This window comes from Paenibacillus sp. IHB B 3415 (assembly GCF_000802655.2).
In the GTDB taxonomy this organism is placed as follows: Bacteria; Bacillota; Bacilli; order Paenibacillales; family Paenibacillaceae; genus Paenibacillus_AQ; species Paenibacillus_AQ phytohabitans.
On record NZ_JUEI01000019.1, the window covers coordinates 57,672 to 114,241 of the forward strand.

The window sequence follows — 56,570 nt, forward strand, 5'->3', positions numbered from 1 at the left end:
GGCGAAGCGGTTCTCCACCGGATACAGCACATTCATGGCCGAGGTCTGGCCCAGCGTATACAGCTTGTGGCTCAGCTCCCCGACGAGGAAGCGCAGCAGCGCCGTATTGTCTTCGAACTCTTTTAGCAGCAGCTTTCTTCCGGCCACCAGCAGCAGGCTGTCCCCCACCGATACCACCTCATTCTTGACCGGATACTGGCGCAGCAGCTCAACATCCCCGATCACCGACATCGGTCTTGCGAACCGGACAAGCATCGACTTGCCGTTAGGCAGCAGGGTATGAATCTTCAGCTTGCCCTGCACCAGAATGAACATGCTCTCCAGCCGGTCGCCCACCGAACACACTGCGTCCCCGTCGCTGTAGCGCCGAAGCTCCATCTGGGCAATTGCGCCGCTGCTGAACATTGCCGTAAGATTATTCTGCTCCGCAAGACTGCGTACCGCCTCCGGATTCACTATCGAATACATGAAGTTTTTCCACTCCCGCCGTGTAAAGTCTATCTTATGTTCAAACTGTACCACAGCTCCAGGGCAAAGGGCTAACCGGCCTTACTTCATATCAGCGTCGTCCAGGCGGATTTCAGCTACAGTTGCATCCGGAGAACACCAGAATTCCAAAGTTACTCCTTGTTTGTGATCAATGTATCCGATAATATCTGCGGTCTGCTCATTGCTTTTGTAATATTTGCTTCCATACAGATCAAGCACACTTTGTTTGGTGTCTCCCAGTCCGATGCCTAAGGCTGTATGGAGCGGATCATCCGAACGGTTATTATCCGTGGCGGTGATCATGATCCGCTTAATCAGACCGCCGTCAGGGCCGGAATGGACAGAGGCAGTCACAAGACCGTCCTCCCAATGATAGTAATCATACAGCTCATTATCCTCTTTACTTAACGGGCTGCCTAACTGCTTAAGCAGGTGACTGTCATTAATATTGTCATGCAGGTTCACACCGCCGATCGCTTCGCGGGCAAGGTCTGTGGAAGGCGTCAGCTTTTCGGAATATGCCGAGAATTGATAGACACCGAAACCCGCAATGATCACCGTAATCAGAATAAATACTATCCGTTTTATCCCCATATTAGTGTGCAACGCCCTTCTCAAAATATTGTTCCAGTTCCCTACGCTCCTGGAATTTGGCTAGATTGAAGGATGGCCAGCTCTTCAGCGGCTCTGTCCGATCAGACAAACGGCTGTGCAGCGCTTCGTCAAGAATGCCTTTCTCCTGCCTGCTGAACTCAATCAGCTCCGGAACCACATCCGCGGACAGTCCGGCCAGATAATTGGCATCCAGGGTGCCGCTTGCGGTGTACCGCTGAATATTTTGCCTGGCGATAATATGATCCATCCCGATATAGTTCATCAGCACATAAGACAGCAAACCAAGCACGATGTAACACTTAAGCAACGGGAATTCTGCCCGGCTGATCCGCACCGCAGCCAGAACAAGCAGCAGTCCGAGGAAGATCATGAAAGCATGCACCAGGAAGCGGATATAGGTATAGCCATATGCTTCTTCATACAAGGTTAGCCGTGAGTATGCAGAGTAGAGCATGACCATGGAGCACAGAACCAGAATATAGAGCAGAATCTGAATTACCCGCTTCAGCCCGCCGCCTGCTTTGCGCACCGCCAGCAAGGAGAGCAGCAAAATAGCGAAATTGATCGCTGTCACCAGAATCAGCTCAAAGAATCCGCTCCGCGCATAATCCGCATACGTCTTGCCATCCGGCAGAATGCCTTCCCAGGCTCCGAACAAATATGAGAATTGCACGCTCACAAACAGCATGTATACGGCATTGATCACCGCCAGAACCGTAGTAATGATGATCGGATCATCAACGCCGATGCTTTCCTCCTCCGGTTCGGTCACATCCTGCTCTGTCAGAGCATCCAGCCCGCCAGGCGGATAGGTCCGGATATAGGACTTACTGTCAATGAATCCCCACACAAAGCCGAACATCCCGAGGCCAAGCAGAATAATCCACAACGCCCTGCTGATCCATTCGCCAAAGGAGATATTGTCAAAGTAACCCGGGAGCTCTGACAGCAGCCGGTTGAATACCCCATCCGCCGTGGAGAGAAGCGAGGTGACGATCAGCAGCAGCGGAACGGAAATCAGCAGCCCGATCACTATACGGATCAGAACCTGCTTGCGTGCATTAGACACCCCGCCCTGGCTACGGCGTAACAGCTTCACCGCTGTGTTCCAGTGGCGCAGGCTCTGGGGGAAGAAATGCTCCAAAGCCGCTCCGATCAGCCCGAAGCCGCTCCAGGACGGCAGGCGGTAACTGAGCATATAAGTCATATGTAATAAAATCAGCGCAGGAATGACAAGAAAATTAAGTCCGAAGAAAAACCAGTTGCCAAACAGTGCGTACGTCAGCGACAAGAGGAAGACTGAACCCATCCACATATAGCTGAACCAGTTCTGCTTACGCAGCTTCTCCTTGCCGAAATAGAACATAAACGCGTAGAACAGCACTACAAAAATAGGGTAAGAGATTCCGGGCATCTTGCCGTAGAACAGGTACTGATGCACAAGCGCAAGCAGAAACGCGGCCAACAAAACAACGCGCGCAAACCCCGATTTGGATACGGTTTGATTGTCCATGGTAAATTCCTCCATCTTTTTACTTTCCTACCCTGATTCTAGCTGATAAAATAAGAAGAAAAAGAGAAATATATTATTATTAATTTCCTATTTTGTGAAAGGAGAGCTTATAGATGAAGCTGCACAGCCAATTTCTGAAGCTGCATTCGCATCATGGAGGCCCGGCAGAGGTCCTTGTTACCCTGGATGAGCTGGCCTTGACCCTCGGCTGTACCCACCGCAACGCGCTGCATGTGATCCGCAAAATGGTAGAAATGAACTGGATCACCTGGACGCCCAGCCGGGGACGGGGGCGGCGCTCCAAGCTGGTGTTCCTCGCAGCCTCCGAGGATATTGCCCTGGAATCCATGATGCAGGCCATCAGCAGCAAGGATATCAGCAGCGCTCTGGAGGGAATTCGCGGACATACCCGCACCTCCGCCCTGCAGGATACGCTCCAGGGCTGGCTGCTGGCTTACTTCGGGCATCATGCCGAGATGCAGAGTGACAAGCGGATTGATACGCTGCGGCTGCCGGTCACGCAGCAGCTGCATACCTTCGATCCGCTGTATATGAATCTGCTGGCAGAGTCTTTTGTTTCCAGCCATGTCTTCGACGGTCTGGTCGGCCGCAGCGGCGAACGCGGCAAAGTGATCCCCGGTCTGGCCCATGCCTGGGAGACCGACGAAGCCCGTACCGCGTGGACCTTCCATCTGCGCAAAGAAGTCCTGTTCCATCACGGCAAGGTACTGGCTGCCGAGGATGTGGTCTACTCGTTTGAACGGATGATGTCTACCTCACAGCGGACGCTGTACAGCTATATTTTCAAGGAAATTCAGGAAGTTAGAGCACTGAATGCCTCCACCGTCCGCATTCTGCTGAAGAAGCCGAACGAGCTCTTCCTCCCGTTCCTCTGCACCAGCCGGGCGGCGATCGTCCCCCGTGACCTGCAGTCAATGGGTGAGAATGTATTTGGACGAAGACCTGCGGGAACGGGACCTTTCAAGGTAGTGGAGATGAGCGAGGATACTTGCGTACTGGAGGTATTTCCTTATTATTTTCAGGGGCGGGCCCATCTGGACCGTGTGGAAATTATCTATGTACCCTGGGGGCTTGCTCCGGGACCCTCCGAGACAGGCTCAGGCTTCCATGTCATTCCGAATCCGCAGGCAGCAGGTACCGGCTCCCTGAGCAAGATTCATTCCGAGTCCTCGGTACGCAAATTCGTCACCTGCAACACCAAAAAAAAGGGACCGCTAAGCGATCCCCTTCTCCGTGCCGATATTCTGTCCTGTCTGCATGAAGCTCCCCGTGAACCTTTCAGGCATTCAGCCGGTCTTCCGGCGGCAGCACTTCAGATTGCTACCATTCCGCAGTATGCCGGGGACGCTGAATACATTGCCTCAAGGCTGAAGCAGCACGGATATGCCTGTAACGTAGTCTCCGTATCCCCGGAGGAATTCAAAGGACCGATCCGCCTGCAATCGGATCTGATTGTCTTCTCTCTGCTCCGTGATCAGGATGAACAGCTGCGGCTGTACGATCTGTATCTGACACTCTCGCAGCATATTGAGCCGCGCACCCGCGCCGACATTGAAGGCAGACTGCATATGATCTCCCGGGAGCCTGACGCCGCTGCCCGGACAGAAGGCTTCAGGATTATCGAGGATAGCCTGACCCGGGATCATCAGCTGCACATCCTGTACGAGAAGCCTGCCGAGACGGCTTATCTGCCCTCTGTCAGAGGTGTTACCTTCAACAGCCAGGGCTGGGTGGATCTGCGTCACCTTTGGTTTCCGCCGGAGCTGTAAAGCTAATCTAAGCTTCGCCCGCCTTGGATGCGGCCTTTTCAACACTCAGATTTGTATCTTGCTCATGCCTGCTGGCAGTGTAAAATCAAGTCTGAAGGAGGACTAAACGCACCCTTTATTCTCTGCCGGGCAAACTGCCCGCAAGCCCTCTGCCCACCAGATTGGCGGATACCGGCTTCCTGCCCAGCTCCCTGGACCATATAGAGAGCTGGCCGGAATGATGAATCTCATGAGCGATAATATGGCGCATAATCTCACCCCAGGCATCCTCAATTACCCGTCCATCCGCCCGCTCATCCTTCAGTATGTTCTGCTCCAGCCCCTCATGCCACGCCAGCACGAACTGCTCTACCTCCGGCCGGAACCTTGCATCCAGCTCCCTGATCTTCTGCAGAGTGTTATATTCCAGGAAATCTGCCCGAAAATCAGGTTTACCCTCCATATCCCGGATCCAGCTCAATTCCACATCGATAATATGAACCAGCGTCTTCAGGATTCCGCCCATTCCGCCAGTCCGTTCCTTCAGCAGTTCTTCCTCCGGCAGCTCCTCACACCATTTGTACCATTCCTCGCGGACCATCCAGTTATAACGGAATAATGTTTGCATAGGCTGCCTCCTGAATTGTAATGTAATTTTGAATTTCCGGCATTCAACGTTCTGTTTCCCTGCTCAGTTTGCTTTCCGTCTGACACTGTAGAATCTAAGCGCTGTCGGAACGCCCTTAATCTCCAGGATACCGCTATAGATCAGTTCTCTCACCCTATATTCGAAAAAAGCGTCCCCGATATATTGGTCGCAATATCCCAGCGCCTCTCCGACTAACCGGGCTGATTTCAGGAATCCGTCATCTCCGGAAGGCGGCTTCAGGTAGTCCAGCTTCTCCAGCAGGTAGCTATCATAATAATCAGCCGGCACCTCAAGCACAGCCTCCTCTTGCCATATCCGCAATACCTGGGACTGTTCTGAGATGTTCTGCCACTCCAGGTCCAGCCGCGTGATATCCGCAGCAGTAAGCTTGTTGCCGTCCTGAATGCGCAGCAGCGCCTCCCGAAGCTTATCGGCCGGAATCTCACCGGAACTACGGTATTTGATGGAGGCATCCGGAGTGTTGTACAGCTCTTCACAGATTGCACAGGCATCACATACCACAATCCCGCTCGGTCTGCTCCCCAGCAGATGAACAGCAAGACGCAGCCCGGTCTGCTCATTAGCATTGCCGCTGGTCCAGATCACGACCTCGGCCTGTCCGGGAATCTGCTCCAGCTTATCCATTAGCTCCGTATACATTTCTTCGCACTCATCAGTGGCGGTAGAGTATCCTAGGATATTCTGGAAGAACCACTCACTCCGGGCCTTCCTTCCCTCCGGCGAATCCAGCTGGCCTAGCGGACCTATCGCATAATTTCCCTTTAAAATGATCAGCTTGTGTGTGTCTGCCCAACCGAGTCCTCTCAGCGCTTGCTTCATACTGCCCGCGTAAGAATCACCGCACACGATATGCACATGCGTACAATCCGGTGAGGGGTCCCAGAATGCCCGCTTTTGGGGAGAATCCATCAGACTGGTGTAGTATCCCAGCAGGCTGGCAACCGGTCCCGCGATATGTTCATCAAGCGGTGCTTCAAGCCGCTCACTCTGTTCCTTTAACCGCTTGATCTGCGCCAGAATCCGCATGAAATACAAGTGTACTTCATCTTCCTTCAAGCCGCTAACAGCGTTTACGATTTCCTGCATATCTTTCATCATCTGATTCCACCTTTGTTCAGGTAATTATATGGGGGAGCGGTCAAGCAGCCTCCCTTTGACAAGCAAATAAAGCGGGGGATAGGGCGATTGCTTCTGAGCGGTAACCAAGGTGAACCCGTCCTTCCCGACAGCCGGTCTTTCCCGTTCCTGCACCGGGAACTGGACCGAATCTTTAAACACCACATATGCTGCTACATCCGCTGCTCCTGCCGGAATATCATTTCCGGTTATATTCTGCGACTTAACAGTAAAGCTGCCCTTTGCCGCGTCATACGTGTACGAGACAGGACGGAAAGCATCATTGCTGATAATCGCCCCCGGCGGTGCTCCAAAGGCGCTTCTCTCCAAATCCTCTATCGCTAATTTAATAATATCCGTCTGCATCAGAGCGTCCCCTGTCAATGTATAGAGATGATTACTCTGATCCCATTTACTCACGATGCCCAAACTGCCCGCCAGTACACTGACCGGGATGAACATCGAATTTTGCTCCAATACCGGAATCGTATCCATGGAGCCGGCAACCCCGTTAACCGAAACGGACTTCGACCTAATCGTGAACATAACCGTTACATCATCTATCCCGATTGTAGCCGTTTTACTTTTGGCATCGTAGCGGACCTTCGCCCCGAGCAGCTCGCTGATCGAGCGCAATGGAATCATCATTCGTCCCTGTGAATCCACATAAGGCGCCTTCGGTGCCGTATAGAGCACATAATAATCGTTGATCTTGAGCAGCACCGGATATTCCTTGGCTGCGGCCTGCACCTTCCCCGTACTACTCCCTATTAGTAACACCAAGCTCATTCCCGCTGCCAGCAGCAACTTCTTTGTTTGCTTCATAGTATAAACCATCCTCTCATTCTGCTCCGTTTGAAATAATGTAGCGCTCCCGCTACTGCGGCTCTTGTTAAGTTAACGCATGCAACTATTAAACATGTACAGTATCAGGTTAAATCTAGTGAAAAACACCTTGGTCAATCGCCTGCTGAGGGTTGCCGTGACCCGACACCGGGATATCAGGTAGGCTTAACTGCACTTTGTACAACTAAAACATCTGATTTACAACCAATTACCTGTTTAGTTGTATTTCGTACAACTAAATAGCCCATGTAGATGGGTTCTCACCCATTCAAGCAAATTTAGTTGTACAAACTACAGTTAAAAGAGGCGAGTCTACCTTTTCACTGTTTTTAATTGTACAGAATACAACTATCCCTAAATTCCACTTGAGCGAACACCGCTCCAGCCGCCACATTCGGGTTGAATATCCACAGTTAACATCTGATCAACTATCCCGCTCCTCCCACCTAATTTAACCCTCGTCTAGTAAAATAAGCAAGCGAAAGAGGCAAGCAGCATCCTTTCTGCTGCTTGCCTCTTTCGCTGATCACTTGCCCTTCCTTGCCCACTCCCCACATAAATGAACTTAAGAATTTCACAACAGGGCTTGCGTACGGAGGGGGATTTTTGGAACTGTAGGAGCGGGAGCGTCCGCCTTTGTCTCCGGATTTCACCCGCTATAGGCGGCAAGAATCAAGAAATCTGGAGACAACAGCGGCCGGAAGTCCAAAACATCCACCGTAGCTATGCCCCGCCCCAAGTGAACTCTTCTGTTTATTTCACCGACCCGATCATCCCAGCCACAAACTGCTTCTGCATCAAAAAGAATACCAGCGCCGTCGGAATCGTGCCGATCACAATCGCGATCATAATCATGCCGTAGTCCGGGGCGTAGCCCGAACCAAGTGTCGAGATCAGGAGCGGCATCGTCTTCGTCTGCGGGGTCTGCAGCACGATCAGCGGCCAGAGATAGTTGTTCCAGCTCGACATGAACGTGATGATTGCCCCGGCGGCGTATGTCGTTTTCATGGTCGGCAGATAGATGCGCAGGAAGATGCCCAGCTCGCTGAGCCCATCCATCCGGCCGGCCTCCAGCAGCTCCTTCGGGAACATCTTCGTGCTCTGCCGGAAGAAGAAGATCAGGAACGCCGTAGTCACCGTAGGCAGGATAACGGATGTCATTGTATCAATGCCCATCCACGGGAACACATTGGAGATTTGCCCGAACATCCGGTACAGCGGAATCATCAGCGCGGCGAACGGAATCATCATCGACAGCAGCAGGATGTTGAACACAATATCCTTCGAGCGGCTGCGGAAGACTTCGAAGCCATAACCGGCCAGCGAGGCAATCAGCAGCGCCAGCAGCGTTGTGGTTACCGAGATTTTAGCGGAATTGATCAGGGATAACTGCAGGTCTGTGGTATCCAGCAGCTTCTGGAAATTATCCAGCAGATGTGTTCCGGGCAGCAGCCGCCCGCGGGTGACGTCGACCGACTTGTTCGTCGAGCTGACCACCATCCATAAAAACGGGAAAATCGAGACAATGGCCGCGATGCTTAGGAACAGATACATGAAGAAACGTTTGCTCTTAGCCATTTTTATCACCTGCCACTTTGAACTGGATGACCGACAGCAGCGCAATCATAATCACGATGGAATACGATACAGTGGCTGCATAGCCGAAGTCCGCTGAATATTTGAACGACAAATTATAAATGTACTGGGAGATCGTCTGTGTTGCATTTCCCGGACCGCCCTTTGTAATATTCATGACCTCATCGAACAGCTGCAGGGTACCGATGGTGGATGTGATCGAGGTAAACAGGATGATCGGCTTCAGCAGCGGGACAGTAATTCCGAAGAACTGCCGTGACGCCGAAGCCCCATCAATTCTGGCGGCCTCGTAGATGGAGCTATCAATATTTTGCAGGGCGGACAGATAAAAAATCATATTGTAGCCCGTCCAGCGCCAGGTTATCGCGATAATAATCGTAATTTTGGCCCAGAACGGATCGGTGATCCATTCAATCGGGGCACTGACCAGATGCAGCTTCAGCAGCATGGTATTCACCAGCCCGTTGCCGGCGAACAAATACTTGAACACTACCGAATAGGCAACCAGCGAGGTTACACAGGGCAGGAAGATTGCCGTCCGGAAAAACCCTTTGAATTTGAGCTTGCTGTCATTCAGCAGCACTGAGATAAACAGCGCCAGTACAATCATCAGCGGCACTTGAACCAGCAGATAAATGAAGGTGTTCTTCACGGAAGTAAGGAATGTTTTGTCTGAGAGCAGCCGTGTATAGTTATCGAATCCGGTGAAGGTAAGATTGCTGCCGGTGCCTGTCTGGAACGACAGAATCAGCGCCTGGAGCATCGGGTAGAAATAGAAGACGAAGATCAGAATGACCGCAAGCAGGACGAAGGACCATCCGGTCAATACGCTTTTGGTACAGATACTCACGCTCGAATTTGTTTTTTTCACATCGGCCCAGCCCCTTCATGGTATTCAAGTAGAAACGGCTTTGCCGTCCTTTTTTAGGACGGTACCGTTTCAGCGAGAAAGATAAGGATAATTTATGCGCGGAGCATATAAATTCTTATCTTTTAAAATAAACCCCGGACGCTGCCCCCATGGTATTCAAGTAGAAACGGCTTTGCCGTCCTTTTTTAGGACGGTACCGTTTCAGCGAGAAAGATAAGGATAATTTATGCGCGGAGCATATAAATTCTTATCTTTTAAAATAAACCCCGGACGCTGCCCCGCCCTCCTGAAAGCCCGGAAGCCGCAGGCCACGCCCAAGGTTTACCTGTGTGCAAGACTCAGCTATTTAATCTGTGATTCAGCCTGGGCCTGGGCATCGCTCAGCACACTGTCAATGTCCTTGCCGTTCAGATAGTTCTGCATTTCTACAATGAGGATGTCTTCAATTGCGTAAGTATTGATACCGTAATTGACACTTGGAATCTGCTCTGTCCAGGCGGCGAAATCCGATACAATCTTCTGGCCGCTGAAGAATTCATTGGCCTGGCTGTAAGCCTCTCCGCCCGCTGCCGCTTTGAAGGTACCGATAACACCGATGTCTGTGAGCAGCTTCTGATACATTTCCACATTGGAGCCGAAGGTCTTCGCCATGAAGTCAGCTGCAGTTTCCTTGCCGTCCACATTCATCACATACCATGAGCTTCCGCCGAGATTCGAGGCATGAACCGATTCATTCGCAGTCAGCTTGGGAAGCGGTGCGATCCCCCATTTACCGGATTGCGTAGCTTCAGCTGTGATCGATGGAGTGATCCAGTTGCCTGTCGGTACCGAAGCGACGTCCCCGCTGTTCAGAGCAGCTACGAACTGGCTCCAGTCCGCATGCACCTTAGCCACATTGGATTCCATAATTTGTTTATAGATTTCAAACGCTTCCTTCAGCGGCGCATTGCCGGCAATATTCGGCGTCTTGCCGTCTTCCTTCAGATACCATTCACCGGCGGATTGAATCATTACACGGATCAGTCCAAGGTCATTCGGGTCCAGTGTAATCAGCGCCTTGCCGGTCTTCTCTTTCACGGCTTTGCCGATTTCAATATATTTGTTCCAGTCAATATCCTGCAGATCGGCCAGCTTGTAGCCTGCCTGCTCCAGATAATCGGTTCTGACATAGAGTCCGGTTACGCCGGAGTCAAAAGGAATTCCGTACTGCTTGCCGTCCAGGCTGGTCGGACCGCTTTTGTAATCCGCGAAGTCAGAGCCTTTGATCGAGCCGCTCAGGTCGTAGAAGGAATCCTTATACGATTGCAGGAAGCTCTGGGAACGGTAGTCCTCAATCAGCACGATATTCGGCAGGCCTTTGGTTGTTCCAGAGTTCAGCCCAGTGTTCAGCTTCTGGATAATATCAGCCTGTGCATATTCTACAATGTTGATTTTTACATCAGGGTTGGTTTTGGCATATTCCGCTTTGGCCACTTCCAGTGCGGCAATATTGAATGCAGGGTCCCAGGCCCAAATTGTAATTTCTTTTGCCTGAGCAGGTTCTGTGGTTGCTGTGTTTCCGGCTGTTCCGGTGTCCGCAGCTGCATTCCCTGTGTTCTTGGAGCCGGAGTTAGAGTTCGAATTGGAGCTGCAGGCAGTAAGCATAAGCAGGCAAATCAGCAATAACGCAATGCCTTTTTTCATTTGTAATCCTCCCCTTTGATGCGCTTTTATGAGTTCCGCTTCCATGTAAGCGCTTATTTATTACATAAGTAATCTTATCACCCGCGTAAGAGGACCCGTTAGAACTTACTTTATAGGGATTTGTCATTTTATCGCCTCATTGTAAGCGCTACCTATCTGCAATTTGTTCTTTTTTTAGATAATGGTATTATTTTTGTCCCGGGATCAGCGGCAGGCGGATTCTAATGGCTGTCCCCTCACCTGGTACGCTTTTAATAGTAATCCCGTACTCTTCGCCGTACATCAGCACCAGCCGGTCATGCACATTCTTGATCCCAATCCCGGTGAACAGCTGGCGCTTGCTCGCAGGCCCCGACATGGAGAGATCGGCTTCTCCGGTATCCATACCGTCCCCATTGTCGACAACCTCACAGAGCAGGGAACCGGCATCCTGGGAGATGAGGATATGAATATATCCGCCGCTTTTCTTCGTAAACGCATGGAAAAAAGCATTCTCAATAAACGGCTGAATGATCAGCTTCGGCAGATGAAAGTCCATACAGTCCGGGGAGATGAAGAAATTCACTCTAATCCGTTCCCCGTAGCGCACATGGTTGATAAACACATAGGACTTCAGATTCTCCAGCTCCTGCGCTACCGTGATGCTCTCACTGACGTTACTCAGCGCATTCTGCAGCATCGAGATCAGGGCATGGATCGTGTGAACCGCCTTCTCTTGGCTGCCCTGCTGCACCAGGAAGTTGACCGAGGCCAGCGTATTATACAGAAAATGCGGGTTAATCTGATGCTGCAGGGCAGCCAGTTCGGCATTGCGCTGCTCCTTCTGTGTCTCGACCAGCTTCTCTACATAATCATTCAGCTCATCAAGCATATAGTTATAGGCATGTCCCAGCTCCTGAAATTCAAAGCTGCCGGTTACCGTAATGTAATTATGGAAGTTCCGCTGGGTAATCTTGGACATCTGCCGGGTTAGCAGGGTTAGCGACCGGGTCAGCCTTCTGAAGATCAGGAACACGACGATCAGGGCCACGATGACGATGGCTGAGCAGATCAGCACCACCATTTTACCGTTGACCATCTGGCCGAGGGCCGTCTTTTTATCAATCAGATTCACAATATAGAAATCATAGGAAGACAGATAATCCGCAATCAGAATGGAATCCGTGCCGCGGAAATCAACATTTTTGTAATCCAGCTGCTTCTCTTCGATCTCCTTGGCAAACTGCAGTAAATCCTCCGCCTGCTGGCCCATCAGATCACTGCGGTTGCTGGAGACAATGACTCCATCCCTGTTCAGAATCGCCACATCATTCCCCGTACTGACAAAGCTTGCATAGAAGGGGCGGAAATCCTGCTCATGAATGGTAAAATACAAGGTTCCGTAAATATCGCCCGTTGTGCGTTCCATGAGTGCTTTGCTGGCTACGATCACAGCCTCTTTCTGCGGGGAATCCTTACTGCTCTCCTCATAGAACTGGTACATTAGCCGTTTCGGCTCAGCCAGTGTATTGACCGTCAACTCATGCTGCCGGAGTTCATTGTCATTCATCAGCAGATTGTTCGTATTGGTGGAATAGCTGCGTCCGTTTTTGCCCATAATTTTGATCCCGACCTGGTAGGAGTCCAGAGTAGACTGGATTTTCTTCATCTGGGTCGTCATATTATAATAGGTCCGCAGCACCCGCAGGGAATTCGAGTCCTCTTCCGTCAGGAAGCTCTTAATTGTGCCGCTCAGCTGTGTGTTGTTGGTGGCAGTAACGATGGAATAATGAAACGATTCGAAGCTCGCCTTAATCTGGCTGATCACCTTGGTATTCGTAATGCTGAAGGTGTTCATGAACAGCTTCTCCGACATGCGGACGGTGGTCCATGAAGAAGCGATGGCTACAGCAATAATGCTGATCAGCATCACGATGAATATTTTGATGAACAGGCTGTGGAATTTGAAACGATCCCAATATCTGCGCATAGGCTCTACTCCTGTCCGTAATGCTGACGTCTGTAGCCGCTCGGGGACAAGCCGGTATATTTCTTGAACACCTTACAAAAATAGCTGTGATCCCCATATCCGACCATGCTGCTAATCTCGGAAATCGGTGCCTCGCCTGCCCGCAGCAATTCTGCCGCCTTGCCCGTACGGATCGTATTGAGATGCTCCTTGAATCCCTCCTGGTTATAGGTCGTGAACAGACTGGACAGGTAAGAAGGGTTGAAATGGAAATGACGGGCCAGCTCCGTAAGACTCAGCGGCTCGGCGTAGTGCTCCTCCATATACTGGAGCAGCTTGGCCATATTAGCATTGCTCCCTGGTGTCAGTGCTGCCGATGAGGTCAGCTCCATGACCCGGGCAAGAAAATGATCCAGAACCTGCACGGCCTCATCCGCAGAGCCTGCCTCATCTATGGCCCGGAACAGCCCGTATTTCCCTTCTTCCAGCTCTCCCAGATGGCTGAACTGATTCGTCACATTGAAGATAATATTGCCGAGGAAGGACTTGAACTGAAACACATCCCCGTCATATTGCCGGCTTAGCGCATCGACATGCTGATGCAGATCGCCGAACGCCTCCTCCAGCTGCTGGCGCTTCAGCTGCTCCGTGAACTGGGTCAGGTTGAATTTCGGCAGCTGTGCTTCCCGCTGCGGCAGCTCATCATGGACCAGCAGTACCTGATCCGGCAAAAAGAAGCGGTACTGCCGCAGCTTCAGAACACTCTCCTGGTAGACAGCAGCCAGTTCGCTGAGCGAACCGAAGCTCCGGGCCAGGGTCAGGCGCAGCTCAGGCTCTTGTCCGGCCAAGCCGTGGGCTAGCTTATTCACAGCCTGCAAGAGTGCCGGCCACTGCTCTTCCTGCAGGTTGACCAGGAGCAGTGCCGCATTCGGCTCGCCGCCAGGGATGATGCACTGCATCAGTCCTGGAACACTACGTTCCAGTTCCCCGGTTACAGCTGCGGTGATGGCTGTCAATGCGTCTGCGTCATTGTCTGCGTTATCGGCACCGGTATCACCGGCAGGTCCGGTCCGCCCGGTCTCCCAGCCGAGGAAGCTGAAGCAGTCCTGCGGAAGCTGCTGCTTCACGAACTCCTCGCCTTCAGGCTGCAGCCGGTAGCCTGAGATCATACGGCTGAGCAGGGCATCCAGCCGCTGGGGTGCCGCTTCCGGCTGAACTCCAGATGCTGCGGCACCCAGTCCCGGGATACGTTCCCGGGTCTTCTGCAGCACCTGGAGCAGCGAACCGGCTTCCAGCTTCGGCTTCAGAATATAATCGGCCACCCCATTCTGGAAGGTGGAGCGCACATAATGAAATTCACTGAAGCTGCTCAGCACGATTACCTCTGTAGCCGGATAATCCCGCTTCACTAGGCGTGTTAATTCCTCGCCGTCCATCACCGGCATCACAATATCGGTAATGATGATATGCGGCTGCAGGGTCTGCAGCGAATTCAGCGCTTCCTGCCCGTTGGCCGCTTCACCTACAATCTGAAATCCTTCGCGTTCCCAGTCCAGCACATATTTAATCCCCTGCCGGACCAGAATTTCATCGTCCACAATCAGCACTTTGCATATTTGATTCATAGTTGTCCCCCGCCTTCTGTAGTCATGACCACTGGTCCGCCACTCATGAAGGGATTATAAAGCGCTGTCATCGGGATGGTCAAACGGTAATTTTGGGGGGAGAGGTGATAAAGCACTCTGGAGAAGTATATTAAGGCTACTGCGGGGGATGAAATCTAGTACAAAGTATAGCTAAGCGGGATAATTGTATTTCATACAGTTAAAAACGAGGCAAAGCCGGATTTTCCAAGTATAACTGTATTCAGTACAACTAAAAGTAAGTAAAGTGCTTCCCTAAGAGAATAAGCAGACTTTTAGTTGTAGAGAATGCAACTAAATTACAATTGGAACCAAAAACCTTCTTTTTAGTTGTAGCAAATACAATTAAAGCTGGAACGTGTACGTCCCAGCTTTACTGAATAATCCATTTATGAATGATTCGAAGGCTTCATCGAATCTAAGTCAGAGATGTAGTTCTGAGGATCTCAACAATTGAATCAATAACAACCTGCGGGTTCTCAATATGTATGTTATGTCCGCTGCCCGATGCTTCAACCAGCTTCCCGTTGACTGACCAGTTCTTCAGATCATTTGCTGCTTCCAGGAGCTTCGCTCTAATTATTCTCTTTGTATCTTCTGAAGTCCCGGGATAGAATTCATTGACTACACCTGATTTGATAACGATTAAGGGAATATCTGTTGCGGGCAACTCCCTAACTTTCCGGTAACCATCCTGCACATTGGAGAATTCACTATGCATGGCCGCAATAGTCTTTTTTTGAAACGATGTCTTCCATAAAAGCGTCCGGGTCTGCTTTGAAAAGGGGCTAATGGTTGCAGAGAACCCGGGGAACTTTTTGAAACTCGAAAGAATCTTCAATACTCCGATCTTAGACAGTACTTTTAATACAGAATAGAACTTAACAGCCATAAGTTGTCCCTTAACATGTTCTTCCGGAAAACGGTCTGTTATTTCATCTTCATGCATGGAATCAACCAGCACAACCCTGCCACGAGCTGCGGATATTTCCCGGTAAACAGCCTTACATTTAATCCTCCATAGGAATGACCCACAAAAATATAAGGACCCTCAACTCCAGTTTGCAGCAGCAGCTCATAAAGCTCTGATATACACTGCTCATTGGTACGCGGGAACGGCCCTGGCTCACTCCATCCGTAACCTGCACGATCATATACGATGACTTGTGTAATCTTGGCAATTTCGGGGGCAACAAGCGACCATAACAAGGCAGATGAACCACAACCATGCTCAAATACTACGGGGGGCAGGCCCTTATTGTCACCTTCGATGATGTTATACAATTTATGATTTCCTACGCTTGTCAGCTTCCCTCTACTCGTTTGCACCTTATCCACCTAATGCGAGCTCAAATGCTTACGGTAGCCCTCCACCCGCTCTTCCTTGTAGCCCATCTTCTCATAAAAAACATGCGCTTCCTTCCGCTTCTCTCCCGACACGAAAATAATATAGTAGCAGTCCCGCTCGTGGGCGATGTCTTCGAGGGCGGTCATCAGTTTTTTGCCAATGCCCTGCAGGCGTGCACGCGAAGAAACCACTACATTCTCAATCACCATGAACGGGCGGCAATCCCCAACGAGGTCCTGGCAGACGATCCCCATCATAGAGCCCAGTAATTCCCCGTCTACAAAAGCACCCAATAATACATAACGGCTATCCTCCCGGATGGCCCGGAATGCCGTCTCCAGCTTCACCGGATCTGTCGGTCCGCCAATTAGCTCATGGTATAGTGTATTTAGCGATTCAAGCGATTCAATGCCGATTTCTTCGATTGTTACCATAGTCTGTGTGCCCCGCTTTCATATATTTGTGAATCCTTTAGTTCTTCTCATACAGATATAATTGCCCATTGCGCGGAAAAGACATCCGTTCAGCCTATAGCCCCTGCACCGGAGTTCCCTGTCCAGTACTTTCATGAACGCTCCATGGCTGACGATCAGCACACGTCCTTCCGGTGCAGCTGCTTCAGCTTCTGCCGCTAGAGAATCTATTACCATATGGGCACGCTGCAGAACAGCCGCTCTGCTCTCCGGTTGAGAGGGATGACCGGCAGTCCAGGACAAACGTGCAAGTACGAGCCAGCAGGAGACAGGCAGGCGCAGTCCGCTTAGCTTAAATTTACCTAAATGCAGGGCTGCTATACCAATTTCTCTTAGCTGCTCTGTATATACGAATTTTTGAGCATCAAAATAACTTGCCGTATATACCGCTCTCGCCTGATCACTGCACAGACAAATATCCCACTTTTGCATATTGCTCTTATGTCCCGGATGCTGAATAGGGGCTGTCTCATATCCCTGTATCCATAGATTGAACTGCTCCCCGGTCAGCCAGGTCCGCTCCGGCTTGTGCTGCACTCTGAAATGCCTAACCAGCCCTAAGCTCATTCCTCCGTAACCCTCTCTTTATTCATCATGGGCAGCCTCTCCTAATCAGTGACAACATCAACCTCTATGTAAATGACTAATCCCTTGTGGAATTAGCTCTTAATTGCCCTACTTATCATTTTTGAGTTCAAACTCCTCACTGTGACCGTCCCATTCCACATTTACTTTAATGACGGAATCCTCCCACTCAAATGCACCGGTTCCATCCCCTCCTGAATGCAGCATGTCGAGCCTAACGGGTCCTTCCTGAGTCCGACTGCCACCGCCGCTTGTCCCTTTAGCATAAGCATGACTCCGGGAAGCAGCAGCGCACGCACGATCTTCTTCATGTTTAGCCCTCTTTTCCATAGCTTATATTGTGAAAAAAAAGCCTGAACCGGTCATGCCGGGATTTACCGGGACATATAGTGCAGTACAGCCGCCACCCGTTCTTCCACTTGCATATCTCCTTCCAAACGCATAACATCACAATTCAGCCCGGCCAACCATTCCTCATGCAGCGCCCGGCTCCGGACCTCCGGCCCAGCCGTATCATAGAGCGCCGCCCACTCCATGAAGGTCTCGACATCATCATATTTGCTTCCCCCAGGCAGACCCTCATCGCCATAGCGCTGATATTCCCTCGCCCGTAAGCGTTCAAGCCGGAGCTGTTCAGGTATCCACAGGAAAATCACCAGATCAAAAGTATCGCGCAGCCCGTCTCCCCATCCGCAGACTGCACCGGACAGAATCCACGGCTCCTGTTGCTCCAAATCGGCCCGCAATCTGCTTAGACGCGCTGCAACCGGAGTTTGCTTACTATATTTCTGCTCCCAGAAATAATCGTCACTGTCCAGATGAACATGCGGAAGCCTTGCCGCGAGCGCCTTGCCAAGTGTGGTAGTCCCCGCTCCGGAAGCTCCCATAATATGAATTTTGCGGTTCATAGCGCCTCCCGAATAATTGAATAGATGTTTTCAATTGTATATTTTACCATGTTGATGTTGGTCCGAACATAAGAACAGCTATCCAGTATATATTTTTCAAGATCATTTTTGCTATTAATATATGTAATTGGAATATCACAGCTTTCGTATTCAACTACTTCTGAATTCTTCACTTTCATATGTTTTTGCTCTTTTCTCAAATATTCTACAAGCCGATCGAATTCCCCCTTATCTCCACTAGTATTTCTAAAATCGTAATTTAATAAAATGTTAGAATCATTTAATGAATATTTTTTCAGCGCCTGAAAGAAGCTGTTCATGTCTGCAAACTTTGCTGTATTGACAACCGGATCTGAGCTCCAATAGGTGTATAATGAAACGTTGAATTCTTTGTCTCTAAACATTTCAAGATATCCTGTCCATTCGTCAACATACTTTTTCGGTTCTTGCGCTAACGTTGAACTCCCCAAATTGTCTTCATTAAATGAACTCACTGTATAGAAGAACTCATCTCTATTAAAATAATGGGAGATAATCCGGTCGAATCCTCTTTGGACAGGGAGATCATCCCAGTAAAATCGCTCACTCCCCCCTATATAGGCTTTAGTTGAAAATATGATGTCCGGCTCAGCCTCCGAAGAGGCCTTCAGCGTTATCATTTGAAGAGGAGTGTTATAATTCACGGTTCCGCGCACTACCTTAAACGCTTCGCCATATTTGCTTTGGAGATACTGAATGGCAAGTTTACTTTCATGTCGATTGCTTACTTTGATCGTATCAATCAGCTGACTCAATCCCAAAATGAGGAAGGGCCCAATCATAATAAGCAGTATAATGCTTGCGCAGCCGTACTTTCCGAATCCCGCTTGTTTACCATCTTTAGAAACTCTTCTTTCTCTTACTCGATAGTTATTGTCATCGTTCATCATAGACCTCCATATGCAACAGCCAGCTGATTATTGATTATCAGACGAATGGTACCACAGGAATACCGAGGTATTTGTCGAAATTTGTTAATTTAACATAAACATCTCCGCAACCAACACAAAAAAGCCGCAAACCATAGTGGCCGCAGCTTCATTTGCCTTGCCAGTATTCAAGTCGCTGTCCGGGTAAGCACTCTCCGCTCAGTTAATATCCGGCGGAATACGCCGCGCTATGCCGGTAGCGATGGCTGCCTGGATAACAGCAAGACGTACCTGCTCCACTACCTTTTCGTTAAAAATACTCGGAATAATGTACTGCTCATTCCGCTCATCCGGATGGACAACTGCAGCGATGGCCTGTGCCGCCGCCAGCTTCATCTCCAGATTCACGGTCTTCGCCCGGCAGTCCAGCGCTCCGCGGAAGATCCCCGGGAAACAGAGCACGTTATTAATCTGGTTCGGATAATCGCTTCTTCCGGTAGCCAGCACGCGGACAAAAGGCTCAGCCAGCTCCGGTTCAATCTCCGGAATAGGGTTAGCCATAGCAAACACAATGCTGTCCGGGGCCATGGTCTGCAGATGCTTCACTTGAAGAATCCCTCCGCCGGAGACGCCGATGAATACATCCGCCCCGCGCATCGCTTCGTCAAGACCTCCGCTCACATTCTCCGGATTCGTAGCCTCGGCCAGCCAGCTCCATTCGGAGTTGGTGTAGGTTTCGTTCCGGTTCAGAATCCCTGCCCGGTCCACAGCGTATATCTGCTTCGCCCCTGCTGCCAGCAGCAGACGGCAGATCGACACACCAGCCGCACCGATGCCGACAACAACAATTCTGCAATCGGCTATAGCCTTGTCCACGACTTGGAGAGCATTCAGCAGACCGGCCAGCGCAACAACCGCTGTTCCGTGCTGATCATCATGGAAGACCGGGATGTCTAGCTCGGCTGACAGCCGCCGCTCAATCTCGAAGCAGCGCGGAGAGCTGATATCCTCCAGATTGATTCCGCCGAAGCCGGGAGCAACCGCTTTCACAATCCGGATGATTTCATCCGGGTCCTTCGTGTCCAGACACAGCGGAAAAGCATCAATGTCCGCCAGCTGCTTGAACAGCATGGCCTTCCCTTCCATCACCGGCATCGCCGCCTCCGGTCCGATATCGCCAAGCCCGAGCACTGCGGTGCCGTCGGTGACGACAGCTACCGTATTTCTTTTCATCGTCAGCGAATAGGCCTTTGCGGGATCTTCGGCAATCGCCATACAGACACGGGCCACACCAGGTGTGTAGACCAGGGACAGATCCTCCCGGTTCTTGATCGGCATCTTCGGAGTAATCTCAATTTTGCCTCCGAGATGGGCCAGGAAGGTCCGGTCGGAAACGTTAATGACTTTTATACCCGGCATATTCCTAAGCACACTTATAATCTCTTCATTGGCCGCATCCTGCACATTTACTGTAATATCCCGGGTTGTCACGTCCTTGCCGCCACGGATGACGTCTATCGCCACGATATCGCCGCCCGCAGACGCGAGCCTTGCTGCCACATCCCCGAAAGACGCTTCAGACTTGCGGATCTCCAGCCGGATAATCATCGTTGTTGCAATTGACATAGAATATGCCTCCCTCATCAGACGAATCTAAGTCCAATATACTACAGTTCACAGATTGTACATAATAATTCCTGCTCAATCCGAAACTTCCCAATTGTCCGCAAGCTTCAGCAGCTTGTCTGCCGCAGCATCTTCATCTCCGCCAAGTACTTTAGCCTCGATATAATAGGTTACAAGGTTATCCTCTGCGTGTTTGCCGGGACGCTGAATACATAACCAATAATAAATAACCTCAGGAGCAGGAAATACAGCACTCCCTCCCTGTGTGAACTTGATCAGCTGCCCTTCTCCTGCAGGAATCGTGACTGGTTTCTTCCACAATATCTCCGAATGATTATAGATACTGATGTAGCCGTCGGGTTGACTCTGATGGCCAAGCGACAGCTCCATTTGATCCAGAGTTAGCACGTCCATTCCCTGCAAATATTTCGCCGGTTCTTCATTGCCAAGCCGCAGCCTGTGTACTGCAGGGCCAGAATCAGACCACACATACAGATACAGTGCTCCCCCGCCCAGAACAAGACAGACCACAGCTATAAGTATGATATTTCGCCATTTCCTCCCCAAATGCTATCCACCTTTCTCCGGTTTCTGCATATTCCCCTCTACACACTGAGCACCTTCATAATTGCCGTGTAACAGGAATCCTTGAATACCTCATGCAGCTCGTCCTTATCGGCCATCAGCCACTGGATCAGGCAGCCGTCAATAATCGCCCGGATCACCGGGCTAGTCTTCTCTGGCGACAGCTCTTTGGAGAAAATACCTTCCTGCTGCCCGAGTGTCAGCACCTCCGAACTAATTCCCGCACAGCTGTCATAGAAACGCTGATTAATCTCCCGGTACACCGGAATGCGGCTGGCCCGCGCCAGGAAATCCAGATAGACACGGTAAAAGGCACGGTTCTGCGCCGGACCCGGAAATGCAGACCCGATATATGCCGTCAGCTTCCCCGTTGCGGTTTGCTGTTCCCCCACAGCGGCCTGCTCCTTGGCAGAGATTCTGCCGGTCAGCCATTCCAGCAGTTCAACCAGCACGGCTTCCTTGCTCTCGAAATAATAATGGACGACTCCCTTGCTGACCTCCGCATGATCGGCGATCGTCTGCAGGGTTACAGCATCGTAGCCCCGCTCGGACAATGCCCGAAACGCAGCGTGCAGGATCTGCTTGCGCTTCTCTTCAGACTTCTTGTAACGTACCATAGGACCTCCGCGAATAAAGAATAATGTGTATTATATCATAGTCAATAAAAAGTTGACCGGTCAGAATAAATATTATATAACAGATGTACAAATAGAGTTCGGTTAAGGAGAAAATAAGATATGACTAACCTTTTTCAAGCTTTGGTAATAGATAAGACTGACACTTTCTCTGTAGAGGTCAAGCCGCTGTCACTCGAAGACCTGCCGGCCGGTGAAGTCCTAATTAAGGTAGCCTATTCCAGTGTAAACTATAAAGATGGATTAGCGGGCATCCCGGATGGCAACATTGTGCGAAATTATCCGTTTGTCCCCGGCATAGATCTGTCTGGAACCGTGGTCTCTTCTGCCGACAGCCGTTTCCAGGAAGGCCAGTCCGTTATTGCCACCAGCTATGGCATCGGCGTATCGCACTTCGGCGGCTTCAGTGAATATGCACGTATTCCGGCGGATTGGGTTATTCCCTTGCCGGAGAGCTTAACTTTACGGGAAGCGATGATCTACGGAACGGCCGGATTCACAGCTGCAATGTCTATTGAAGCGCTGGAAGCTCACGGACTAACTCCGGATAACGGAAAAGTGCTCGTCACCGGTGCAACCGGAGGTGTCGGAGGTGCTGCTGTGGCCATTCTGGCGAAGCAAGGCTACCAGGTAACCGCCAGCACTGGCAGAACAGCTGAAGCCGGATATCTGCAAGCCTTGGGCGCAGCTGAAGTGATCTCCCGCGAAGATGTAGCCGGCAGCACAGTTAAGCCGCTCGACAAGCAGCTGTGGCAGGCTGCTGTAGATTCTGTAGGAGGCACACCGCTGGCGGCTGTGCTGAGCAAAATCGCATACGGCGGTGCAGTTGCCGCAAGCGGCTTAACTGCAGGAACCGCCATTCCAACAACGGTATTGCCGTTCATCCTGCGCGGAGTCAGCCTGCTTGGCATCGATTCCGTCTCCTGCCCTGCGGAGAAACGGGCGAAGCTGTGGCAGCGTATGGCTAACGACGACATGAAGCCTGCCGTACTGGAGGAACTGGTGGACCGCGAGATTACCCTGAAGGAGCTGCCTGCTGCACTTCAGGATATTCTGAAGTCGAATACCCGTGGCCGCGTGCTTGTCCGCCTGTCCTAATTTCCAAAATTCCCCGGCGCTGCTCCCTTGTTAATTTTTCAGTTTAATATATATAACAAAACGGCAGTGTATTCTGAATCCTCAGAATTCGTTGCCGTCTTCTTTCATTCCCTGTTCTGTTATTCGATTCCCGCTTCATTCACGGCATTTCCCGCATTCGGATTGAACTGGACATACGGATGCTGGCGGTAAGGCTGGGCATACGGCTGGGTATAGTAGCCATGGACCGGCATAGGCTGGTATCCAAAAGGCTGCGGAGCCGGCTGATAACTATACGGCGCCATATTCGCATTTGCCATCATCGGAGCCATGTTGGCATGAGCCATATGGGTTCCTTTCATATTCCCGGCAGCCGCTTGCGAGGGATCGCAACAATCTGCTGGCGGGCCAATGAAGGTCTGGGGCTTAACGGGAGCCAGCGCTTCCTTAACCAGTGCTTCATTCAAACAGTACGTATGAGCCAGGACATTGGCCGGTGTCTTGCTCAGAATATCCGAGCCCAGAATGACCTCCGGCGTCGGCGCATTGAATATAGCCAGCAGATGGGTACAATCCACCGTTGCCACTTCATAATGCCACCAGCCCTGCGGCACATTGGCTACCTGGCCCGGTGATATGGGGAAATGCAGCAGCTCATTTGTGAACGGGTTGATCAGAGATACCACCGCACAGCCGGATATACAATACACCAGCTCTGCAGCATTTTGATGATAATGCGGTTCTACCACATTGGATTTGCTGAGATAAATATCCAGCAGCGAGGTGTTCTCCAGTGTGTTCAAGTTTTTGATGCCGAGCACGTTGATATAATTGCAGTCATCCTTTTTAAACAACGTGTTGCCATTCATATCAAAGGTAAACTGTGTATTAGGTGACGTGTAATCCATATAAGAGGTCACGCGAATCATTCCTTTCATCGGGGCCGTTTTTTATCGTTCTGAGGTAGGATATGTATCCGCCAATGCCCAGGTGACGATTAATTTCAGCTGCAGAGAGGAACCTAAAAAGCACCCCCATGATGGAGATGCTCCTTTTCCTTATTCGCGGGCAATCACGGTCCGGTTCCGGCCGGTATGCTTCGCAGTATATAAAGCTTCATCCGCCTTCCCCAGCAGCTCTTCGCGCGTACGGCCATTCGTAGGATAATGGGCAATCCCTTGGGAAGAGGTCACTTGCATCGGCAAGGGGACCTTGCTTTTCTCGAGCGTCTGGCGGATTCGTTCGGCCACATTGTAGGCATCCTCGGGTCTGGTCCGCGGGAGCAGCAGTACAAATTCCTCTCCCCCGTAACGGGCACACACATCACCCGGGCGGATATTTGCGGTAAGAACTTCAGCGACCTGTCTCAGCACCTCATCCCCGGCCAGATGACCGTAAGTATCGTTAACGAATTTGAATTTGTCCACATCCAGAACAATGACGGAAAAAGGTACCCGGGCGGCAATCCATTGGCTCATGCTCAGGTCCAGGGATCTGCGGTTCGTAAGTCCTGTCAGCAGGTCCGTCATCGCTTCCTGGGTTAGCTGGTTCGTCTGCTTCTGGATGTCCGTCCAGGCAATGACCACCGCTTTGGTCAGCAGGTCCACCTCCCGGTTCCAGTGGGGCTTCAGATCAGGAAGCTCAACATTCTCTTTGCCGATTCGGTTCACCAGGTCAGCAAGCACTACAAACGGCTTCGCCAGCCGGTGAGCCAGCACAAATACGCACAGCAGCAGGATCACAAATGGAATCACGGTATACGATACAATTTTGCGCAGATGGGCCAGCAGCTGATCCTTGATGACTTTGACCGGTGATACCACAACAACACCCCAGCCGTTAGCCGGAACTGCCGAATACCCTGCGAGCATCAATACGCCCTTGGTATTGCGCCCCATCATTTCCCCGCTCTTCCCTTGCATCATCCGCTGCACAACCTCGTTGTCACTTACATCCTCGTTCATTCGTGTTTTGTCGGGATGGAAGAGCAGATGCCCTTCCGAGCTGACAATATAGTAATAGGAACCCGATTCATCGACGGTATTGTTCCCGAATATCATGTTCAGGATATTGTAATCCTGGAGATAGACTGTACCCCCGAGCTGACCCAGATATTGTTTGTCCTGGTTATACAGCGGTTCACTCATGAAAAAAAGAATTCTGCCGGTCGTGGACGAAGTATAGGACGGTGACAGGTACTCATTCTTCAACCGCAGCGCTTCCAGCACCGGAGGTGACATAATCTGCTTGCCTATCATTCCAAGGGCAGACGGTGAATTATTCAGCACCTTCCCTTCGGCATCTACCCGGATGATTGAATTAAAGTAATTGCTGCTGTTGCGCATTAAATCAAGATATTCATCTATAGCTTCCGGCCCTGCTGACTCCATGCCGGAGATTTTGTCGGCACCATAAATCAAGCTGCTGCGCATTGAAAGGATAAGCGAATCCACCGTTTTGCTCATTCTGTCTGCATTGGAGTAATTCAGACTAAGCGTGGTAGCCATCAGGGATTTCTTCTTGGATTGGTAAGAGCCAACAAACAGAATCGTTGTTGTGAGCAGAAACACCATGGTCACCAGGGCCATGAGCAGCAATGTTAGACTGAGTTTCCTTTTAGGTTTATGTTCTGCTCCTTTTGGTGTAGGCATTCCTCAACCTCCTTGTCTGCCTGAGCCCATATGGTTTAATTATATACGATTGGGAAATGGAGTACACAACCAGTTTGAGTTCCATTTTCTTCCCTGAAATTACATCTTTACGCTAGGATCCGGGCATCCTGTCTATTAGGTTCGATCACATTGCAGGAGGCCAGAGTCGATATGAATAATCAACGAATCAGAAAAGCGCTAACCGGGACGGTTGCCCTGCTCTTCCTTCTCGCATTACTGCCGTTCCACCCTTCACCCGCAGGAGCAGCGGCAAAAGGTACGCCGGGAGATCAGCAAAACTTAACCTTCGTGCTTGTCCACGGTGCATGGGTGGATGCCAGCTTCTGGGATGAAACGGCGGCAGAACTCCGCAAAATGGGCCATACCGTCTATACTCCGGAATATGCGGGTCACGGCGGGGACAAGAATACCATGGTCACGCACGAACAGGTAACGAAGTCCGTAGCGGATTTCATTAAGCAGAAGGATCTGCATGATATTATTTTACTCGGACACAGCTTTGGCGGTTCTGTTGTACAGAAGACCGCTGAGCTGGTTCCGGACCGGGTTAAACGGCTTGTGTTCTTTGATGCTTTTGTACCGCTGGACGGGCAGAGTGTGGCCGACCAGTTCCCCGCTCCGGTGCAGCTGCTGTTCGAGGGATTACTGAAAGCCTCCGGAAACAATACGATTATGCTCCCTTACCCCTTATTCCGTGATGTGTTTGTGAATACAGCTACTACTGAAGAAGCACAGGCTTTGTATAAAAAAGTCATTCCCGAGCCTGCCGGTCCGGCTTTTCAGAAGTTGGATCTGAAGAAGTTCTACAGTCTCGATCTTCCCAAAAGCTATCTGTTCCTGACCGAGGATATGGTCCTGCCGCAAGGTGCTGCGGGAGGCTTGCATCCGGGTCAATCCGGCCACCTGGGTATGTTCCGCTATATAGAGGGAACCGGGGATCATCTGACTACTGTGCATACCGAGCCTGCGGCCATTGCCGGCAAAATCATCCAGGCCAGCCGAGAGTAGATTTCATTAGAATACCGTATGATGCAGAGATAACGAACAACCGAAAAAGAGCAGATGGAAGGGGGATACCCCCTTCCGTCTGCTCTTTTTTTGATGAATATGAATATGTTTTACCAGCCGTTCCGCTGGATTAGTGAAGTAATCTGGGCCAGATGATGGCGGCTATGCCAGATATATCTTTGAATTGCGGCATCCAGCGTCAACGTGCCCAGACCGGCACTTACGAAGCTTCGATCATAATCACCCGGTTTCAGTGAAGTCAGCAGGGTTGCGAATCTCCGGTTAAGCAGCTCCACCAGCTGAAGAGAGGACTCCGCCGGTTCATCCGTATAATCGCTCTGCTCCGCCCAGAGATCCTGTCTGTAGCTGGGTACCTGCGGTGCTTCTTCTGTCAGCCCCCGTTTGAACCGCAGATAGGCATACATGCCGGTATCCGCCAGATGATGCACGACCTGACTCACTGTCCAGCCGCCCGGACGGTAAGGCGTGTCCAGCTGCTCCGCCGTTAGCGGCCCTACAGCCTCCCTAAGTTCAGCCGCCAGCTGCTTCATGATCCGTATGGATTCTTGCCGCGCTTCTTCCGTGCGGTTCTCCATAGCTGTAAATTTCCCGATCGGATACTTCAGTAACTCCAGGTCCTGCTCTGTCAGTTTGTGGTTCATTTCCCTCACGGCTCCTTCACTATTAATCAATGGATATCGGACTACTCTCTTTTGATATAAATTCATAGACTTCTTCCAGGGTTCCCACTGTATAATCCGGCTTCACCCCATGCTTCCAGCCGAGCTGCTCCCGGTTGATCCAGCAGGACTTGATTCCCGCTCTGGCTGCTCCCAGCACATCTGATGCCGAGTCTCCGATATGGAGAATCTGCTCCGGCTCCACACCATAATGGGCTATAACCTCAGTGAACATCCGGTTATGACTGTCATTCTTATAAGACTGGTACCTTTCGGAAGTGAATAAAGAAATAGGATAACTCAGGTAGAAGTCAGGAAGCATAAGCTCATCGGTATCACTGACAATGCAGACCTGATATTCCCCGCATATCCGCTGTAAGAAGGCTTCGGTGTCCGCATACATTGCAGACAGCCGGTGCTGGGCAAACAGGTTATCTACAGCCTGCAAGCAATCATAGTCCAAGCTATACTGCAGGAATACTTGCTGAAATCCTCTGCTGTATATTTCCTTGCTGCTGATGAAACTGCCCACCTCCCGGGCTTCGGTTGATACAGCGAAATAGTGGCTGAGCAGCTGGCTGCCCAGCTCACGGGACTTGTCTTCGCTGAAATCCTGCTTAAGGATCGGCTTCCAGACTTCTGCTCTCCTGCCCTGAATATTCACCAGAGTCTGGAACATATCCAGACTAATAACCTTGAATGGCTGCATGGCCCCGTCTCCTCATCTAATCAGGAATTGAATCTTGCCGTCACGAATACCGCCGGCGAATTCCAGTAAATGGTGACCTCATTCGTCGAGTAGCTGTCTTCATGATCAACGAAACACTGGGCCGCCGGTTTGCCTTGCAAGTGCTCCTGCACATATTCATCATGCAGCCCGCGGTCAGGTCCTCCTGATACCAGACCCGGAACGGGTTCTGCTATGTTGTCTCCCACGGATGGGCGGTGATGCGGATGCATGACCGCGTGTTCACCGAAGCCGGTCACGTAACTGATGCCCAGCACATTGCGGCCGAGCAGATAATGCAGATGATCCAGTGCACAAGCCGCATATTCAGTCTCCCCGCTGAAATGCTCCGCCGCCAGCAGCAGCATGGCATTATTCATGACCAGCATGTTGCTGCCCCAGATATAATCCTCTTCCCGCAGCGAGATTCTGTAACCATCCTCCCGGCTCTGCCGGAGGAGGCGCGCGGCTTCTGCCACCAGCCCTTCCTTCAGCTCCGCATACAGAGAAGCCACAGCTTGCTCTTCCCCGTTCAACAGGTAAGCCAGTGTGCCATAGCCGCCCATATCCGCCCAGCCGAGGCTGTATTTCGGGAATGGAAGCTTCGCCAATTCTCTGGCTGCGCTATGGTAATGCTCACCGCCTGTAGTCCGGAACAGCTCCGCCGCTGCCCAGAAGCGCTCGTCCCGATCTTCCTCATCACCGTATTCCCCGGTCGTAATGCCCGGCGGATTAGTGAAGCCCGGCTCCGCCGGATGTGCCTCCAGCCAGTTCCAGGCTGCCACCGCAGCTTCCAGGCACCGGGCGGCATACGCTTCATCGAACGGCTTATAAACCCGCGCCGCCATCGCCATCACACCGGCGAAGTCACCTGTAGCCGCAGCGGACACCGGGGAGAAATACAGCTCCGCCGTATCCTCTTCCGGCATTACATCAAGCCCCGGGAAGTTCTGTGTGGACAGCTTGTGGTACACAGCACCGCTGCCGCTCTCCTGCATTTTGAACAACCAGTCCAGCTCCACTTTACATTCCAGCAGTACATCCGGCATCACGCCGTCACTCTCCGGCAGTGTAAATGCACCAGCAAATGCCGCAGGATACAGCTCCCAGGCCAGCAGCAGATCGGCAACGGCCTTGGCTCCGGGCCCTGAATATTTCCCGTAATCCCCCGCATCATGCCAGCCTCCGCAGCTATCCAGCTTCAGCTCCGGCTGGCCAATTACGGTCCCTGCTGCCAGATGACAGGCTTCATGTCCCCAAGGACCGGCATATTCTCCGCTCAGCTCCACTCCGCAGCGGTAATAATAGAAGGCTTTCAATAAACCCTGCTGCAGCTCCTGATAAGGCTTGTCTGCAATCATAAACGCAGCCGAAGCCTGTCCATCCTCACCTTCAATCCGGTACTTGCCCGGAGCCGTTACGGCGGAGAATACACCGGTATGCACACGGCTCCCGCTTGGCTTATCCTCCACTCCTTCCCCTGCCTGTCCGGTAAATACAACGCTTCCAGTCTGCAGATCAACTACCCGGAAACGGGACACCTCTCCGGTAAATAGGGCAAGCTTCTCCCCTGCACTGGAATAACCGGCCTGGTTCACTGTAATGGTACGAAGACACTGTTCACTCACCTGTCATCTCTCCCTTGTTCATAGTTTCTGCCATAAACAATGCAACACCATTCTCATTATTGGATGCGGTAATCCGATGTGCGACGGCTTTGAGTTCCTCATGGGCATTCTCCACCGCGACACTTGTCCCCACTGCGGCAAACAGGCCCAGATCATTCAAATGGTCGCCGAAGACAACGATATCCTCTGTAGCCAGCCCCATATGCTGTGCCCATAGCTTCAGCCCCTGGCTTTTATTCGCATCCGGATGGCTGAATTCCAGGAAATAATGATCTTTTATGTATATATCCTTCATGAAATGAATATGTACCTCTGAACCGAACCGGTCAAGCACTTTCTGATGCAGCGGGGCCAATTCCTTCAGCCTTCCGATGTTAATGATTTCCCCGGAAATAACGGGGTCCAGCCAGTAACCGGCAATCACTTTGTGCGTCATGCTGTCATAGATAAGTGCCCCATTATAAAGAATAAGCGGATATTTCCAGGAAATATCCGCAGCTACGCTATCTGCACTGATGAACCCTCTCGCTGTAGCGAAGCTGATTATGATTCCCCGTTCCATCGCTTCTGTAATTACCTGCACTGTGTAAGCAGAGAGTTGTTGTTCCGAGTTCAGCAGGGTTCCATCCAGATCCGTAACATAGGCCTTTCCGTGCATGAGCCCTTCCACCCTTCACCTTCCGTACGGCTATTCCCCTAACAGCTTAATAAAGTTTGCCGGCAGGTTAAACTGCTGATTATTGATGATAATCTCCCGCAGTCCGGAGAAGGAATCCTCGTCCTCCTGAGCATCCTTGATTTCCTGAATCTCACGGTGCAGCCGTTCCATCTGCAGATCGAGTGCATTCGCTTTGTCTGCCGCATTCTTGAGTTCACGGGTCAGGTGCTCGGGAACCGCCTGGCTGTATTTATAGAAAATTTTATGCTCCAGACTGGCCCAGAAGTCCATGGCAATCGTACGGATCTGCACCTCTACACAGACATGCTCCTGGCAGTCAGACATAAATACCGGAACCTCTATGAGCAGATGCAGACTCTGGTAACCGTTCGGCTTCGGGTTCTTGATATAATCCTTGACCGCCAGCACCTTGAGATCGTCCTGCTTCTGCAGCATGGCACTGACCTGATAAATATCCGAAATGAACGAGCAGGTGATTCGCAGCCCGGCAATATCCTTGATGCTGGATCTGATCTGTGCGAGTGACAGCTCGCTGTTCTTACGCAGCATTTTATTCATAATGCTCTCCGGGGATTTAATCCGCGACTTAGTATGCTCGATCGGACTGTAGTCGTGGAGCAGCTGAAATTCCTCTTTGAGAATCTCAATCTTGGTCTCCATTTCGGCGAGGGCGAATTTGTAAATCATCATAAACCGGGTAAGCTCATATTTAATCTGCTTGAATTTCTCTAATTGATTGTCGGCATTCATTGTAATTTCTCCTTTATGCTGCTGCACAGAATTGCTATAGTAATCTCTCATTAATCATAGCCAATCTATTCCCGGAATACAAACCGGCAAGCTTATACCTTCTTCTAGTTGCGCAAAAAACGGATACACCATCCCGGGGGACGGTATATCCGTTCATAAGAACCGGGCGCTCTCCAGAGAGGCCGCTTATCCGGCGTATCAATTAAAGACTTCAACTACAGACAGGCTGCGCTCACGGGACAAATCTCTGAAGCCCTCGTCTACCTTTACCAGCGGCTTGAACAGATCCAGCGGGTTATTCATTACAATCATGCCCATTTCGCCGTTGCTGAGCTGAACATTCTTACCTACAAAGCTTGGCAGCAAATGTCCGGTAAGTGCCTGTACAACCGTTCCGTTCAACTGGCCGAAGCCCATCTCATGTACCTTGCGCAATACTGTAACCAGTCCTTGCTTCGGACGGTTCAAGGTTGAAGTGGTCAAGGACATATATATGTTGGCTACGGTAACAATTTGGGTGTACGGGTGAATATTATTTTTGAGCAGCTGCTTCGGATATCCAGAGCCATCCTCGTATTCATGGTGCTGCAGCGCCACGAGTGCTGTAACCTCATCCAGCTTGGAGCCGCGGATCAGATCATAACCATAGGAGGTGTGGCGTGCCAGTTCTTCTATTTCAGAACCGGTTAGAATACCCGGTTTGTTCAGAATCGACAGGGGAACCTGGCTTTTGCCGATATCATGAAGGTAGCCGGCACGGCTGATCAGATAACGCTCCTCCTTGGAGTAGCCCATCCATGATGCAATATAATATGATAGTAAGCCAACCTGTAAAGAATGATGATATGTATCAATGTCATCCCGGTCCAGCAGAAGCAGCAGGGAGACTACGTCCTTTTGCCCATCCAATGTTTCCAGAAGCGGTTTCAATGTATCATCGACCATGGACTGCGAGAAGCTCCCCTGGGTCAACGCTTCCAGAAAAATAGATTCATAATTCAGGATAGCGTGATCGAAATCATCATGCAATCCGTGACTATGCTCTTCTTCACTGCCCGTTTGCTGCATACTGCGCGGCTCAATATCCACATAATGAATTTTGTGCCGGATGAGGATACTAATCTCCTCCCGTTCAACATGCGTCCCCTTGGGGAGAACATGCAGACCTACACCGTTGAAAGTGTCTGTCATAAGACAATCGCCGTGTTTGAGATCCGTGACATGTACTTTCAAGTTTCAGCACCCCTTTAGTTTATAGGAATATTCCGTTATGCTCCACTTGATCATAGTCAATAGATCCCAAAGTAACAATCCGGTGAAAGTCACAATCTGCCCTTAATCTAGTTCAAATGAATCCCTGTCTTTAGCCGCCTTTCCATTAAATATTCACATCCACTTCACAAATCTCTTATATTTCAGCTTGATTCCGTTGGCTTCCGTCCAGTTCATCAGTCTTTTCATGTCCTGCTCCCGGTCTTCAATGAACCTGAAGCACAGATTAACCGGGACAATCCTTTTACCTTCGGGCAATATTCCTACTAACGGACCATCTATGTATATTGCCTTAATCTCCTTGCCGGAGTAACTCCGGTTGCGAACTACAAGTGCATCTGTCCCCCACTTCAGCCTGCCGGCCTTCCGCAAAGCGTTGAATAGAATGAACAGAAAAGCCAGGAGGCTGGCACTCAACCAGAACACCCGGAGATAATAGATATACGGATACCTATCTGCGTTGGTTATGGGAGTCAGAGCCAAGAGCAGCCCCGGGAGAAGGATACCTATCAATGTCCGAAGGGACATGGGGGCCTTGATTCTGCTGTCGGCGGAGTTTTCAGGCATTGTGTTCCCCTTTCATTGAACAAATTTATAGTATAATCTCGTTATGCTTACAAAACGATGCTTATGCTTCCGAAGTCAGTTTTGACGAAGTGACCACAGGGAGCTTATGCTTACAAAACTTTTAGGAGGATCAATTATGTACGAGCATCTGGTAGCGTTCCAATTCAATGAGCATTTCGAACCGGGCAGTGAAGAAGGCCTGATTGCAGCCTTGCTGGGGCTGAAGGATCAAATTCCGGGAATTGTGGAGATTACGGCAGGAGTGAACATGACGGAGGAAACGGAGAATATCCACGGCTATACGCTGGGGCTTCGCGTGACCTTTACAGATCAGGAAGCCCTGCGTCAATACGGGCCGCATCCGGCGCACCGTGCTTTTGTGGCAAGGCTGGAGGGGATTGTGGAGAATGTCGTCGTGGTAGATTACCCGGTTCGCCCGTAGCTTTTATCAGAAAAGATTATTCACATCAAACAGCACTTTACCAATCAGTTTGTCTTTGTCTACAAACGGAGTACTCCATAAATGAGCGTCATAGCTGACATTCCGGTTATCACCAAGGAAGAAATAGTGGTCTGCGGGAACGGTGACCGGTCCGAAGGTGTAGGTCATCGCTTCCTGGAGATACGGCTCGTCAACCGCCTCATTATTACGGTACAGGGTACCGTCCTTAATCTCAATCTCATCTCCCGGCAGCCCAATCAGCCGTTTCACATATCTTTTATGCTCATCTCCGGCTACCGGGGGATAGAACACAACAATGTCGCCATGCTTCAGCGAGGAGTTCCAGAGCATTTTGTCCACAACCAGGCGGTCGTTAATCTCAATGGTCGGAATCATGGAGCCGGTCGGTACTCTCATTGCTTCAGCCACGTAAGTCCGGATAAATAAAGATAAAATAATACCGATTGCAATACTGGGCACCCATTGTCTCAAGAACTTCTTCATAATATTGCCACCTCGAATTAGTATAGTTAGGCTTCAAAACGTCCGATAATCCGTGACATTTCCAGCTCTGCATCCACAGCAGAATGTTTAGGCAGATGAATCACAAGCAAGCCGCCGAAAATCTGCTCCCATCTTCCCTCGTGCTCCGTAACCCGTTCTGTGAAACTGCGGATCTCCTGCGAAGCAGCCGCTTCTTTGCTAAGCAGCCAGGCATACCTGACGAACCCGGATTTCTGCACCGTTTCTACATAATAGGCAATGCCCTCTTGTTCTCTCACCCGGATGATGTCACCAAGAGCAATCCCCGGGTTAAAAATCGGCGTTTCTTCAATCCGGTATTTGTCCCTGGCAACCGGAGTCACATCCAGAACCTCAATCTCACGGCCACGCTCATCAAAGCAAATATGTAATCCTACTGTTCCCGGCAATGCATACACCCCAGTTCTGCTTCTGCAAAGATAAGAAATACAGCTAACAATACTCCTCTAAAAGCGTTATCCACCATTGCTTGTTCACCAGATACTTATAACCGGGCGGCAGCAGAAGATAACCATGGACCGGCTTCACGGGTTCCGTAATACCATAGACCAGATCAATCCGGAGTGTGAAGGTGCTGATGTTTCTGCCTGTCTGCACCTCAAACTCGTTAATATAATTGTAGATGTCCGGCGCAGCCTCCCAGAAGCGCATAGCGGTCTGCCCCCCCACCTCCATCTCCCACCATTCTATAAAAGCCGGCCACAGTCCGGCACAGGTCTGCCGAAGTGCCAAATCGGCCACAGTCTCAAACCCCGGAGGCTGATGCAGCAGCGGATGTTTCCCCGCCAGGATGCAATCCGTTTTAGAACGCACCAGCTCCAGCCACCACTGTTCATAAGCCAACTTCAGCGAATCGGAGTCCGGAAGACCCGGGTCAGAGCCGGAAGCAGGCCACACATGCTGCCCTCCAGGTCCGCGCAATGCCCCGACGGAACAGCCTACATACGATGCGAAGTTCAACCCGTAATCTCCGCCAATGCTGATATGCCATTGATTAGCTCCATTCAGCTCATGCATGACCATTCTCCTCTGTTCAAGTTCAACATCTGATCTTCCGGACAATTCCCGGCATAAGCGCCATAGCTAAACTGTAAGGGAAATTCCGGCAGAACGCAATCCTCATCCTTGGTCTGCATCTCCCAGCCATTTCAGGCTGCCATTCATTTCATCGCGCGCAGTGATCTTGCAATTATGCCCTCCAGCGCCTTCCAGGGAAGCAGCATTTTGCCCAGCATGAGAACCCGCGAGCCTTTGCCGACAGGATAGCGCAGTTTGGGTGCGCGCTTCTCTGTGATCCGCCCGATCAGCTCAGCAACCTCCTGCGGATCCGGCGCTGTCTCAGCGGTCCGCCGGGAGTAGCGCAGCACCTCCTCCAGCCTGGCCTGGTAAGGAGAGCCTTCGCTGCTATGGATTCCGGCAATGCCTTTCCCCCAGATAGGCGTGCGGAATGAGCCGGGTTCAACCAGTACTACGCGGACGCCAAAAGAAAGCATCTCCTGCCGCAGGCTCTCGCTGAAGCCTTCCACTGCAAACTTGGAGGCGGCATACGGGGCATATCCGGGAAAACCGGTCAGCCCGCTGACACTGCTCACGTTGATAATCAGTCCCGTGCGCTGCATGCGCATGATGGGAAGTACCGCCTTGGTTACTGCTATCAGGCCGAAGAAGTTCGTCTCCATCTGCCGCCGCCACGCCTCCATGCTTACTTCCTCCACATAGCCGCCTACAGCAAATCCGGCATTGTTCACCAGCACATCCATTCTTCCGAACAGCTCAGTAACCGCGTGGATTGCTGAAGCAACGGAAGATTCATCCGTCACATCCAGCGTCATCAGATGAATACGCTCCAGAACACCTGCCTGTTCAGCCTGCTGAACAAGCTCATCTTTGCGGCTGAGATCCCGCATGGTGGCGATTACCTTATAGCCTCTGCGCGCTAGTGTAAGTGCAGTCAGCAGCCCGAAACCGCTGGAAGTTCCGGTAATGAGTGCGATTGGATCATGACCATGGGGCAGATTGGAAATAGGTTCCATAAGCAACTCCTTTAGTTAGGTGATTATTAGCGGCCTAGCTGCAATGCCAGATAGTTGTTCTTAATATAGTTATAGCCCGAGTATACAGTCATGCCCAAAGCGCCATACATCAGTGTCTGGCCGACCGGAAACGAAGTGAACAGGCTGAACGGAGCATCATTCAACAGGATTGCCGAGATGGCCGCAACCTGCAGCACCATTTTCCACTTGCCATATCTGTCAGCTGATAGAGCCAGTCTTTGCGCTGAAGCAGCGATCCGGATGCCCATCATTACAATTTCCCTGGCCAAGATTACAAAAGCAATCCAAGAAGCGATCAAATGCAGGCTTACCATCAGGATTAACGCAGCGGCAATGAGCAGTTTGTCTGCCAGAGGATCAAGCAATTTCCCGAAATTTGTGATCTGATTATATTTTCTCGCGATATATCCATCCAGCTTGTCTGTGGCAGAAGCCACAATAAAGACCAATGCCGCATAGAAAACCCCATGTATTTCAAGATGCTGCAGGATCACCGATTTGCTGATTAACGCTTCAGGATAAATGGGAAAAAGTGCAATGAACACGGGAATCAGTAATATCCGGAATAAGGTGATACGGTTAGCCAGATTCATCTTTTGCCTCCTAATCATTCATTGTTACAGACTACAGCTTCAGCTTCTGAATCAGCGGCATGCCGATCCGCCGGAGCAGCAGCTCCAGAAATGACCAGCCGCAGCGGTTCAGCCAGACAGTGCCCCGGTCGTATACAGCAGAAAATTCTATGGCGGCCACCGCTCCCCGGTTGCGCTTGAACTGGCCTACACCGGAGCTCTCATGCAGCAGTAGACCGCGGCTTCCGGCAAGCCCGATCAGAACGGCTGACAGCATACGGTAGAGTCCGACAGACTGGGGCAGAGCCGTGTCATAGCCGAAGAGCGGCGCAGTCATTGCGCCATCCCGCTCATAGAAGCCAAGTACCGCATCCAGCCTTCCTTCCTGTCCATGCCGCAGCCCGTAGATCTGCAGCGTCCCCCGCTCCAGTGCCAAGGCAATGAAGGCTTCTGTAAACTGCGGGTTATACGCCGAATACTTGTCAATGTACAGCAGCCTGTACAGCTCCACAATCCGGGGAATATCCTCTGGTGTAATTTCAGCCGGGGATACTTCGGTGTACCCGTGTTTGGCCAGCAGACTCCGGTCGCGTTTAACGAGCCATCTGGCTTTGGAGCCGGCGCTGTTCTGCTGCAGCAGGTAAATCTGCCGGCTTGGCACCAGCTTGCAGCCGTACCCGCGCAGACTGCCGAGGAGGTCTCCTGAAGTCTCCATACTGAGCGAGCGGTACATAATCGTATAGCCGGGATAGGTTTGACGGAGATACTCCAGCAATTCCGTCAGCTGCCTGGCGCTGAGCGCAGGATAGAGATTGGTGGACAGCAACCAGTTATTAACCTGAATCACCCGGTTGAACCGGCCTTGTCTCAGCAGCCAGCCCATTCCCCCCAGCATGATGGATAATGCGCCTTCAAGCATCCGGTTGTTCAGCAGAGCAAGCTCCTCACGCGCATAACTGACGTAATGCGTATAGGGGGAACACACATATGAATTATCATAATTGCCATCGTTGAACGTAACCGGAACCGGGATCCCATCCACTGTCAGCACCTTAACGATGGTATGGACGTTGGAGATATAATATTCCGTATCCCGTTCCAGCAGCGGAGTAATATACTCGCGGGCATACCGCCCATATTCTGTATCCGGCCACTCCAGCTGATCCACCGAATGGCGGTCATATTGAATTACTCTGCTGTTCACAGCTTCCAGCCCCTCTCCACCCGGCGCAGCTTCTGCCTGCCGGGGGTGAAGCTGTACGCTGTGAATTTCAGCTGCGGTGGAATACAGGACAGCCGCGTGAACAGACGTGACAGCTCGCCGGCAATCAGCGGCTCCATATCTTCCGCGCTGCCCGGCCGTGTGCGGTACGAGATCTCCAGCTCAAGCAGGCTATGCTGGATAACCCGGTAATGCTCAATATCTGCAGAGGCTGCCAGCACTGCCCGGGTGATGAAATCCGGAAACACCGTGACCATTTGGCCGTCTGAAACATGCGGCAGATACAGGATATCGTCACAGCGGCCTTCAATCCGCTCGATCGCTGTAAACAGTGAACCGCAGGGACAAGGCTCAGCCGCTTCGGTCAGAATATCATTCAGCCTGTAGCGGACTATAGGCTGGACGAATCTGGAGAAATCGGTCACGACCGGTACGAACCGCCTGGATTCCTTGTCCAATACTTCTTTTTCAATATGTACGATATCCTCATTGAGATGGATTGTCCCATAACTGCAGGTGGAGCCAAGGAAGCCCTCAGTGCACTGATACGCCTGATGCACCTTCTGTCCGAAAGTACGCTCAATATGCTGCCGGTCCAGCGGGTCCAGCACTTCCGCGACAGCGATGATTCTGCGCGGCTGCAGATTCAGACCGCCTGACTGCTGTGCTTCGGCCAGCAGTCTCAGCATGGAAGGCGGTGCGATCCAGATATCCGGCCGGTATTGCTCCATCCGGGCGAGGAGCTGCGGAAGCGGCTCCAGCAGATCGAAGTACTGGAACTGCAGCCGGCCCTGCTCCACGGATTCGTACAAATTGCTGTTCGCCCGCAGGAAAAAGGCAATCCGCGCACGTCTCCACAGTCCTCCAGGCAAAAGCTTAGCCAGCACGGTGCCGGTCCAGGCTGCCTGTTCATCTTCCCCAACGAGGAAGATCCCCCGGCTGCCCGAGGTTCCTGAGGACAAACCAACAGTGACGCCTTGAAGGGTAGGCTTGAAATCCCTGCTGTTCTCCGCTTCATAGGCTTCAGCAAACGCCTGTTCCTTCGTGATACCCGCAGTATTCAGGTCATCGAAATTCCCCATCATCAGTGACTTCTCTATCACAGGAAACTTCCGCCATTCAGCCGCCGGAATGCTTCCCCACAGCTCCCTGTAGAACCGGGAGCTCTCCCTTACCTTGTCCACATGGCGCTGGATGCGCAGCTCCTGCCACTGCTCCAGCTCTGCTCGGTTCTTCCAGCGCCGGCCCCATTTGGTAAGAATATAATGTGTAATGACTAGCCTCATCCGCTTCATTTCACACTTCCCGTTCCCCAGAGCGCAAGCGCCTCGCGGCAATGGCTCGGTACGATCCGGATGTCCGGAAACCGCTCATGGATCTGGCGCAGCCGTTCAAAATTCTGTTTGTACTCCGCGCGGCTGGACATAATCAGACCGGCTGCCGGATGCGGCTTGCGGTTCTCCCTGAACGCCCGGCTGGACCAGACCGTATCCGCGCAGAGCAGATAATCATGTTCCCCGGTGGAGACGAACAAGCCAATCATGCCGGCGGCATGGCCGGACATCTCCACCGCCAGCAGACTTCCGTCTCCAAGCAGATCATACGCCTCCGTGAACGGAAGTCCATCCGGCAGCTTGCGCATAGCCGAATACTCATCTACGGGCAACGAACGGACGTTGAAGTCCTCCGGCAGCAGTCCCGGCAGAAATCCTGCCTTCGTCGCCCGGACCGGACCCAGTCTGCTTACGGCATCGTAGGATTTACGCAAATAGATAAACTTCGCCTGCGGGAAATCCCGCACCCCGCCGATATGATCGGCATGGAAATGCGACAGCACAACATAACGCACATCCTCCGGAGCAATCCCGCCTTCCTGGAGCCGCCGGGCAGCGCTCTCTTCATCTGTGTACACTACTGGCGTGATCCGGCGGTAGAGCGAAGCCGGCATACGTGCTGTTTCCTGAAAGAACCGGGAACTATAGCCCGTATCGAACAGGATCGGCCCATGCTGCGGATGCCGGATCAAGGCATAGCCTGCCGGAAAACGGGCGGGCTTAAGCGAACCTCCCCGCAGCGTCAGCAGTTCGGGATGCAGGCAATATCCCGCAGACAATATAGATAATCCAACCGGTATCTCTGTAATCATTGCTGTTCCCTCCACCATTCTGCGAAGTTACGAAGACCTTCGTCTAAGGTCACGCGCGGGTGATAGCCAAGCTGCTCCCGGGCCTCCGAAATATCCAGCGTCTGGGAGATTCCCAGCGCGGCTGCCGAATAACGGGTGAGCAGCGGTTCTCCCAGGAATGGCAGCAGCCTGTGGACGCCTTCCATCATCCCTGCTGCGGCATAAGCGGCAGCATACGGCAGCCGCCTGGTATGTAGAGGAATATCAAGCAGGGAGAACAATCTGGCCACCAGGTCCCTGAACATGACCGGCTCACCGTTGGTAATGTTATAGGCCCGCCCAGAGGCAGAGTGCGGGGCTTCACAGCAGAGCAGCATGGCATCGATTACGTTCTCCACACAGGTAAGATCAATTTTTGCCGTTCCGTCGTTCATCAGCGGAACACCCTTGGTCTCATTAGCCGCAAGCAGCCGCGGGAAGAGGGCATTGTCCATAGGACCGAAGATGGCTCTCGGCCGGAGCATAAATGCTGTAAGCCCGCCCTTCGCTGCCTGCTCCACTACCCGCTCGGCCATAAGCTTCGTCGCGGCATAAGCATTGGCCGGCTTCCCGGGCAGCGGGTCACTCTCCCGGATTCCGAAGCGGTGACGCTGGCTGGAATACACGCTTGGTGTAGAGATATGAATCAGCCGCCCTACACCCTGCCGCTTGCATCCCTCGGCAATGTGGCCTGTCGCTTCCACATTGCATGCATAGAAGTCCCGGTATTTCCCCCAAGGCGAAGACAACGCCGCACAGTGGAATACGAAATCCATCCCCCGACAGGCGCGGTCTGCCGTTTCAGCATCCCGCAGGTCCCCGCGAAGGAATACCGCTCCTTCCTTCTCAAGCCGCCTCCCAAGCTCCGGATTCCGTCCCTGCCCGTAGACCTCCCAGCCCAGCTTAACCAGTCTGCGAACGGTATGCTGCCCCAGAAAGCCGGTCGCCCCTGTCACCAGTGCTTTTGTCATCCTTCACCATTCCATTCTATATCTTCTGTCAGCGCTTCTGTAATTGAAATCCGGTGCCGCCAGGCAGTCTTCTGTGCGGCAAAGACCACACGGAACTGCTCGCGGAAAGGACGCTGATCACCCTTCCGGCAGATTACATCTTCTGCCCCGCGCAATGCCCGCCGCCAATTGCTCCAGCCTCCGCGCCCCGGCTTCAGTCCGCAGCCGAGCATGGGCAGAGTCAGCGTAGCTCTTCGGCCTGAGCGTGGAATCAATACCTCTCCGGTCTGCACAAGCATACCGGGGTTCAGCAGAGCCTCCGTTAGCCCATCCTCCGGGGTGAACAAATGAATCCCGCTGGTCGCACGCGGATTACATTCAATCGGATACAGGATTCCATCCTCCGCCTCAATAAAATCAAACCCGATCTGGCCGCTGAAGCCGATAGCTCCGGCAAACCGCTGCACCCACTCCTGTGCTGCGGGATGGTCAAGGTGCTCGAAATATACACTCGCACCGCTCCGGCCCGTCCGGTACCTGCTGTCATACGCTGCATGCGCCACTACCGAGCCTTCATGGACAATACTGTAAGTGCAGACCGCCTTGCCCTTGATATACTGCTGTGCCACCCAGGGTGCAGCAGCGGAAATACCGGAAGGAGGAGGGATTTGTCGCTGCTTCTGGCTCCGGGACCCTGCAGCATCACCGCTACCAGGCAGGATCACTTTAGAGGCAAACCGGGAAAAGGCCGGTTTATAGACCTGCTGTTTGCCGTCCGCCGCAGCAATCTCTTGGGTCCGGTGCCACTCGGCAGCGCTGCTGATTAGGGTAGTCTCCGGGACGGCAAATCCAAGAGAGCGGCCCCAGGCAATGAACTCCCCCTTGTGATGCAGCCGCGCCAGGATCTCACGGCAGGGAGCAAGCACCTGGCAGCCGGTTAGATGCTCAAGTCCAGCAGCAATATAGAATATCTCTTCGCAGGTGGGAATCAGACAGTTAATATTCAGTTCCTCCGTTAATCCGGCGAGCCGCTGAATATAAGCCTGTGGCTGATGCCGGGGAGAAGGCACAAGGAAGCTGGCCTCGACAGCGGAGGACACCCGGCACAGATGATATTCAGCGCTTTCCGCAACGAAGACCCGGTGGCCTGCTGCCTTGAACAGCCTTGCCAGCTCCAGCGCTACCGGGGCGCGTCCGCCGGTAATCAGAATATTCTGATCAATAGTCAATAATCATGCCTCCCAAAGACAACCCTGCCGCTGTACCAATCAGCATAATCCGGTCTCCGCGTGTAATCCGGCCCTGCCCTATCGCTTCATGCAGTCCCATCGGTATGGAAGCCGCAATGGTATTGCCATGCCCTGCTGTATTGTCGAGGAACCGTTCCTCGGCAATTCCCAGCTTCTTGCGCAGCAGCCGCATAGCCATGGCACTGCCCTGATGAGGAATGACCAGACGGAAGTCACTCATCTGATTATCCGTAGCTGTCAGCATTTCACTGATGAAGTCCGGAAGCAGCTTCGAAGCCTTGCGGAAGATGGCCTGCCCGTCCATATGGAATAAATAAGGCACTGCATTCTCCGCAGTGAATTTCTGGGCATGAAGCCTTGTGCCGCCCCCGGCGATTTCCGAATAACGCGCGCCGCTGCTGTAGGTTTTGAGTGAAGCATGAAGAATTCCCGAGACATCACCTGCTTCCGCCGGACCAATAACAACTGCCGCCGCCCCGTCACCAAACAGTGCCGAGCTCTCCTTATCCTCCCAATTGAGCCCTGCCGATGCGATTTCTGTAGCAACCAGCAGTACATTCTTGTATCTTCCCGCTTCAACCATATATGACATAACATCAAGACCCACCAGAAAACTCAGGCAGGTCGCATCGATATCAAAAGCCGGAACGCCGGAATCTGCCTGTCCCATCGCTTGCTGAATGAATACTGCCGTACTCGGAAGCGGCTGCTCCTTGGTCCCGCTTGTACAGACCAGACAATCAATATCCTCAAAGCTTAAGCCTGCATCGGCCAATGCCGCTTCCGCAGCTTTTGCACCCATCATAGAAGCAGTTTCACCTTCACCGGCATAATGGCGGATGCCAACTCCGGTTATTTTATTGACCCAGCCCGGAGGCGTGCCAAGTACAACATCAAGCTCCGCGTCACTAATCTCGCGTTCCGGCAGATATTTGCCTGTACCTTTTATTTTCACATGTCTAAGTTGCATCCTGCATCCCCTATTCCTATGAGTACCTAGATGTCGAACTTTATATATTATTGTAAACTATAGATATATTCTACTAGATTTCCTGGCCAAGTCATATAAAAAGAAGCATATCACAAATAAGAACTAATGTTCTTTGTTTTCCTTGACTATCCATTCCTTCAGGGTTATAGTAAATGAACAATAACACACGCTAAGCGGGAGAAGCACCTCGCAGGATCGGCAGTTCATGCCTTTCTTGGAGGTGCTTCTTTGTGTCCTATGGTGTTGTATTGGCAAATCAATGATGACAGGAGCGGAATGGAATGTTGAAATTCACCCGTTTTACCAGCGAGTTTGTAAAGAGAATCACGGTTATGCTGATCCTGCTGACACTTTGGCCTGGTGTTGCCCCGCAGGTCTCTGCAGCTTCAGACTGGGATTCAGCACTTGATGAGATTCACAATCTTTATACGGATTATACGGAACTGCAGGTAGGGTTAAAGTCGGAAATTCAGCGGAACCAGGAGCTGCGCAAGCAGAATAATACGGCGCTCACGGCGATTAATACCAAGCTGCAATCCACAGACGCCGCCCAGCTTGCCAAGCTGCGTGCTGCAGCCGAAGCCATGCAGAAGAAACATGCCCCCGTGCTGGAGCAATACACATCACTCGGTAAACAGGCGGCAGCTGAGCGCAAAGCCAATAACCTGAAGAGTGCCACGCTCCTTGAGATCAAGCGCAATAAGCTTAAGGCGGCCGCAGTTGCAGCACGGGCTGAGGTAAAGGTCACAACCTCTGCACTTGCAGAAGCCAAGGCGCTTACTGCTGCAAGAAATAAGCCTGCTAAGGATGCCCTTGCACCCATTGCAAACCTCAAGAAACAGATCACCGCGCAGAACAAGTTGTTCTCAGCAATGCAAGCCGAGAGAAGCGAAGCAGACAAACGCTACAAAGCCGCCGTCAAGGCGGGGGATGCCACCAAGGCCGCGGCTGCGATGAAGCTGTCTTACAGCAAAATGGGTGAGATACGTACAATGGCCGGACGTATGTACAGCTGGGAACAGCAGATCAGCACAGCCATCCGTTCCGCAGAATTGAAGCTGCCGAAATAACTTGTCCCGCAGGATCAGAGCAGCTTCACCAGCCAGCAAATGATGTAGGCTCCCGGAACAAGCAGTGCTTGACCCAGCAGTGATCCCAGAAAGCGTGACCCCATCAGCAGAACATAGATTTTGCCCAGCTGATCACGGTATTCCACATTTTCTGTCGCCTTATGGGTAATGATCCCGAGCTGCGGGTCGATGAACACCGTCAGCAGGATCGTCGCTAACCCGTTAATCAGACCCGAAGCCTGGGAGGCAGTTGTGCTTAAATCAGGCATTAGCTTGGCTGCATACATGGAGGATAACACCCCAACCGTATAGAAGGCTGTAACGAATATATTCATCACGATGAACCGTTTCGGAATACCCAGGTAGCGGAAGCTTCGCAGCCTCACCTTTGGCCTGCGGATATATTTCCGCGTATTCTTGAGCTGACCGACGGTTACGCTGGTCAGGAGCTTCGGAATGGAGCCTTCAATCTCAAGCTTGGAGATGATTCTTCCGAACAGCCCTACGAAGGTAGGAAACAAGGCGATGGCTATTAAGGTGCCCAGTGAAGAAGCCAGCATAATAATCCGCAGATAGTTGAGCAGCGGAAAGCTGTCGTCTATTTTGCCATAGTCTACGAATTTGGCCGTTAAGGGAGCCTGTACCATATTAGCCGTTCTGGAGACCAGCACGATGATACCGGTCAGGGATAAGGCGATGGCAATCTTGTTCAGCTTCACTCCGGCAAAACGCACCGAATACGATAACGTCTCTGCTGTGTGAATGATCAAGGTAAGCAGGCATACCACGATTAAACTGTTCGTCATTTGCAGTTACTCATCTCCAAATCAGGCAGCGTTCGGCTGATTACCAGCAGTCTCATTCCAAATTATTACAAACCGGCATCGCCTCACTTAATATATATTCTTCCTCCTGTATAATCCAGAATCAATTTTGTAAGATTTGGTCAATTACATAGCAGAACAGAATCCCGGCCGTATACCGGACCAGATCAATCCAGAGGAAACCCTGGCCCAGAATCAGTCCGCCTGCTGTTGTCGAGCGTACATGTATAATCCATTCCGCCTGATAGAGCTGGCTGAACTCAATCCCGAAGCTGAAGCACAGGCTGATTATAAGCGACACTCTTAGCGGATACCGGGTCAACAGCACGCGGAAGGCAAGGTAGATCATCCCTGCCCAGATCGCATCCCCAAAGTGTCCGCTGACAAAGCGCGGCAGCTGGTCACCATATGCTCTGGTCCCAAGGCCCAGCATAACAGCGAGCTGTACTGCGCCGCAGTAGATCAGTTTGGATCTTATTACCGGATTATGCAATGGAATTACTCCTTCGTATTGAAACTGCTGAATCCTATGGGAACAATATCTTCATTTTGCTTAAATGGCAGTGCTCTACTCAAAAATAACTTTCCGTGTATCAGCGGCATCGCTCAGAAACAGCTTCGGGGGATACGGGATGGCTAACTCAGGCAGTTCATCTTCCTTGAAGAACTCCAGTTCTTCCGCCTCCCCATCCACACTTCTCAGATGTCCTTTGACGATGACGCATTCAAACACAATCACCGTGTACTCCACCTGATCACCATTTATATATTCATATCTGTATTTCCCGCCGCCAAATACGCCGAGGATCTGTTCAGGTGTAACCATCAGGCCGGTCTCTTCGAACACCTCTCTGCGGAGCGCTCTGGATGGTGTTTCTCCAGGTTCGACCGCCCCTGCGGGCAGCCCCCACAGCGTTTCATCTTTCTTGCGGATCAGCAGAATTCTGCCTTGTTCATCCCGCACTACCGCCGCTACTGACGGGATCATTAATAACCCGTTGCCGGTCTTGCCGCGCAGCTCCCGGTAATATTCAGACATTGGCATGAAGATTCCTCCTAAGATTGATTTAGCATTTTATTATAACCCTTCATTCCGGCCTAAAGCTCATCCTTGCGAAAAGAAACCGGATTAACCTTGAAGTCTTCCGGCTGATTCTCACAATCAGACAATTCTACCTTGTAGAATTCTTCGACCTCCGTAAGCTGGATCGCCTTGCAGACATATTCGATTTTCCCGTTGTATCCGGCCCAGTCCCGGGTGCTGTCCACCGTCCAGTGCAGCTCTCTGCCGTCATCATATAAATCATGAATAAACGGTCCGCTATCGACACCCCACCGGAGCATGGTAAGATTATCTCCCTTGCCTTCCTTAAATCTATGTATCATTTCTCTAATTCTGTCCAAATCCAGCTGATCAAAATGCGTAATCAAGTTACGCTGATCCCTGGCCAGGGGGATTGGCTTATTGATTTCCCGTATCCATAACCCTGAGAGTAAAACTATGATCAGCGCTTCCAGAATGATAATAGCCGGATAGTATTTCTTGAATTTCTTCATATTCCCTCCTGCTCCTGGGGTATATTGGGTAACCCGTATACCTCTATATTTGACACGGTTGTAAGATATTCCTTGTCTGAGCGCCATGCGAACAGATCCATAACGCAGTCCACTTCCTATATTTTGGATAAAAACATATCTTAAGTCATAAGTTTATCGTATGATTGCTTTAACAGCTAAATAATTCAAATCAATATGATACGAGGAAAAGGGTGATTGAAATGGAACGTAAGATTGTAATCAAAACAAACACGAAGCCCTCATTACCCGCCGGCATTAGTATGGAATTCATGGAATGTCTGTTTCAGGTTATGAATGAATATGATCAAACCTTAAAGGGACTTAAGAATAGATAAGTGAGTGAGTTCTTTTTCATCATCAACAGAAATAGGCCAACCAAATTGCTCTGGCTGACCTATTAACACAGACACCCCCGGAGAATCACCCGGAAATGCCTAGCCTAATTATCCCTCACCAAGCTCCAGCTGCTCTGTAGAGTCCAGTTCCCTCAGCCCGCGCCGCCGGGTACGGAAAGTCCACAGCAGATCCGCCGAGAATAGCAGCAGGGCCAGCGGAATCACCGGTGTCCATACCCGCTCAACATGCAGATACAGGAAATGGACCAGCGGCTGCAAACCGTAGATACAGGCAATAGACAACCCCCACCAATACAGCGAGAATTTCAGGCAGATATGTCCCTGCAGCTGATAGGGCATTCCCGAATAATCCCACCACTGCTTACGAAAAATACCCTTGAGCAGCCAGCCGCTGACAAACTCAACAGCCGACGGAACAATCAGGGCAAGCATCAGGAATATAGGAAGCGGAAGCCCAATACTTTGTCCCGTCAGCAGCAGCAACGGCGCACAGCCGTACATGGGTTTAAACGGCCCTTTCAAGAAGCCTTCTTTGCGGAAGGTTCCCGCGCTGTAGAGATTATAACTGCCTTCAAGCACCCAGCCCAGAAACGAATATACGGTGAAATAGAACAAATACGGGCTTACCGCAGCCACTGCGCTATAACTATCTTGCAAAAGTACCGGTGTCATTGTAGTTGCTCCCGCCTCCAGCCCCATTTTTTCACTAATGGGAGCTAGTATGCCACCAGGAAACAGAGGTTATGACGGTAATTTTTGGCGGTCCTCACAAAGAAAAAGCTGCAGGGTTCCGGTTAGGAGCTGCAGCCCTTTATTGGTGTATTGATTTAGGGCCGAATAACGGCCAAGCTTCGCCTTCAGGATTCATTCTTTATGCTGCTGTTCTCTCTGCATCTGCATTAAGGGCGGACCTTCCTCACGCTGGCTTCTCAGCGTTTCCAGCTTCATGTCGCTTCGCACACCGAAGCTCGATCCGTACTTTTTCTCGAGGTTGCCTGTCAGGGCATCACCGCGCTTTTGCCGATACCGGCCGTTCTCGTTCCGACTACGCATACTAGGTTTCCTCCCCGCAATTTGAATTGCCTGAGACCTGTGAACCTGCGATGATCTGGAGAATCAAGTCGTGATGAGGTTGTACTTTCCTATAGTATACATTATTTACTAAACCAAGCTCAATAAGCGCATTCGCGCAAGCGCAAACAAACAAAAACCGGACGCCCCTCGAAAGGAAAGCATCCGGCCTCAGTGAAAAAACTCTGTCCCCAAGGAACAGCCTGATACATACGAAATGCAGTTGCCGCTCTAATTCTTCGGAAGGGGGTCGGGATGAGCGGATTCGGCCGGTTTGGCGACCCAGTCATCGGCTTCCGGTTCAATGTCCACACCATTTTCCATCTTTTTGCGTTCCGCGAGTGAATCACCGTCTTTATTCTCTTTGTTGCGGATGTCTGCTTCATTCTCGATATGATCCGACATGTGAACTCCTCCTTATGCAAGCTGTGCAGGTTTTGGATTACTTAGTTATAGTTACCCGTTGACCTGTTTTGCAAACATTTTGGCTGGAGGTTATTTCACCCGGCGCTCCGACTGATCCTGCCAGACTGATTGCAGGGACTCATACTGCTGAATCGCTGTGTCCCTGTCTGCTGCCGGATAGGTGAGAATGATGCTGTCATCACCAGGATCATCTTCCCCGTAAATTGCATAATAGAAGCTGTTACTTTCATAGCCGGGAGCTGTTTCCCCCTTCTGCAGGGCAAGACTCCATGTCTGAAATCCGGAATCTGCAAATACCTGACCCAATACTTTAATTTCACCCCGCGCTCCCTCCAGCGCACAGATCATGAACCCCAGCTCCGGATTCAACTCACAGTATTCGTATTGAACCCCGTTAACAGCAAGCTTACCGGTGTAGGAACGGGTCTTTTCGGCATAAGCACCTTTCAGCGTCACAGTTACTGTCTTCTCATAACCCGCATCCTGCAACTTATAGGCGGTAACCTGCATTTCCCGGTCCAGCCGGATCACCTTGGGTGCACTCAGGAAACCGTAAGCAATAATTCCTGCCAGAACAAGTACGGCAATACAGCCGTAGACTGCTTTTCTCAAACCGTCACTTCCCCCGTTAAAAAAGCTTCGCAAAGCAGTTTCTCATTCGTAATACACGCGAAAAACAATATCCTGCTCGTAATTCCCGAACCCGCGTCCGAACAAGGTTAAACCGCCCCGCCTTCGGGTAGTGTCTTCTGCAGTTAACCTGAAGCTCCACTGGTCCTGCTGCCAGCCTACTTCATCAATGGTGACTGCAGAAATCTGCTGGCCGTCTATGTAAGTTCCCCCTGCGTTAATCCTCAGCACCTTCAGCAGGCCATACTGGTTCACATCGGAATTCCACCAGGCCGGAGTCAGCCTTCCCCGCTGCACACCGAAATCACCGGGACTGGTCCATTTGCCAAGCGGAATTCCATTCATCGTAAACGCAATGTCTGAGGGCCACTTCTCATTAACATGCGGCGCTTCCGAGCCGACCTCCATCGAAATCTCAATCTCCTGTACCCTCTGGTCCATGAACAGATAGTTCGGCACCTTATATTCGGCGTAGCCTTTGGCGAACCAGAGAATTCCGGCATCGACCCGCTCCGGGTCCAGGAAATAACGCGGATCATCATAATATCCGATCAGCTTCTCGGTGGTGGCAATGCCACAGGTCGGTGAAGCCTGAAGATCGGTATAATGCCCCACCGGCACGGAGACCTCAACCACCTTCCGGGCAATGCCTTTGGCTCCAGACAATTTAATCTGCAGAAAATTAGCGGAGAGCGAGCAGTATTTGTACGTGCCGCCATCAATCCGCTTCATTTGGGAGCTGACGATGCTTGCCTTTTGGAGCTTGGCCACATGGGAGCTGACAATGGCGCTGCTTAGATACAGCCGGGCAGCGATTTCCTTGATATGCATCTCCCGCACGCTGAGCAGATCAATGATCCGCAGCCGCACTTCACTGGCTAATGCTTCATATACCTTCAGCGATTCGGAATCCGTTGTTAAATACATCCTCTTACCTCCGCACTCTTTGAATTAGCATTTTTATTAATCCTAAATATTTTCATTGCTTAATAGACGCTGTAATTCGTATGATGTAATCATAAATCAGGATATTAGATTAATATTTTCATTAATCGTAATATAACTTCAATACAAAAGGAGCTTAACACAATGAGCATTCAATCCAAGATGATTGTCGACAAGGACTTCAAGCTGGCCGAAGTAGACCCGAGACTGTACGGATCATTCATCGAGCATCTGGGCCGGGCCGTTTATGGCGGAATATATGAGCCGGGACATCCTACCGCAGACGCTAACGGATTTCGCGGTGATGCCCTGCAGGCCATCCGGGCACTCCGCGTGCCGATCATCCGCTATCCCGGAGGTAACTTTGTCTCGGGCTATAACTGGGAAGACGGTGTAGGCCCCAAGGAGAGTCGTAAGCGCTCTCTTGAATTAGCCTGGTGGACTACAGAGACGAATCAGATGGGTACCAATGAATTTGCCGATTGGGCCAAGCAGGCCGGTTCAGAGGTCATGATGGCGGTCAATCTGGGCACCCGCGGGATCGATGCCGCAAGGAATCTCGTGGAATATTGCAACCACCCTTCCGGTTCCTACTGGAGCGATCTGCGCATCTCCCACGGGTATCAGGCTCCCCACAATTTCCGCACCTGGTGCCTGGGCAATGAGATGGACGGCCCGTGGCAGATTGGAGCAAAAACGGCCGTCGAATACGGCAGGCTCGCGAATGAAACCGCCAAAGCCATGCGCTGGGTTGACCCTTCCCTTGAGCTTGTCGCCTGCGGCAGCTCGGGCAGCTCCATGAATACTTTTGCCGAATGGGAAGCAACCGTGCTGGATCTCACTTACGATAACGTAGATTTCCTCTCCCTGCATACCTATTACAACAATAATGATGGAGACACGGCCAATTTCCTGGCACGCTCACTCGATATGGATCAGTTCATCGACAGCGTAGCAGCAGTATGTGATTATATCAAGGCTAAGAAGAAAAGCAAGAAAAAGATTTATCTGTCTCTGGACGAATGGAATGTGTGGAAAACGCAGGGGACCAGCCGCGCGCAGCAGCATTGGGAGATTGCCCCGCCGGAGTTCGAGGATGTCTATAATCTTGAGGATGCACTTGTGGTAGGCTGCTGCCTGATCAGCCTGCTGAAGCATGCGGACCGGGTGAAGATGGCCTGCATTGCCCAGCTGATCAATGTCATTGCCCCTATTATGACTGAGAACGGGGGGCCCCTCTGGCTGCAGACCACGTATTATCCTTACATGCACGCTTCAATCTATGGCCGGGGAACGGTGCTGCACCCGCTGATTACTAGTCCGAAATATGATTCACGCGATTTCACCGACGTTCCTTATCTGGAAGCGGTCAGTGTATATAACGAAGAGGTGAACGAGGTTACCGTATTTGCTGTCAACCGTCATCTGGGCGAAGGCATGGAGCTGACAGTCGATCTGCGCAGCTTCGGTGCAGTAGAGGTAATCCAGCATACTATCCTAGAGCATGAGGAACTCCAAGCGGCGAACACCCGCTCGAACCCGGCGAATGTGCTCCCGCACAACCGCGGAACAGCGGCCGCAGACGGCGGACGTGTAAGCGCCCTTCTTCCGGCAGCTTCGTGGAATGTCATCCGGCTGCGTGTTAACGGGTAATAAGCTGCATTAATGGTACATGATCCAGGCTACGAACGGTCCGGCAATGGAGCCGACAATAGCGCATACCGTCATGGCTACAGAGCTCATGGACACCGACTGCTCACCGTACTCCAGGGCTTTGGCTGTGCCAAGAGCATGGGAAGCCGTTCCCAGGCCGATGCCGATGCCGGACTCGCCGCGGATTCTGAACAGCTTAATGATATACGGCCCGCCGATAGCCCCCGTGAATCCGGCGATCATTACGAATACGGAGGTAAGCGAGGAATCTCCGCCCAGATTGCTGGAGATCTGGATGGCTACAGCGGTTGTGATTGACTTGGGCAGGATGGAGAGCACATACAGCTTGGAGAAGCCGAGTCCGGCTGCCAGCAGCAGACCGCTGAACATTCCGACGAGCAGTCCGGTCACCGTTCCGCCAAGGACAGCCGGGAGATTCTTCCACAGCACATGCCGCTGTTTGTACAGCGGATAGGCCAGGGATACAACCGCCGGCCCAAGCAGGCGGTTAATCCAGTCTCCGCCGATCATATAAGTCTCATAAGAGATATGGAAGCCCATGAGCAGCACGACTACAGTGAACGTTGCGGTCAGTGCCGGCAGCAGGACAGGAAGACGGTAGCGTTTGTATAACATGGACATGAAGAGATAGATCAGAACATTCATCAGGACAAAACCAACGGCCAGCAGAATTCTCATGCTTCCTTCCCCTTCCCTTGCAGGCTGGGCGCACGATACTTCCGGCGTGTCAGCCTTTTGGCGCTGCGGCTGGCAATCCACTGGCTGGAATGTGCCGTGACGACCATGGTCAGTACACTGCTGACCACCAGAATGCCAATCAGGAGAAGCCCTCTTCCGCTGAAGATATCCAGATGGTTCATAATGCCTGCGGTTGCCGGGATGAAGAACATGGGCAGATAAGCCAGAATAAAGGATGAGCCGTTCTCGATCAGCTTCACCGGAACAATCTTGAGCAGCAGCAGGACGAATAGCAGCAACAGCCCTACGATACTGCCCGGAACCGGCAGATGCAGCAGTTTTTGCAAGTAATCTCCGACCAGGAAAAACACATACAGCAAGCAGACTTCAGCGATAACGCGGATGATTTTCATATTGCAGAATCCCTTCAATCTTGAAATGGCGGTCACAAGCAGCCTGTTACAAGTAACAAGCTGACTTATTAAGAGTATCAGAATTTTCAGCAAGTTTTCAAACTTTTTTCGAAGCTTCTATGTATTTTCATAACTCGCAAAAAAACAGATGCCGCCCTTATTAAGGATGGCATCTGTTTTTAATTGGCTCACACTTCGCCTAAACTGCTGAAGCGGCTGCGTTTAGACCCACTGAACCACCTGCCCGGCCGTTTGACGGGTTTTGCCGCGCGGCTCATTAACCCGGTAACCAAAGGCCGCCATGCAGGCAATTCCGAAATGTGCCGGGTCCATTATCCCTTCCTCTGTCAGCACCTGCTCGATCTTTGCCTTGTCGAAGCCTTCAATCGGACAGGAGTCGATGCCAATCTGCGCCGCAGCAGTCATCATATTCCCCAGAGCCAGATAGGTCTGCCGTGCACCCCATTCAAACATCGCCCGCTCATTGCCTTCCAGTCCGAAATCGGATTTCAGGAACACATCATAGACCTTCCGCTTACCCTCGGCAACCTCCGGCGGCAGACTCTGGACATCCTGCATCATACCCTGAATATACTCCGAACCCGCAGCCATATCACGCGGCAGTCTTGCGAGAATCAGCATGAAATGGCTTGCTGTCGGCAGCTGCTTCTGTGCACCCCAGGCATAAGGAAGCAACTTCTCACGAATGTCCATACTCTGAACAATAACGAATTTCCAGGGCTCGAAGCCGAATGAGCTCGGTGACAGGCGGCCTGTTTCCAGGATGAACCCGAAATCCTCATCGCTGATCTTTCTGCTGCTGTCGAATACCTTGGTAGCGTGTCTGTATGCATAGGCGGCCAGAATTTCCTGCTTGGTTGTTGCGGTTTCTTTTACTGTAGTATCCATTTCACATACTCCCTTTCTGTGTATCCTTCAGGTTTGGAATTGACGTTATCCTGCTCACATGCTTATAGTAGTGGATAGATAACCATTCGTGAAGTACGCACATTTTTGATAGGTAGTATACAAAATGATACTTAAGGAGCGTGTTCGGTTATGCGTGACCGTAAAGGCGGTTTCGGAGCTTGTCCGGACGGCCAGGGCGCCGCTTGTCCTGTTGAATTTACCCTCGATGTCATCGGCGGCAAGTGGAAGGGTGTGCTTTTATACCATATGATGGATTCAACAAAACGCTTCAACGAGTTCCGCCGGATCTGTCCCGGCATCACGCAGCGTATGCTGACGCTTCAGCTCCGTGAGCTGGAGGAGGATGGCGTGGTTCACCGCGAGGTGTATCATCAGGTTCCGCCGAAGGTTGAATACTCGCTGACCGAATTTGGCCGGACGCTGATTCCGATCATTAAGCTGATGAGGGATTGGGGCACAGAATACCAGGCGAAGCAGCAATCCGCAGACCGCTGCCCCCCTGGAAGTGGACATTTAGAGGAAGAAGCATAATGAACCCGGTGCAGCAACCCGCTGCACTTTTTTTGTACCGTTACCTTACGGTTGTTCAAAAAAATCTTCGGCCTTCTGCTTATGCTCCTCCTTCACCTGACCGGCAATCGCCCGGATGCCTGCGGCAATGACCGCTGCATCATCCGTGAAACCGAGTCCGATCAGCGCATCGGGAATCGCGTCAATTGGAGAGATGAAATAGGCCAGCGCACCGAACGCTATGCCTTTAGCCCATAACGGGGTTTTGGCATCAATGGCGCAGTAATACATGGCAACCGCTTCTTTGGTAAACGGGATTTTGCCCGCCGCTTTCCTCGTTTTGCTCCAGAAGCTCTTCTTCACCAGCTGCTCATTCTTCTGGCTGTATTCGAAATTCTCCACGACCAGTTCCGCAGGAAGCTTGTCTCCATCCTTATCCATCTGCCGTTCCCTCCCATTCCTTAGGCTGCCTTCGCATTCTGACAGCTTAGCACCTTCATTATAACCTTTACACCAAACACCCGCCGCTAATCAGCCTTCCGGTAATTAATCTTTTAACCCAGATGCTCCCGGAAAAAGAGTACCGTCTGCCTGCGCTGATATTCGCTGACCTCATGCCCGGAGAACGGATAATCCATCATCTGCTTGGGTGACTCGATACGGTTATAGGCAGCATAGATGGTCTCCGGCATGCACACAGTATCCTTCCAGCCTGCGGACATCAGAACAGGTACGGTGAACCGGTGCGCCAGATTAACAATATCGAAATAAGCCAGGTTCTGCAGCACCCGCTCCAGATGCTCCGGATAGCGCTTCAGGTAATCGGCAATCTCTGTGAGTGAGCTGGTTGAATTCAGCACCCCGAAGTCCAGGCGGCAGAGATTCGGTATGTCTGCAGCTACTGCAGCAACCCGGCGGCTCAGTGCCCCTGCCAACAGCGCAATCCCGCCTCCCTGGCTCCCCCCGGTGATGGCAATACGCTCGGGATCAACACCCGGCAGCTGTGCTGCAGTCTCAATGGCACGAACCGTATCTATTGCTACAGCCACATAATAGGAACGTTCCTTCTCCAGCAGCCCCTGGGTGATCCAGCCTCTGACTATACCTTCTTCCTGCGGCAGCAGATTGCCGGTCTCTCCCAGTTGTCCACGCACATCCACGGCGAGCACAGCATAGCCAAGCATTAGAAAGTGAGCATACCGTTCCGGATACCCCCGGTCGCCGGTGTAACCGGGAAACGTAACAATACACGGCAGATCTCCCCGCTCACTTGTGTCAGCAGCAGGCCGGATGTACCAGGCATGGATGGTCGTTTCCCCATAACCTGTATAGCTTACTTTGCTAACCTCCATGCCCGGATATGGAGTTTCTTCAGGGATTATTGTAACATCCAGCGGCAGTTCCTCATCTTCGGCGAGCAGATCATTCCAGAATTCGTCAATCGTTTCCGGGTTCAGCGTAGGTTCTGGACGGCAATTCTCAAGCTCCTGTTTGCGTTGCTCAATAGCATTCATTCATCGGGTCCTCCTGTTTCTCATAAACTTCTTTATCATTGCAAGTCACTGTAAGCGCATTTAATATTATAAATATAAATCCATAGAATTCCAAAGGAGATGTTATTCATTCGTTACGGAACCTTGGCACATACAGCGGGCTGCCTGCCGCTTAGAGAATTGACCGCTACGCTGCAGACCTACAATATTGACTTCGTACAGCTCGCCCTGGCCAAAGCCATTCAGGATATCGATCTGTCTCCCGGCAAGCTTAGCCCCGGCCTGGCCTCCTATATCGGTGAGCAGTTCGACAAAGCCGGCATCCGCATTGGCGTACTTGGCTGCTATATCAACCCGATTCATCCCGACCCTGCCATCCGGCGGGTAGAGATTGACCGTTTCAAGGAGCATTTGCGTTATGCCCGCCAGTTCGGTGCACCTATGGTCGCTACGGAGACCGGCGCATTGACGACTTTTCAAGAATTCGATCCTTACCGGTATGAAGAAATCGGCTGGGACGCCCTCAAGGCAACGGTAGAGGAGCTTGCTGAGGAAGCGGAGAAATGGGGGGTGTTCCTGGCACTTGAAGGAGTCTGCACCCATACGCTGTCCTCTCCGGCCAAAATGCGCCGTATCCTCGACGAGGTTCCTTCCAGCTCCATCGGTGTGGTACTGGACCCTTGCAACCTGATTGGCGAAGAGGTGCATCTGCAGGATGAGATCGTAGACAGTGCATTCAGCCTGTTCGGCGACCGGATTATTCTGGCCCATCTCAAGGATATCTATAAGGACGGAACCCGGATCCGCCATGGCGCTTCAGGGCAAGGGCTGTTCCACACCACAGAGTTCCTGAACAAGCTGGAGGCACACAAGCCGATGATCGACGTTTCGCTGGAA

The 56,570-nt window shown here is 51.6% G+C and carries 63 protein-coding genes (2 of these 63 cut by a window edge); 8 read left to right on the forward strand and 55 right to left on the reverse strand.

Annotated elements, in window-relative coordinates:
- The 3 genes from QW71_RS10475 to QW71_RS10485 all read right to left on the reverse strand — a co-directional run.
- Positions 1-468: the 5' portion of a Crp/Fnr family transcriptional regulator gene (locus tag QW71_RS10475; protein WP_039297138.1), read on the reverse strand. It extends 231 nt beyond the left edge of the window; only the first 468 of its 699 coding nucleotides appear in the window; its start codon is at positions 466-468; its stop codon lies off the left edge, out of view.
- An 81-nt stretch (positions 469-549) separates the two neighbouring features.
- Positions 550-1,083: a hypothetical protein gene (locus QW71_RS10480; protein ID WP_039297139.1), complete on the reverse strand. Its 534-nt coding sequence runs from the start codon at positions 1,081-1,083 to the stop codon at positions 550-552.
- Between the two features lies 1 nt (position 1,084).
- Complete coding sequence (locus tag QW71_RS10485) at positions 1,085-2,617, reverse strand: DUF4153 domain-containing protein (RefSeq protein WP_052769977.1); 1,533 nt, start codon at positions 2,615-2,617, stop codon at positions 1,085-1,087.
- A gap of 113 nt (positions 2,618-2,730) precedes the next feature.
- Here QW71_RS10485 and QW71_RS10490 point away from each other — a divergent pair, with 113 nt between their 5' ends.
- Positions 2,731-4,407 carry an ABC transporter substrate-binding protein gene (locus tag QW71_RS10490; RefSeq protein WP_039297141.1) on the forward strand — a complete coding sequence of 559 codons (1,677 nt, stop codon included), beginning with the start codon at positions 2,731-2,733 and terminating at the stop codon, positions 4,405-4,407.
- A gap of 115 nt (positions 4,408-4,522) precedes the next feature.
- Here QW71_RS10490 and QW71_RS10495 read toward each other — a convergent pair whose 3' ends face one another.
- The 18 genes from QW71_RS10495 to QW71_RS10570 all read right to left on the reverse strand — a co-directional run bounded on the left by QW71_RS10495 (position 4,523) and on the right by QW71_RS10570 (position 21,809).
- Positions 4,523-5,014, reverse strand: coding sequence for a DinB family protein (locus QW71_RS10495; protein ID WP_039297143.1), 492 nt, complete (start codon positions 5,012-5,014; stop codon positions 4,523-4,525).
- Positions 5,015-5,077: 63 nt separating this feature from the next.
- Positions 5,078-6,154 carry a DUF1835 domain-containing protein gene (locus tag QW71_RS10500; RefSeq protein ID WP_235441439.1) on the reverse strand — a complete coding sequence of 359 codons (1,077 nt, stop codon included), beginning with the start codon at positions 6,152-6,154 and terminating at the stop codon, positions 5,078-5,080.
- A gap of 24 nt (positions 6,155-6,178) precedes the next feature.
- Entirely contained in the window at positions 6,179-6,997 is an 819-nt protein-coding gene (locus tag QW71_RS37910; RefSeq protein ID WP_052769969.1) for a stalk domain-containing protein, read from the reverse strand.
- A 774-nt stretch (positions 6,998-7,771) separates the two neighbouring features.
- Positions 7,772-8,596, reverse strand: a complete 825-nt coding sequence (locus tag QW71_RS10510; protein WP_039297145.1) for a carbohydrate ABC transporter permease — start codon at positions 8,594-8,596, stop codon at positions 7,772-7,774.
- Positions 8,589-9,485, reverse strand: a complete 897-nt coding sequence (locus QW71_RS10515; RefSeq protein ID WP_047013722.1) for a carbohydrate ABC transporter permease — start codon at positions 9,483-9,485, stop codon at positions 8,589-8,591. The genes QW71_RS10510 and QW71_RS10515 overlap by 8 nt, the downstream gene beginning before the upstream one ends.
- Positions 9,486-9,827: 342 nt before the next feature.
- Complete coding sequence (locus tag QW71_RS10520; protein WP_039297147.1) at positions 9,828-11,168, reverse strand: ABC transporter substrate-binding protein; 1,341 nt, start codon at positions 11,166-11,168, stop codon at positions 9,828-9,830.
- A gap of 187 nt (positions 11,169-11,355) precedes the next feature.
- Complete coding sequence (locus QW71_RS10525; RefSeq protein WP_039297149.1) at positions 11,356-13,137, reverse strand: sensor histidine kinase; 1,782 nt, start codon at positions 13,135-13,137, stop codon at positions 11,356-11,358.
- A gap of 5 nt (positions 13,138-13,142) precedes the next feature.
- Positions 13,143-14,741: a response regulator transcription factor gene (locus QW71_RS10530; RefSeq protein ID WP_039297150.1), complete on the reverse strand. Its 1,599-nt coding sequence runs from the start codon at positions 14,739-14,741 to the stop codon at positions 13,143-13,145.
- 436 nt (positions 14,742-15,177) lie between these two features.
- Complete coding sequence (locus tag QW71_RS37915) at positions 15,178-15,708, reverse strand: hypothetical protein (RefSeq protein WP_052769970.1); 531 nt, start codon at positions 15,706-15,708, stop codon at positions 15,178-15,180.
- Positions 15,690-16,043, reverse strand: a complete 354-nt coding sequence (locus QW71_RS37045) for an alpha/beta fold hydrolase (protein ID WP_160311792.1) — start codon at positions 16,041-16,043, stop codon at positions 15,690-15,692. The genes QW71_RS37915 and QW71_RS37045 overlap by 19 nt, the downstream gene beginning before the upstream one ends.
- Positions 16,044-16,097: 54 nt before the next feature.
- Positions 16,098-16,541: a GNAT family N-acetyltransferase gene (locus QW71_RS10540; RefSeq protein WP_039297151.1), complete on the reverse strand. Its 444-nt coding sequence runs from the start codon at positions 16,539-16,541 to the stop codon at positions 16,098-16,100.
- A gap of 18 nt (positions 16,542-16,559) precedes the next feature.
- Positions 16,560-17,147 carry a histidine phosphatase family protein gene (locus QW71_RS37050; RefSeq protein WP_052769972.1) on the reverse strand — a complete coding sequence of 196 codons (588 nt, stop codon included), beginning with the start codon at positions 17,145-17,147 and terminating at the stop codon, positions 16,560-16,562.
- A gap of 161 nt (positions 17,148-17,308) precedes the next feature.
- Positions 17,309-17,476, reverse strand: coding sequence for a hypothetical protein (locus QW71_RS40430; protein WP_160311793.1), 168 nt, complete (start codon positions 17,474-17,476; stop codon positions 17,309-17,311).
- 63 nt (positions 17,477-17,539) lie between these two features.
- Positions 17,540-18,073 (reverse strand): AAA family ATPase, encoded by a 534-nt coding sequence (locus QW71_RS10550; RefSeq protein WP_039297152.1) that lies wholly within the window; start codon positions 18,071-18,073, stop codon positions 17,540-17,542.
- The gene (locus QW71_RS10555) at positions 18,070-19,002 is read right to left on the reverse strand and encodes a hypothetical protein (protein WP_152679736.1); all 933 of its coding nucleotides are present in this window, start codon (positions 19,000-19,002) and stop codon (positions 18,070-18,072) included. Before QW71_RS10555 ends, QW71_RS10550 begins: the two co-directional genes overlap by 4 nt.
- Positions 19,003-19,200: 198 nt before the next feature.
- The gene (locus tag QW71_RS10560; RefSeq protein ID WP_039297154.1) at positions 19,201-20,607 is read right to left on the reverse strand and encodes an NAD-dependent malic enzyme; all 1,407 of its coding nucleotides are present in this window, start codon (positions 20,605-20,607) and stop codon (positions 19,201-19,203) included.
- A 75-nt stretch (positions 20,608-20,682) separates the two neighbouring features.
- On the reverse strand, positions 20,683-21,174 hold the full coding sequence (locus QW71_RS10565) for a hypothetical protein (protein ID WP_152679737.1): 492 nt from the start codon (positions 21,172-21,174) through the stop codon (positions 20,683-20,685).
- 38 nt (positions 21,175-21,212) lie between these two features.
- Positions 21,213-21,809, reverse strand: a complete 597-nt coding sequence (locus QW71_RS10570; RefSeq protein WP_039297157.1) for a TetR/AcrR family transcriptional regulator — start codon at positions 21,807-21,809, stop codon at positions 21,213-21,215.
- Between the two features lie 120 nt (positions 21,810-21,929).
- On the opposite strand from QW71_RS10570, the gene QW71_RS10575 reads away from it, so the two are divergent.
- A complete protein-coding gene (locus QW71_RS10575; RefSeq protein ID WP_039297158.1) occupies positions 21,930-22,925 on the forward strand; it encodes an acryloyl-CoA reductase in 996 nt (331 codons plus the stop codon).
- Positions 22,926-23,044: 119 nt separating this feature from the next.
- Here QW71_RS10575 and QW71_RS10580 read toward each other — a convergent pair whose 3' ends face one another.
- The gene (locus QW71_RS10580) at positions 23,045-23,842 is read right to left on the reverse strand and encodes a cupin domain-containing protein (RefSeq protein ID WP_200905909.1); all 798 of its coding nucleotides are present in this window, start codon (positions 23,840-23,842) and stop codon (positions 23,045-23,047) included.
- 120 nt (positions 23,843-23,962) lie between these two features.
- Positions 23,963-25,555: a sensor domain-containing diguanylate cyclase gene (locus QW71_RS10585; RefSeq protein ID WP_039297159.1), complete on the reverse strand. Its 1,593-nt coding sequence runs from the start codon at positions 25,553-25,555 to the stop codon at positions 23,963-23,965.
- Between the two features lie 171 nt (positions 25,556-25,726).
- Here QW71_RS10585 and QW71_RS10590 point away from each other — a divergent pair, with 171 nt between their 5' ends.
- The gene (locus QW71_RS10590) at positions 25,727-26,584 is read left to right on the forward strand and encodes an alpha/beta fold hydrolase (RefSeq protein WP_047013723.1); all 858 of its coding nucleotides are present in this window, start codon (positions 25,727-25,729) and stop codon (positions 26,582-26,584) included.
- Positions 26,585-26,694: 110 nt separating this feature from the next.
- Here QW71_RS10590 and QW71_RS10595 read toward each other — a convergent pair whose 3' ends face one another.
- The 7 genes from QW71_RS10595 to QW71_RS10625 form a co-directional block, all read right to left on the reverse strand.
- Entirely contained in the window at positions 26,695-27,246 is a 552-nt protein-coding gene (locus QW71_RS10595; protein ID WP_039297160.1) for a YfiT family bacillithiol transferase, read from the reverse strand.
- Between the two features lie 22 nt (positions 27,247-27,268).
- On the reverse strand, positions 27,269-27,973 hold the full coding sequence (locus tag QW71_RS37920) for an HAD family hydrolase (protein WP_052769973.1): 705 nt from the start codon (positions 27,971-27,973) through the stop codon (positions 27,269-27,271).
- A 20-nt stretch (positions 27,974-27,993) separates the two neighbouring features.
- On the reverse strand, positions 27,994-29,619 hold the full coding sequence (locus QW71_RS10605; protein WP_039297161.1) for a glycoside hydrolase family 9 protein: 1,626 nt from the start codon (positions 29,617-29,619) through the stop codon (positions 27,994-27,996).
- On the reverse strand, positions 29,612-30,277 hold the full coding sequence (locus tag QW71_RS10610; protein ID WP_039297162.1) for an HAD family hydrolase: 666 nt from the start codon (positions 30,275-30,277) through the stop codon (positions 29,612-29,614). Before QW71_RS10610 ends, QW71_RS10605 begins: the two co-directional genes overlap by 8 nt.
- A 30-nt stretch (positions 30,278-30,307) precedes the next feature.
- A complete protein-coding gene (locus QW71_RS10615) occupies positions 30,308-31,048 on the reverse strand; it encodes a GTP pyrophosphokinase family protein (protein ID WP_039297163.1) in 741 nt (246 codons plus the stop codon).
- Positions 31,049-31,246: 198 nt separating this feature from the next.
- On the reverse strand, positions 31,247-32,281 hold the full coding sequence (locus tag QW71_RS10620) for an HD-GYP domain-containing protein (protein ID WP_039297165.1): 1,035 nt from the start codon (positions 32,279-32,281) through the stop codon (positions 31,247-31,249).
- Between the two features lie 153 nt (positions 32,282-32,434).
- Positions 32,435-32,887, reverse strand: coding sequence for a hypothetical protein (locus QW71_RS10625; RefSeq protein ID WP_039297166.1), 453 nt, complete (start codon positions 32,885-32,887; stop codon positions 32,435-32,437).
- A 136-nt stretch (positions 32,888-33,023) separates the two neighbouring features.
- Here QW71_RS10625 and QW71_RS10630 point away from each other — a divergent pair, with 136 nt between their 5' ends.
- Positions 33,024-33,329 (forward strand): Dabb family protein, encoded by a 306-nt coding sequence (locus QW71_RS10630; protein ID WP_039297167.1) that lies wholly within the window; start codon positions 33,024-33,026, stop codon positions 33,327-33,329.
- A gap of 6 nt (positions 33,330-33,335) precedes the next feature.
- On the opposite strand, the gene lepB is transcribed toward QW71_RS10630, so the two are convergent.
- The 11 genes from lepB to QW71_RS10685 all read right to left on the reverse strand — a co-directional run bounded on the left by lepB (position 33,336) and on the right by QW71_RS10685 (position 43,054).
- Entirely contained in the window at positions 33,336-33,833 is a 498-nt protein-coding gene (gene lepB, locus QW71_RS10635; protein WP_039297176.1) for a signal peptidase I, read from the reverse strand.
- Between the two features lie 26 nt (positions 33,834-33,859).
- Entirely contained in the window at positions 33,860-34,261 is a 402-nt protein-coding gene (locus QW71_RS10640; RefSeq protein WP_160311794.1) for a DUF4265 domain-containing protein, read from the reverse strand.
- Between the two features lie 43 nt (positions 34,262-34,304).
- Positions 34,305-34,889, reverse strand: coding sequence for a hypothetical protein (locus QW71_RS10645; RefSeq protein ID WP_039297178.1), 585 nt, complete (start codon positions 34,887-34,889; stop codon positions 34,305-34,307).
- A gap of 143 nt (positions 34,890-35,032) precedes the next feature.
- Positions 35,033-35,905 (reverse strand): SDR family oxidoreductase, encoded by an 873-nt coding sequence (locus QW71_RS10650; protein ID WP_039297179.1) that lies wholly within the window; start codon positions 35,903-35,905, stop codon positions 35,033-35,035.
- Positions 35,906-35,931: 26 nt separating this feature from the next.
- Positions 35,932-36,519, reverse strand: a complete 588-nt coding sequence (gene pgsA, locus QW71_RS10655) for a CDP-diacylglycerol--glycerol-3-phosphate 3-phosphatidyltransferase (RefSeq protein ID WP_039297180.1) — start codon at positions 36,517-36,519, stop codon at positions 35,932-35,934.
- Between the two features lie 31 nt (positions 36,520-36,550).
- On the reverse strand, positions 36,551-37,702 hold the full coding sequence (locus QW71_RS10660) for a GNAT family N-acetyltransferase (RefSeq protein WP_039297181.1): 1,152 nt from the start codon (positions 37,700-37,702) through the stop codon (positions 36,551-36,553).
- On the reverse strand, positions 37,699-39,015 hold the full coding sequence (locus tag QW71_RS10665; protein ID WP_039297182.1) for a F390 synthetase-related protein: 1,317 nt from the start codon (positions 39,013-39,015) through the stop codon (positions 37,699-37,701). Before QW71_RS10665 ends, QW71_RS10660 begins: the two co-directional genes overlap by 4 nt.
- Positions 39,012-39,866, reverse strand: coding sequence for an MBL fold metallo-hydrolase (locus tag QW71_RS10670; protein ID WP_039297183.1), 855 nt, complete (start codon positions 39,864-39,866; stop codon positions 39,012-39,014). The genes QW71_RS10665 and QW71_RS10670 overlap by 4 nt, the downstream gene beginning before the upstream one ends.
- Positions 39,863-40,855 carry an NAD(P)-dependent oxidoreductase gene (locus QW71_RS10675; protein ID WP_039297185.1) on the reverse strand — a complete coding sequence of 331 codons (993 nt, stop codon included), beginning with the start codon at positions 40,853-40,855 and terminating at the stop codon, positions 39,863-39,865. Before QW71_RS10675 ends, QW71_RS10670 begins: the two co-directional genes overlap by 4 nt.
- Entirely contained in the window at positions 40,852-42,063 is a 1,212-nt protein-coding gene (locus QW71_RS10680; protein WP_039297186.1) for an ATP-grasp domain-containing protein, read from the reverse strand. The genes QW71_RS10675 and QW71_RS10680 overlap by 4 nt, the downstream gene beginning before the upstream one ends.
- Positions 42,053-43,054 carry a beta-ketoacyl-ACP synthase III gene (locus QW71_RS10685; protein ID WP_039297188.1) on the reverse strand — a complete coding sequence of 334 codons (1,002 nt, stop codon included), beginning with the start codon at positions 43,052-43,054 and terminating at the stop codon, positions 42,053-42,055. Before QW71_RS10685 ends, QW71_RS10680 begins: the two co-directional genes overlap by 11 nt.
- Positions 43,055-43,356: 302 nt before the next feature.
- Here QW71_RS10685 and QW71_RS10690 point away from each other — a divergent pair, with 302 nt between their 5' ends.
- Positions 43,357-44,145: a hypothetical protein gene (locus QW71_RS10690; RefSeq protein ID WP_039297190.1), complete on the forward strand. Its 789-nt coding sequence runs from the start codon at positions 43,357-43,359 to the stop codon at positions 44,143-44,145.
- Positions 44,146-44,159: 14 nt separating this feature from the next.
- On the opposite strand, the gene QW71_RS10695 is transcribed toward QW71_RS10690, so the two are convergent.
- From QW71_RS10695 to QW71_RS10735, 9 genes are all read right to left on the reverse strand, one after another.
- Positions 44,160-44,951 (reverse strand): lipid II flippase Amj family protein, encoded by a 792-nt coding sequence (locus QW71_RS10695; RefSeq protein ID WP_039297192.1) that lies wholly within the window; start codon positions 44,949-44,951, stop codon positions 44,160-44,162.
- Between the two features lie 121 nt (positions 44,952-45,072).
- Positions 45,073-45,462: a DUF2809 domain-containing protein gene (locus QW71_RS10700; protein ID WP_235441440.1), complete on the reverse strand. Its 390-nt coding sequence runs from the start codon at positions 45,460-45,462 to the stop codon at positions 45,073-45,075.
- A 75-nt stretch (positions 45,463-45,537) separates the two neighbouring features.
- Positions 45,538-46,014, reverse strand: coding sequence for an NUDIX domain-containing protein (locus tag QW71_RS10705; RefSeq protein WP_039297238.1), 477 nt, complete (start codon positions 46,012-46,014; stop codon positions 45,538-45,540).
- Between the two features lie 53 nt (positions 46,015-46,067).
- On the reverse strand, positions 46,068-46,526 hold the full coding sequence (locus tag QW71_RS10710) for a DUF4362 domain-containing protein (RefSeq protein ID WP_039297239.1): 459 nt from the start codon (positions 46,524-46,526) through the stop codon (positions 46,068-46,070).
- Positions 46,527-46,990: 464 nt separating this feature from the next.
- Complete coding sequence (locus QW71_RS10720; RefSeq protein ID WP_039297240.1) at positions 46,991-47,575, reverse strand: putative ABC transporter permease; 585 nt, start codon at positions 47,573-47,575, stop codon at positions 46,991-46,993.
- Positions 47,576-47,767: 192 nt separating this feature from the next.
- Positions 47,768-47,956 carry a hypothetical protein gene (locus QW71_RS10725; RefSeq protein WP_039297241.1) on the reverse strand — a complete coding sequence of 63 codons (189 nt, stop codon included), beginning with the start codon at positions 47,954-47,956 and terminating at the stop codon, positions 47,768-47,770.
- A 249-nt stretch (positions 47,957-48,205) separates the two neighbouring features.
- On the reverse strand, positions 48,206-48,379 hold the full coding sequence (locus QW71_RS40895) for a hypothetical protein (protein ID WP_200905910.1): 174 nt from the start codon (positions 48,377-48,379) through the stop codon (positions 48,206-48,208).
- A gap of 90 nt (positions 48,380-48,469) precedes the next feature.
- Positions 48,470-49,012, reverse strand: coding sequence for a hypothetical protein (locus tag QW71_RS10730; RefSeq protein ID WP_039297242.1), 543 nt, complete (start codon positions 49,010-49,012; stop codon positions 48,470-48,472).
- 42 nt (positions 49,013-49,054) lie between these two features.
- Positions 49,055-49,957 carry a transcriptional regulator gene (locus QW71_RS10735; protein ID WP_039297243.1) on the reverse strand — a complete coding sequence of 301 codons (903 nt, stop codon included), beginning with the start codon at positions 49,955-49,957 and terminating at the stop codon, positions 49,055-49,057.
- Between the two features lie 162 nt (positions 49,958-50,119).
- Between QW71_RS10735 and QW71_RS10740 the strand changes: the two genes are divergently transcribed.
- Positions 50,120-51,628 carry an alpha-N-arabinofuranosidase gene (locus QW71_RS10740; RefSeq protein WP_039297245.1) on the forward strand — a complete coding sequence of 503 codons (1,509 nt, stop codon included), beginning with the start codon at positions 50,120-50,122 and terminating at the stop codon, positions 51,626-51,628.
- Between the two features lie 9 nt (positions 51,629-51,637).
- On the opposite strand, the gene QW71_RS10745 is transcribed toward QW71_RS10740, so the two are convergent.
- From QW71_RS10745 to QW71_RS10755, 3 genes are all read right to left on the reverse strand, one after another.
- Positions 51,638-52,327: an LrgB family protein gene (locus QW71_RS10745; RefSeq protein WP_039297246.1), complete on the reverse strand. Its 690-nt coding sequence runs from the start codon at positions 52,325-52,327 to the stop codon at positions 51,638-51,640.
- Positions 52,324-52,740: a CidA/LrgA family protein gene (locus QW71_RS10750; protein WP_039297247.1), complete on the reverse strand. Its 417-nt coding sequence runs from the start codon at positions 52,738-52,740 to the stop codon at positions 52,324-52,326. The genes QW71_RS10745 and QW71_RS10750 overlap by 4 nt, the downstream gene beginning before the upstream one ends.
- A 222-nt stretch (positions 52,741-52,962) precedes the next feature.
- Positions 52,963-53,649 carry an NAD(P)H-dependent oxidoreductase gene (locus QW71_RS10755; RefSeq protein WP_039297248.1) on the reverse strand — a complete coding sequence of 229 codons (687 nt, stop codon included), beginning with the start codon at positions 53,647-53,649 and terminating at the stop codon, positions 52,963-52,965.
- Between the two features lie 150 nt (positions 53,650-53,799).
- On the opposite strand from QW71_RS10755, the gene QW71_RS10760 reads away from it, so the two are divergent.
- Positions 53,800-54,201 carry a helix-turn-helix domain-containing protein gene (locus QW71_RS10760; protein WP_047013725.1) on the forward strand — a complete coding sequence of 134 codons (402 nt, stop codon included), beginning with the start codon at positions 53,800-53,802 and terminating at the stop codon, positions 54,199-54,201.
- 45 nt (positions 54,202-54,246) lie between these two features.
- On the opposite strand, the gene QW71_RS10765 is transcribed toward QW71_RS10760, so the two are convergent.
- Together QW71_RS10765 and QW71_RS10770 are read right to left on the reverse strand one after the other, a co-directional pair.
- Entirely contained in the window at positions 54,247-54,621 is a 375-nt protein-coding gene (locus tag QW71_RS10765; protein WP_083442500.1) for a YkvA family protein, read from the reverse strand.
- A 113-nt stretch (positions 54,622-54,734) separates the two neighbouring features.
- Positions 54,735-55,694, reverse strand: a complete 960-nt coding sequence (locus tag QW71_RS10770; RefSeq protein WP_039297249.1) for an acetylxylan esterase — start codon at positions 55,692-55,694, stop codon at positions 54,735-54,737.
- Between the two features lie 99 nt (positions 55,695-55,793).
- Here QW71_RS10770 and QW71_RS10775 point away from each other — a divergent pair, with 99 nt between their 5' ends.
- Positions 55,794-56,570 carry the 5' portion of a sugar phosphate isomerase/epimerase gene (locus tag QW71_RS10775; protein ID WP_039297250.1) on the forward strand. It continues 60 nt past the right edge of the window, so the window shows 777 of its 837 coding nt (coding positions 1-777); it begins with the start codon at positions 55,794-55,796; the stop codon falls past the right edge of the window.

Excerpts from the sequence above, each read along its gene's own strand:
- QW71_RS10755 (WP_039297248.1), bottom strand. The coding sequence starts at position 53,649 with ATGGATACTACAGTAAAAGAAACCGCAACAACCAAGCAGGAAATTCTG.
- QW71_RS10555 (WP_152679736.1), bottom strand. The coding sequence starts at position 19,002 with ATGATGAACGATGACAATAACTATCGAGTAAGAGAAAGAAGAGTTTCT.
- QW71_RS10765 (WP_083442500.1), bottom strand. The coding sequence starts at position 54,621 with ATGGATAAGGATGGAGACAAGCTTCCTGCGGAACTGGTCGTGGAGAAT.
- QW71_RS37915 (WP_052769970.1), bottom strand. The coding sequence starts at position 15,708 with ATGCATGAAGATGAAATAACAGACCGTTTTCCGGAAGAACATGTTAAG.
- QW71_RS10560 (WP_039297154.1), bottom strand. The coding sequence starts at position 20,607 with ATGTCAATTGCAACAACGATGATTATCCGGCTGGAGATCCGCAAGTCT.
- QW71_RS10760 (WP_047013725.1), top strand. The coding sequence starts at position 53,800 with ATGCGTGACCGTAAAGGCGGTTTCGGAGCTTGTCCGGACGGCCAGGGC.
- QW71_RS37050 (WP_052769972.1), bottom strand. The coding sequence starts at position 17,147 with ATGAGCTTAGGGCTGGTTAGGCATTTCAGAGTGCAGCACAAGCCGGAG.
- QW71_RS10670 (WP_039297183.1), bottom strand. The coding sequence starts at position 39,866 with ATGATTACAGAGATACCGGTTGGATTATCTATATTGTCTGCGGGATAT.
- QW71_RS10570 (WP_039297157.1), bottom strand. The coding sequence starts at position 21,809 with ATGGTACGTTACAAGAAGTCTGAAGAGAAGCGCAAGCAGATCCTGCAC.
- QW71_RS10540 (WP_039297151.1), bottom strand. The coding sequence starts at position 16,541 with ATGGTAACAATCGAAGAAATCGGCATTGAATCGCTTGAATCGCTAAAT.
- QW71_RS40430 (WP_160311793.1), bottom strand. The coding sequence starts at position 17,476 with ATGAAGAAGATCGTGCGTGCGCTGCTGCTTCCCGGAGTCATGCTTATG.
- QW71_RS10520 (WP_039297147.1), bottom strand. The coding sequence starts at position 11,168 with ATGAAAAAAGGCATTGCGTTATTGCTGATTTGCCTGCTTATGCTTACT.
- QW71_RS10585 (WP_039297159.1), bottom strand. The coding sequence starts at position 25,555 with ATGCCTACACCAAAAGGAGCAGAACATAAACCTAAAAGGAAACTCAGT.
- QW71_RS10485 (WP_052769977.1), bottom strand. The coding sequence starts at position 2,617 with ATGGACAATCAAACCGTATCCAAATCGGGGTTTGCGCGCGTTGTTTTG.
- QW71_RS10645 (WP_039297178.1), bottom strand. The coding sequence starts at position 34,889 with ATGCATGAGCTGAATGGAGCTAATCAATGGCATATCAGCATTGGCGGA.
- QW71_RS10575 (WP_039297158.1), top strand. The coding sequence starts at position 21,930 with ATGACTAACCTTTTTCAAGCTTTGGTAATAGATAAGACTGACACTTTC.
- QW71_RS10695 (WP_039297192.1), bottom strand. The coding sequence starts at position 44,951 with ATGACGAACAGTTTAATCGTGGTATGCCTGCTTACCTTGATCATTCAC.
- QW71_RS10770 (WP_039297249.1), bottom strand. The coding sequence starts at position 55,694 with ATGAATGCTATTGAGCAACGCAAACAGGAGCTTGAGAATTGCCGTCCA.
- QW71_RS10550 (WP_039297152.1), bottom strand. The coding sequence starts at position 18,073 with ATGAACCGCAAAATTCATATTATGGGAGCTTCCGGAGCGGGGACTACC.
- QW71_RS10610 (WP_039297162.1), bottom strand. The coding sequence starts at position 30,277 with ATGCACGGAAAGGCCTATGTTACGGATCTGGATGGAACCCTGCTGAAC.
- QW71_RS10675 (WP_039297185.1), bottom strand. The coding sequence starts at position 40,855 with ATGACAAAAGCACTGGTGACAGGGGCGACCGGCTTTCTGGGGCAGCAT.
- QW71_RS10705 (WP_039297238.1), bottom strand. The coding sequence starts at position 46,014 with ATGCCAATGTCTGAATATTACCGGGAGCTGCGCGGCAAGACCGGCAAC.
- lepB (WP_039297176.1), bottom strand. The coding sequence starts at position 33,833 with ATGAAGAAGTTCTTGAGACAATGGGTGCCCAGTATTGCAATCGGTATT.
- QW71_RS10720 (WP_039297240.1), bottom strand. The coding sequence starts at position 47,575 with ATGACACCGGTACTTTTGCAAGATAGTTATAGCGCAGTGGCTGCGGTA.
- QW71_RS10740 (WP_039297245.1), top strand. The coding sequence starts at position 50,120 with ATGAGCATTCAATCCAAGATGATTGTCGACAAGGACTTCAAGCTGGCC.
- QW71_RS10665 (WP_039297182.1), bottom strand. The coding sequence starts at position 39,015 with ATGAAGCGGATGAGGCTAGTCATTACACATTATATTCTTACCAAATGG.
- QW71_RS10525 (WP_039297149.1), bottom strand. The coding sequence starts at position 13,137 with ATGCGCAGATATTGGGATCGTTTCAAATTCCACAGCCTGTTCATCAAA.
- QW71_RS37920 (WP_052769973.1), bottom strand. The coding sequence starts at position 27,973 with ATGCAGCCATTCAAGGTTATTAGTCTGGATATGTTCCAGACTCTGGTG.
- QW71_RS10615 (WP_039297163.1), bottom strand. The coding sequence starts at position 31,048 with ATGAATGCCGACAATCAATTAGAGAAATTCAAGCAGATTAAATATGAG.
- QW71_RS10480 (WP_039297139.1), bottom strand. The coding sequence starts at position 1,083 with ATGGGGATAAAACGGATAGTATTTATTCTGATTACGGTGATCATTGCG.
- pgsA (WP_039297180.1), bottom strand. The coding sequence starts at position 36,519 with ATGAATCTGGCTAACCGTATCACCTTATTCCGGATATTACTGATTCCC.
- QW71_RS40895 (WP_200905910.1), bottom strand. The coding sequence starts at position 48,379 with ATGTCGGATCATATCGAGAATGAAGCAGACATCCGCAACAAAGAGAAT.
- QW71_RS10690 (WP_039297190.1), top strand. The coding sequence starts at position 43,357 with ATGTTGAAATTCACCCGTTTTACCAGCGAGTTTGTAAAGAGAATCACG.
- QW71_RS10745 (WP_039297246.1), bottom strand. The coding sequence starts at position 52,327 with ATGAGAATTCTGCTGGCCGTTGGTTTTGTCCTGATGAATGTTCTGATC.
- QW71_RS10725 (WP_039297241.1), bottom strand. The coding sequence starts at position 47,956 with ATGCGTAGTCGGAACGAGAACGGCCGGTATCGGCAAAAGCGCGGTGAT.
- QW71_RS10530 (WP_039297150.1), bottom strand. The coding sequence starts at position 14,741 with ATGAATCAAATATGCAAAGTGCTGATTGTGGACGATGAAATTCTGGTC.
- QW71_RS10595 (WP_039297160.1), bottom strand. The coding sequence starts at position 27,246 with ATGAACCACAAACTGACAGAGCAGGACCTGGAGTTACTGAAGTATCCG.
- QW71_RS10510 (WP_039297145.1), bottom strand. The coding sequence starts at position 8,596 with ATGGCTAAGAGCAAACGTTTCTTCATGTATCTGTTCCTAAGCATCGCG.
- QW71_RS10685 (WP_039297188.1), bottom strand. The coding sequence starts at position 43,054 with ATGCAACTTAGACATGTGAAAATAAAAGGTACAGGCAAATATCTGCCG.
- QW71_RS10650 (WP_039297179.1), bottom strand. The coding sequence starts at position 35,905 with ATGGAACCTATTTCCAATCTGCCCCATGGTCATGATCCAATCGCACTC.
- QW71_RS10590 (WP_047013723.1), top strand. The coding sequence starts at position 25,727 with ATGAATAATCAACGAATCAGAAAAGCGCTAACCGGGACGGTTGCCCTG.
- QW71_RS10500 (WP_235441439.1), bottom strand. The coding sequence starts at position 6,154 with ATGATGAAAGATATGCAGGAAATCGTAAACGCTGTTAGCGGCTTGAAG.
- QW71_RS10735 (WP_039297243.1), bottom strand. The coding sequence starts at position 49,957 with ATGTATTTAACAACGGATTCCGAATCGCTGAAGGTATATGAAGCATTA.
- QW71_RS10580 (WP_200905909.1), bottom strand. The coding sequence starts at position 23,842 with ATGAAAGGAATGATTCGCGTGACCTCTTATATGGATTACACGTCACCT.
- QW71_RS10495 (WP_039297143.1), bottom strand. The coding sequence starts at position 5,014 with ATGCAAACATTATTCCGTTATAACTGGATGGTCCGCGAGGAATGGTAC.
- QW71_RS10490 (WP_039297141.1), top strand. The coding sequence starts at position 2,731 with ATGAAGCTGCACAGCCAATTTCTGAAGCTGCATTCGCATCATGGAGGC.
- QW71_RS10625 (WP_039297166.1), bottom strand. The coding sequence starts at position 32,887 with ATGCCTGAAAACTCCGCCGACAGCAGAATCAAGGCCCCCATGTCCCTT.
- QW71_RS37910 (WP_052769969.1), bottom strand. The coding sequence starts at position 6,997 with ATGAAGCAAACAAAGAAGTTGCTGCTGGCAGCGGGAATGAGCTTGGTG.
- QW71_RS10710 (WP_039297239.1), bottom strand. The coding sequence starts at position 46,526 with ATGAAGAAATTCAAGAAATACTATCCGGCTATTATCATTCTGGAAGCG.
- QW71_RS10630 (WP_039297167.1), top strand. The coding sequence starts at position 33,024 with ATGTACGAGCATCTGGTAGCGTTCCAATTCAATGAGCATTTCGAACCG.
- QW71_RS10750 (WP_039297247.1), bottom strand. The coding sequence starts at position 52,740 with ATGAAAATCATCCGCGTTATCGCTGAAGTCTGCTTGCTGTATGTGTTT.